Source organism: Nocardia abscessus NBRC 100374 (assembly GCF_000308455.1).
Lineage (GTDB): Bacteria > Actinomycetota > Actinomycetes > Mycobacteriales > Mycobacteriaceae > Nocardia > Nocardia abscessus.
Genome location: NZ_BAFP01000109.1, coordinates 112,960 through 168,535, shown reverse-complemented (window position 1 = coordinate 168,535; position 55,576 = coordinate 112,960). Strand labels below are relative to the sequence as shown.

Sequence of the window (55,576 nt, the reverse complement as noted above, 5' to 3'; positions counted from 1 at the left end):
CGACGCCGTATCGGTCGCGCAGGGCCGTGGCCAGCGCCGCTACGGCGGCGGCATGCTCGGTGAAGGAGATCCTGCGGTCCGCGGTGACCAGGTAGTCCCGATCGCCGTGCGCCGCCGCGGCGACTAGCACTTCGCGCAGTGAGGACTTGCGGTGGCGCACCACCGGCATCGGTGCGCCGAGCACGTCCTCGACCACCATCTCGAATCGACCGCCGGGTCCGGTGAGCCGGCCCGCGGCCTGTGCCACGAACGCCTGCGGGTCGATGGGCTTCGTCATATCGGGTACTTCCTCGTCACTGCACTGGGTTGATTCGTCACGGCTCGGGCACCAGGACCGCTCGGCCGGTGACCAGGCCGCGTTCCAGCCGGTCGAGCGCGTCGCGGCCCTCGGTCAGCGGGTAGCGCTCCACCTCGACCCGTAGCTTGCCCGACGCGGCCAGCGCCACGGCGTCGATCAAGTCGGATTTTGTGCCGCCGTAGGACTTTCGCACCGAGGCGCCCCACGGCCAGCCCGTGCCGCCCGCCGGCCCCGCCGTGATCTCCGGCGTGCCGCCGCCGAGGCCGATCATCCGGTACGCCCCGTTGGGCGCCACCGACTCCACCGCGAGCCGTGCGGTCGCGTCGACGCCGACGAAATCGAAGACCGCGTCCGCGCCGCGGCCTTCGGTGCGGTCGAGGATCTCGCGTGCGGTGTGGTCGTCGGCGAGGAGTCCCTCCGCCGCACCGCACCGCGCGGCGAGGTCGAGTTTGTCGGCGCTCACGTCCACGGCCAGCACCCGCGCCGCGGTGGTCGCGGCGAGGATCTGCACCGCGACGTGGCCGAGGCCGCCGATCCCGACGACCACCGCCACCGACCCGGGCCCGAGCTGCTCGCGAGCGCCGCGGATGGCGTGATAGCTCGACAGCGCGGCGTCGGCCAGCGGCGCGGCCTGGCCGAAATCGAGGTCGCCGATCGGCACGAACGAACTCGCGGGGATACGGATGTAGTCCGCCATGCCGCCATCCGGCCCGAGACCGGGGCACGGCGGCATGGCGGTGCGGCCCGCGGCGCGGCAGACGTTCTCGTTGCCGCTCACGCACTCCCGGCAGACGCCGCACGACCAGCACAGGTACACGATGCCGCGCTCGCCTGCCCGGCGGCCGTCCACCCCGTCACCGACGGCCTCGACGGTGCCCGCGATCTCGTGGCCGAGGGTCAACGGCTCCTCGCGCATCCGGAAGGGGATGTGCAGCACGTGCAGGTCCGAGTGGCAGATGCCCGCCGCGCCCACGCGCAGCAGCAGGTCGGTGGGCCCGATCTCCGGGATCGGTACCTCACGCAGTTCCAGCACACCGGGCTCGGTGAGCTGCAATGCCCGCATCATCCGCGGATCGCCGCGAACGTCGCGCGCAGATAGGCGTCGGCGCGGTCCGAGCCGATCAGGCCGGGAGCCATCCGGTTCATCGCGTAGGCGAACGTGGTGCGATGTTCGAGGTCGTTGACCACCATCGCGCCGCCGTATCCGGCCCACCAGCACACCTGGCCGCCGGGCACTTCCGGGGCGGTCCGGCGCTGGGGCAGGCCGTAGCCGATGCCGAACCGCAGCGGCACCAGCAGCGCGAGATCCACGCCGTCGGACTGCTGCTGGAAGATCAGCTCGATCGTCTCCTCCGACAGCAGCCGCCGTCCGGCGAGTTCGCCGCCGCAGGACACCAGTGACTGCACCCGCGCCACCGAACGCGCGTTGCCGTGGCCGTTCACCGCGCCGATCTCGGCCTGCCGCCATTGCGCGCTCGCCGTCTCGGCGATGTCGAGCAGCGGGCTGGTGAGCGTCTTGACCAGCACGCTGTCCTGGTCGAGCGCGGCCATGTCGAATTCCGGCATCGCGGGCGGGATCAAGGTGGCGATCCGACCGTGGTGCTCGGGCGCGGTGCCGATGTGGAAGTCCGCGCCCAGCGGCCCCGCGAGTTCCTCGGCGAAGAACTCGCCCAGCGAGCGTCCGGTGACGCGGCGGATCACCGCGCCGATCAGGTGGCCGTAGGCGAGGGCGTGATACCCCGACGCGGTGCCCGGCTCCCACCACGGCGGCTGGCTCGCGAGGCGGGCGGCGGACGCTTCCGCGTCGTAGATGTCGGCGAGCTCGATCGGCGGCTGCCAGCCCGAGACGCCTGAGGTGTGCGCGAGCAGATGGCGGATCTCGATGTCGCCCTTGCCGTTCGCCGCGAACTCCGGCCAGTACCTGGCCACCTTCGCGTACACGTCCAGTTCGCCGCGCTCGACCAGCAGCAGAGCGCTGAGCGCGGTCATGGTCTTGGTGATCGAGAAGACATCGACCAAGGTGTCCTCGGTCCACGGTGCGGTGCGCTCGGGATCGCGGTAACCGCCCCAGAGGTCGACGACCGGTTCGCCGTCGACCGTGACGCAGATCGACGCGCCCAGCTCCTCGCCGGAGGCGAGCCGGGTCTCCAGTTCCGTTCGGACCTGCGCGAATCGCTCGGCGCAGAACCCCGACGTCGCGGTTCCTGTCGTAGTGGTCATCCCGGCCTCACACGTGTTCGAGCGTGCGAGCCGGAACCGGCAGGGCGTTCCCCGCGGCGGCGGCACGTTTCGCGCCGCGTGCCAGCTCCCGCCGCATGTCCCGCACATACGGTTCGAATTCGATCTGGATGGTGTGCCGGGGCGAGTCGTAGTAGCGCCCCGTCCTGGCCGATTCCGCGGACCGGATGGCCGCCCGCATCTCCTCCACCGACGGCGGGTGGTAGCGGCCGGTCAGGTAGGCGGCGACCAGCTTGCTCTGCTGCTCGGCGAAGTTCACCAGTGTGGGCAGCGGCTGGGCCAGGCCGAGGAAGAACAGATTGTCGATGCCGGGCTTGATCATCTGCTTGAACAGCGGGAAGCGATTGTCGCTGTCGGGCAGCAGTTCGGGATCGGTGAAGAACGGGAAGGAGATGCGGTAGCCGGTGGCGCAGACGATCACGTCCACCTCTTCGGCGCTGCCGTCGGCGAAGCGCACCCGCGACCCCTCCAGCGCGGTGATGGCGGGCTTGAACGAGACGTCGCCGCAACCCGCGCGGTGCAGGAACTCCTCGCTGGCCGACGGATGCGCCTCGAACGGCAGGTGGTCGGGCTTGGGCAGGCCGTAGTCCTCCATGTTGCCGCGGAACTTGCGCACGAAGCGCTGCTTGAGCCGAAGGCCCAGTTTCGGCGGCATCCACCGCGGCATCGAGCGCTTGTCGCCGACCTTGCCGTTGACGTACTTGGGCAGCACCCAGACCCCGCGCCGCGCGGAAACGTAGAGCTTCGCGGCGAGAAAACGCTGCGACAGCTCGGAGGCGATGTCCAGGCCGGAATTCCCCATCCCCACCACCACAACGCGTTTGCCCCGCATGTCGACGGGGTCGAACGGGTCGTTGTAGGCGTGGCTGTGCAGCAGCGTGCCGTCGAAATCACCCGGGTAGTCCGGGATCCGGGGGTCCCAGTGATGCCCGTTGCAGACGACGAGCGCGTCGTAGTCTCTGGTGTGCCCCTCGCTCGTGGTGATCAGCCAGCGACCGTCGGCCACCCGCTCGGCCGCGGTCACCACGGTGTCGAACACGATCCGGTCTCGGATGCCGAAATGGTCGACGTAGTCCCGGAAATACTGGAACAGCTGGGAATGGTGGGGGAAGTCCGGCCACTCGTCGGGCGCCGGGAAGTCCTCGAACGCCAAGCGGAACTTGGACGTGTCGATGTGCAGGCTCTGGTAGCAGGCCGACATGCCGTTCGGGTTCTTGAAGTACCAGTTGCCGCCGACTTCGTCGGACGCCTCGTAGCAGTCGAAGGGGATGCCGTGGTCGTTCAAGCGTTTGGCTGCGGTGATCCCGGAGGGCCCCGCACCGATCACACAGACCCGGGGGAGTGCGGTTGACGTCATTCACTGTCCTCGTGCTGGAGGCCGTCGCACAGGACGGCCGAACGTCCGATGCGGGTCGCGCACCGGAGTGACGTAGGCAACAAAGTAACACTGGGTAGACATCATGTCTAGTGAGTGACGCACTGTCTATCGAGCCCGTCCGCGCGTAGACTCGGTCGGCGGCAGCCGCACGTCAGCCCTACTTTTACGGATACGAGGTACCTGTTCACCATGCGTACGAACGCGAACCTGCGGGAGGAGCAGAAGCAGCAGACCAGGGCCCGCCTGCTGGAGGCCGCCAAGGAGCTGTTCGCCACCCGCGGCTACGCGGCGGTGCGGGTGGACGACATCGCCGCGGCGGTCGGCTGTAGCCGCGCCACCTTCTACCTGCACTTCGCGGGGAAACTGGAGTTGCTGCGCGCGATCGCCGAGCAGGGCACCGCGCCCACCGCGCTGCACTTCTATCAGGACCTCGACCGGGTGCTTGAGACCGGTTCGCGCGCCGAGTTCGCCGGCTGGATGGCCCGCGCGATCGAGTGGTTCCACGAGTACAAGGACCTGCTGCCAGCGTGGGACGAGGCGACGGCGCTGGAGCCGGAGTTCCGCGAGATCGCCCGCGACGGCATTCTCGCCCTGCCCAACGCGATGACCGCCTACCTCGCCGGGTGGCCTGCCGAGCGGCGCGACGAGGCACGGTTGCGCGTGGAATTGCTTGTCGCGCAACTGGAACGGTTCTTCACCCGTTGGGCGATGCAGGGCACCATCGACGTCTCGGTGGACCAAGCCGTCGAAGTGCTCACCGACATCTGGTTCCCCGCGCTGCGCGCGCCGTCGGCGGCGAGCTGATCGCCACGGCGGCCCGGATCCGGCGCACGGTGCGCCACGCGGACCGCGTTGGGGCGGCGCCGGATCGCCGGTGCCGGCAAACCGATTCGCCGGAATCGGAGCATGCCGCGCACGGGGGGCCGAAGCGGGCTGCCGGGCTGCCGCTCGAGGCGCTGCCGCAGCTGTTGCCGGATATTCGCTGAATGTTCGGATCGGGCTCTGCGCCGACCCGATTCGACGGTGGCTCGCGAATCTGTCGGCGGCGTGGGGCATCATCTGTGCACGCAGCCAACCACGAAATCGCTCGGAGTCACCATGCCGTCCCCACGAACCAAGCCGCAACCATTGTCGGACAGCGAGATTCGACAGATCGCCACGGACATAGCCGGTGGCCGCCCGCCTATGGTGTGGTTCACCTCGGCCGCGGTGGGCGTTCCGGAGGGCCGCTCGGGCAAGGTGATCGCCCTCGGCGACCCTGCCGACGGTGACTTCCTGCAGGTCCGGCCGACCGGATCGAAGGATGTACTGTCCTTCTCTCCCACCGAGGTGACCTTGACAAAGCCGCCGCGAGGGGCGGCGGGCGCCACTGCCCAGCCGAAGTCGTCAACCAGGAAGGAAACCCCTGTGACCCAGCCGTCGACCGCGACGAGCACCGCGCAGCAGCCCGCTCAGGCGAGCGCCCCCACGGCCCCGAAGCCGGTGGAAGCCACCGGAGAAGCGAGCCGAACCGAGACGGGCAAGCAGGCCCCGGCGTCGCCCAAGCCCGCGAAGGCGCCCGCGGCCCGCAAGGCCAAGGCGGCGCCCGAGGTCACCGTGACGCTCACCGGCACCGCCGACGGCGAGTGGTCGGTCGACGTGGTCAGCGGCAAGAAGCGCACCCTGCGCGGCCTGCCGGTGGCCGGATCCGCGGTGGCGCAGGCGGCGAAGATCCTGCATCCCGAGGTGGCCGAGGTGGTCGCGGGGGTCTTGGACGCGCTGCGCGGGGTGCAGGAGGCCAAGGTGCAGCAGTTACAGGCCGAGCTCGAGGAGGCCAAGCGCCTGCTGGACGAGCTGAGCGACTGAGTCACACCGCGGGACTGGCGGATCGGGTGGCCGTGCGCCAGATCCGGCGCTCGGTGTCGGCGGGCTGACGGCGCACGTCGTCGTGGAACGCGTAGCCGAGCGAGTCGTGCTTCGCGTGATACATGGCCGCGTCCGCGTCCCGGAGCAGGCTGTGCATGTCGGGGTCCGAGCTGCGCGGACCGACGCACGCGACGCCGACGCTCGCGGTGATCGGGATCTCACCCGCGCTCAGCCCGAACGGCCGGACGAACGTGCCGAGCAGCCGTTCGGCCAGCACGGCGGCCTCCGGCCGGGCCAGCGCGGCGAGCACGACGAATTCGTCACCGCCGTAGCGGCTCACCACGTCCTCGGGGCGCACCACGCGCCGGATCCGGGCCGCCGCGGTGGCGATCAGCTCGTCGCCGACGGCGTGTCCGTAGCTGTCGTTGACCCGCTTGAAGCCGTCGAGGTCGATGAACAGCAAGCAGATCGGTTGCTCGGTCCACTGCCGGCCACGCTGGCGCAGAGCGCGCAACAGCGCGGACCGATTCAGCAGTCCGGTGAGCATGTCGTGGTCGGCCTGGTACTGCGCGCGCCGCTCGCTGCGGGCGCTGCGCACGATCGCGCGCTCGCTGCGCACCAGCATGCCGATCAGCAGCAGCGCGAACAGCGACGACACCACCACACGGTCGAGCGGGTGCAGGCTGGACCCCACCACCGGCACCAGCGAGGCCACGATCAGCGCGATCGCGATGAGACTGGCGCGCTGCCGGGAGTGGTGCGGGTGGATGCGCCGCGGCGTGCCGAGTGCGGCCATGGTCGGGTGCAGGGCCGCCACCCCCACGGTGGCGTAGGCCGCGAGCAAGGGAGCCAGCAGCACCTCGCGCCCGAACGCGGTGGCGCCCGCGGTCTCCAAGCTGTAGCCGAGATCGCCGACCAGCACCGCGATCAGTCCGGCGTGCAGCAGCCACAGCGAGGTCTCCGCACGCGTGGAGGTGGCCATCGAGTGTGCGACCAACGTGAGCAGCAGTGCGTCGAGCACGGGGTAGGTCGCGGCCACGAGCACGTCCAGCCCGGCTTCGGTGGACTGCAGGATCGGTGAGATGAGGAAAGTCCAGGAGGCGAGCAGCGCGCCGAGCCCGATGAGGGCGGAATCCAGGAGCAGGTCGTAGTTGCCGTGCACTTGGCGCGGCCACAACCAGATCAGTGCGGCGAGCCCGACGCCGAGATAACCGAGCAGGGTGAACGCGTCGTCGAGCGGGTGGACCGCGTGGTCGCCGATGTCACGCAGCGTGGTGCCGACGGCGAACAGCACTGCCGAGCCGGACAGCAGATACCACGGCAGCGGGTGCGAGGGCCGGTGCGTGTGCACGCCGACGGCGATCATGGCGAGGGTCTCGCCGACGATGACCACCATCGTCACGAACGCCACCAGCTCGGAGTCGAGCGCCAGGTGAACCGCGATCGCGGCCGCGCTTCCGCCCAGAAGCACCGCGTGCCAGCCTGATCCGAGCGTCGGCCGGCAGCTCGTCTGTGGCTGTTCACTGGGTGTCATCAGCCCCCCTTGGTCGCTCCGTCCCCGGTGAACCGGGCCGCGTAGTAGATCTGGGAATCCTCCACCGCGACTTCGACGTTCGCCTGTTCGTCGAGCACCGCCCGAATACTGTCGGCGAACGAGAACCGAGTGTTGTTGTACGAGCAGATGTCCCAACCGACCGCAGCGCGTTCGGCAACCAAAACATGGACAACTGATTTGATCATGGCATGGAACGCCGCCCCTTCGCGGGCACTTGGCGCAACAAGGGTGAAACCCGCGTAGTAGATCGCGTCGCGCGCCGCGTGTTCGGGATAGCGGACCGCGAAATAGTCCGGGCTGATCCACGGCACGGTCTCCAGATGCTTGGTCAGCGTGGTCACGCCGATCGGCTCGCCGCCCGCGTGCGCGACGTACTTCTGCACGCGGGGGTCCACCATCTCCTCCCGGAACTCCTCCGGATGCAGCACCTGTCGCGCGATGGCTTTCGCGCGCAGCGGGCCGAACGCCTCCTCGTAGAGGCGATGGAACACCGCGATCCGTTCCTCCGGAATCGTCCCCTCGACGGTCACGGAGATTTCGCTCATCGCGGGCCCCACGGAATCGTGTGGTAGGCCGCGAGGACCAACGCGCAGGCCGGGTCGCCGTCGGAGGTGGCGTCCACCGTGCACAGCTGGACCGGGCCGAAGCCGCCGCCGCGGTGGCGGGTCATGTCCGCCAGGCTGGCCCGGATCAGTGCGGCGACTTCCTCGCTGGTCTCGGCCTCGTGTTCGACGAAAAGCCCCGCGCCGGAGTCGTCGTCGCGCAGCGCCCAGCCGATGCCGGCCGCGGCGGTCGAGCCGCGCCCGTAGGCGTGCCGCACGGCGTAGACGCAGTAGAGCCGGTCGCCCCAGGGGATCGGCTTGCGCACCCGGCCGATGCGTTCGACGGTGGCGCGCGGCGGAATGACCGACGACAACCTGATCAGGTTGGCCTCGCCCACCCCGAGGTCGCGCAGCGCCGCGTCGAATGCCGACATGGCGGTCGGTCCCGCCCCGGTCGCCGCGCCGATCTCGATGGTCAGCGGCGCCGGGAGTGGACGGTCCAGCGGCGGCCGCAGCCGATCCGCGCGAGACCGCGCGCGTAAGTCGCCGCGTGGGGTGTCGTGAATCATGATGCCCTCCCGATCCGACGCGGCCACCAGATTTTGCAGGCCGGTCTTGCTTCGAAATCGACTGTGCTTCATGAACCGCGATCACGCACCCGAGAGCGTCGAAAACAATGCTCGTGCGGCGTGTCTCGTACCCTGGCACCACCCCACGAGAACAGCGAGGAACGAGCGTGCGGACATGGGTGGCGCCGGGACGGGTCAACATCATCGGTGAGCACACCGACTACAACGACGGCTACGTGCTGCCGATCGCGTTGCCGCTGGTGGTGCGCTGCACGGCGGCGGAGCGCACCGACGGGCGGGTGCGGGTGGTGTCGCGGCAACGGCCCGGTGAGCCGGTGCTCGTCGCGGTCTGCGACCTCGCGTCGCAGCGGGCGCGGGTGCCGGGATGGGCGCGCTATCCGCTCGGCGTGGTCGCCGAGTTCGCCCGGAGCGGGCACCGGATTCCCGGCGTGGATCTCGACCTAGACGGCGCGGTGCCGATCGGTGCGGGACTGTCGTCCTCGGCAGCGCTGTCATGTGCGGTGGCGGTCGCGCTGCGTGATCTGTTCGCCCCGGAACTGACCGACCGCGCGCTGATCGACGTGGCCCGCGCCGCCGAGAACGACTACGTCGGCGCTCCGACCGGCCTGCTCGACCAGTCGGCCGCCATGCTGTGCACGGCCGGGCACGCGCTGCTGCTGGACGTGCGGGCATTCGCCGGCGACGCCACCGCGCCGCGCGGCGCCGGGTACGAGCAGATCCCCTTCGATCTCGGCGCGTTCGGACTCGAACTGCTGGTGATCGATACCGGGCAGCCGCACGAGCTGGTCGACGGCCGCTACGCCGAGCGTCGCGAGCAATGTGCGTCGGCGGCCGGGGCGCTCGGCGTCGCCACCTTGCGCGAGGTGATTTCCCCCGCGGACGCCGACCGGATCACCGACGGCGTGCTGCGCCGCCGCGCCAGGCACGTGGTGACCGAGAACGCCAGGGTGCTCGCGGTTGCCAAGAAATTGCGCGCGGGTGCCGACCCCCGCGGTATCGGCCCCGTACTGACCGCGGGGCACGTCTCGCTGCGGGATGACTTCGAGGTGTCCACCCCGGCTTTGGACGCCGCGGTCGACGCCGCGCTGGCGGCAGGAGCGCACGGCGCGCGGATGGTCGGCGGCGGATTCGGCGGCAGCGTCATCGCGCTCGTCGACCACGACCGCACCGCGATCGTGGTGGAGTCCGTGCGGCGGCATTTCGCACGGACGGGTTTCACTGAGCCGCGCACGTTCGTCGTCGTTCCCGCCGCCGGAGCACACCGGATCTACTGAGCGACCGTCCAGAATTTGTGGGCGAATGTGCCACGCCGATACGGCATGATCACGCAGAGTAAACGTCAGCCGACACCATTCGGCGGGCGACGAGGAGGTCGCTCGCGCCGGGCAGCACCAGCACGACGCACGGTCTCGCTCGACGCCCCGGTTTCACCGCCAGGAGGAACGCTGTGCCGCTCGCCGCTCCATCCGTTCTAGCTGCCGTGCCGATCGGGTCCCCCCTGGCCGCATCGCCCCCGCTAGCCGCCGAGACCCTGCGGCTGGATGCGCAGCCGGTCGATTACGCGCTGGTGGCACTGTATTTCGTGTTCGTCATGGGCATCGGCCTGCTGGCCAGGCAGCGCGTGTCCTCCAGCATCGATTTCTTCCTGTCCGGACGCTCGCTGCCCGCCTGGGTGACCGGTCTGGCATTCATCTCCGCGAACCTCGGCGCGGTGGAGATCATGGGCATGTCCGCCAACGGCGCGGAGTACGGGTTCCCGACCTTCCACTACTTCTGGATCGGCGCGGTGCCCGCCATGCTGTTCCTCGGCGTGGTGATGATGCCGTTCTACTACGGCTCGAAGGTGCGCAGCGTGCCGGAGTTCATGCGCCGCCGCTTCGGCACCGGCGCCCACCTGGTGAACGCGCTGAGCTTCGCCGTCGCCCAGGTGCTCATCGCCGGGGTCAACCTGTACCTGCTCGGCTCCATCCTCAACGTGCTGCTGGGCTGGCCGCTGTGGGTGTCGGTGATCGTGGCCGCCGTGATCGTGCTGTCCTACATCACCCTCGGCGGCCTCTCGGCCGCGATCTACAACGAGGTGCTCCAGTTCTTCGTCATCGTGGCCGCGCTGCTGCCGCTCACCCTGGTCGGACTGCACAAGATCGGAGGCTGGGACGGCCTGCGGGAGAAGGTCGCCGCGTCACCCGGCGGTCCGGAACAGCTGGAATCCTGGCCGGGTAACGCGCTCAGCGGGTTCACCAACGACTTCCTGTCGATCCTCGGCATCGTGTTCGGCCTGGGGTTCGTGCTCTCGTTCGGGTACTGGACGACGAACTTCGTCGAAGTGCAGCGCGCGATGGCCACGCACTCCATCGCGGCGGCGCGGCGCACCCCGATCATCGGCGCCTACCCGAAGATGTTCATCCCGCTGATCGTGGTGATCCCCGGCATGATCAGCGCCGTGCTGGTGCCGCAGATGGCGGAGTACAAGGCGGCGGTCACCGCGAATCCGGACTTCGAAAGCGACACCACCTACAACCAGGCGTTGCTGTACCTCATGAAGGACGTGCTGCCCAACGGCCTGCTCGGCGTGGGGCTGGCCGGTCTGCTCGCGGCGTTCATGGCCGGCATGGCCGCCAACATCTCCGCGTTCAACACGGTGTTCAGCTACGACCTGTGGCAGCAGTACGTGCGGCGCGACCGCCCGGACGGCTATTACCTCGGCGTGGGCCGGCTGGCCACCGTGGGGGCGACCGTGGCCGCGATCTTCACCGCGTTCATCGCCTCCGGGTTCAGCAACATGATGGACTACCTGCAAACCCTGTTCAGCTTCTTCAACGCCCCACTGTTCGCCACGTTCATCCTCGGCATGTTCTGGAAACGAATGACGCCGACCGCGGGCTGGATGGGCTTGGTCTCCGGAACAGGTTCGGCCATCGCGGTTTTCATCCTGCACGAGATGAAAGTGTTCGAATTATCCGGCCAAGGGGCGAGTTTCGTCGCCGCGGGTGTGGCGTTCGTGGTCGACATCGTGGTCAGCGTCGCGGTCACCCAGGTGACCGAGCCGAAACCGGCGGCGGAGCTGGTCGGGCTGGTGTACTCGGAGACGCCGAAGGAAGTGCGCACCGACCCCGAGGCGGACACGCTGCCCTGGTACCAGCGTCCCGTCCTGCTGGCGGGCATCGCGTTCGTGCTCGTGCTCATACTCAATATCGTCGTCGGATAGGGAGCCGCCGCAATGCTTTTCGATATCCGCACCATCGTCGGCGCGTTGCTCGGCTGCTACGCGATCGTCCTCGTCGTCACCGGCCTGGTGCACGACACCGCGGCCCAGCAGGCCAAGACCGGCGGCGTCAACGTGAACCTCTGGGCCGGGCTCGGCATGGGCGTGGTGGCCATCGCCTTCGTGGCGTGGGCACTGCTGCGTCCGGTCCAGGTGCCGCCGCAACCGCATCCGGCGGACGGTACCGATGAGGAGCCCGACTCCGCCTGACACGGGCAGCGCCCCCTGGGAATCCCAGGGGGCGCTGGTTGTTGTCGCGCGGTTCAGGCGTCAGGGGCGGGTAGTACCGCCGGGCCAGTTGCCGGCCCCGCCTTCGCCTGGGATGCCGGTTCCGCCGGCACCCGGGCGTGGAGTCTCGCCGGGCATGGTGCCGGTTCCGCCGACGCCACCGGGGCGAGGAGTTCCGCCGGGCATGCCGCCGGTCTCGCCGGGGCGGGGAGCCCCGCCGCGCTCCGCGGCGGTGTTTCCGGCGTCCGGGCGCGGAATGTCGCCGCGCCAAGCACCCGTTTCGCGACCCCGTTCTTCGACGAAGTGCTTGAAGCGCTCCAGGTCACCGCTCACCCGGTGCTTCAGCACGCCGAGCTTGTCGGCGACGTTCTCCACGAACCCTTCGGGGTCGACATCCATCTGCGCGGTGACCCTGGTGTGGGTGTCGTCGAGCCGATGGAAGGTGACTACCCCCGCGTGCTTGGGTCCGCTGTCGGACTTCCAGGCGACCCGTTCGTCGGGATGCTGTTCGGTGATCGTCGCGTCGAACTCCCGCGTCGACGGGCCGACATGGACACGCCAGTGCATATGCCGGTCATCGAGCTGGTCTACCGCTTCGACACCCTCCATGAACTGCGGAAACGACTCGAACTGCGTCCACTGGTTGTAGGCGGTGCGAACCGGAACGTCGACGTCCACCGTGGCGGCCATTGTGCTCACTTGCTACCCCTTTCCTCGCCCACCCGCACCGATCGCGCGGACGGGCGTCTTTCGGTTGACAAGCGCTCCCTTGGGGGCGACTCGGGACATCCATCGCATACCCGGGTCACCCGGGGACAAACAGGCGCAGGACTGCTACGCCAACACGGTCGTCGCGTAGACGTCCAGATCCCGGACCGGTCGCGCCGTGGCCCACGGCTCGAACTTCTCCCTGGTCTGCGCGTACGCCTGCCGCAGCCGCGGCGAGGTGTTCCGCGCGGCCAGGTCCAGCGCACGCTCGGCGGCCGCACACGCACGGTCGATATCCCGCGTGATCGTCAGCTGTGCGAGGCTGAGATTCCACAGAGCCCGGTCGCGGGTCGCATGGGCCGGGATGAGCCCCAGCACCGCGTCGATCGTGTCGGCCGCCACGTCCAGCTCGCCCCCCGTTTCCAGGCAGCGGGCAGTCATGGCGCCGGTCGTCCACGCACTCTGGTAGTAGCAGTACGACTCATCCGGCGTCGTCTGCTCGGTGAACTCGTCGCTCACCTGGAGCAGTTGGCGCCACGCATCAGACCTGCGTCCATCGGACGCGAACGCCTGCGCCGCGCACAACTTTCTGAAGTCGTCGACCCGACCGTCCTGGACGGGCAGTCGCAGCATCCGGTCCGCGATCGTGGCGGCTTTCGGAAACGCACGCATCTGCACCGCCAATTGTGCTCGGTGGCAGAGGATGCCGGTCGCGATGTCGATGTCGCCGGACTCCTCCGCGTGCTGGTAGGCGGTGCGGAACAGTTGTTCCGCACGCACCAGGTCGCCCTGATCCCACGCGGACCATGCGCTGCTGGCCGTGGCCTCTCCGGTCAACGATTGCAGTGCGGGCCGCAAACCGGTCGGGCAGTCGCGCAGCAGCGCCGCGCACGTGTGTGCTTGCGCTTCGATGATCGGCCGGGCGGCGTCGGAACCGAGCTGATCGTCCAGCAGTTGTGCGGAGTGCACGGTTTTTCGCAGATGACCGATCGCGTCCGGCGTGACGGTCGGAGAACCGCCCCTGCTCATTGTCGCCGCGCCGATGACCGCGCCGGTGGCGGCGATGAAGTCTCGCCGGTTCACGTCTGGGTCTCCAATCAACGCCCGGAAACGTCTGTGCGCCCCATGGTCCGCATCTTTCAGAACCCTGTCCAGCCGCGCTTGATGGCCGATACTCACCCGGCGGTACGGTCGGCTTTCCCAAAAGCTCACCGTCCGTTGCGCACAACGCAGCAATTCCGCGAGCTCGCTCTGGGTCAACCTGCACGCGTCCCGGAGCGTCTTCACATCCGCGCCGGTCCACATCGTCACTTCTGCCACGGTGCCCCCTTACCCTGCCGGACGGTCATTGCTGCCGATTGCTCGAGTCTGCGTGTCCGTTACCTTCCACCAGGCATTTTGCACCGGCACTCTGTAATCCGTACCCGGAACCGGGAAACCCTGTCGCACAACCGAACCCCCGTGTGACGGGACATCCGAATCGTGCACGACGCATCGTGACGGGTGGCGACCCCGCCCCGGTTCCCGGTCGACCGACGACCGCGAGGGGCCTGACAGTGCAGAACATCCAGGTGTCGCCGCCTCGTGACTTGTCACGGCCTGCCGGGCGGACCGCCGCGGCCATCCTGGGCTGCGTTCGCGCGCGGGGGCGCCGTCGGTCGGCGACCGCATGACCTCCGACGACCGCGCCGAAGCCGAGATAGCCGTTCTCGCCGACGTGATCGCCGCTGTCGACGCGGCCCTGAGCGGTGCCGCCTGCGGGCACCCCAGCGAGCAGCGCGCCTACGTGCTCGCAACAGTGCTCTACGAATTGATCGCCAGCGCCCGAACCGCGGCGGGGCCCGACAGCGGCCGCCTCTACGCCGCTCCGATTCTCGATTCGATCATCGAGAACGTGGCCGCCGCCGACGAGCTGTCCCTCCTCGACCTCCTGGTGTCTTTCCTCGTCACCCGGCACAAAACCACAGACCCCTGATCGAGACCGGTATTTTCGTCTCGCACCCCCGGAGCAATTCCTCGCACACGTCGCACCGTCCCCGAGGACCACCCGAAATGTGCGAGGCCGACTGACCCGACCGTGGTCAGGGTTGATGGCGAACACAAAATCCGACCATCGAGTAACGGAGGGTTACCGGAATGAAGCGAGTCGAGATCTTCGAAAGGCCCAGCCGGAGCGAGATGCGCAACCCCGAGGCGCTGAAGAAGCGCATACCGGCCACGAACGGCGGCCGGGACGACGCGTACGACGCCTACCGCCTCGCCTGCATGATGGCTGCCACCGAGGCCGAGGAGAACGGGGGTGACGACCAGACCTGCCTCAGCCACTTCGAGGGCGCGCTACCCGGCTGGTTGAGCCGCCTCGGTTTGGATCTGGACGTGCACGTCTACGGCATTTGCCATGTGGAGGATGACAACAGCGCCGATCGCGGCGACGCGTCCTCGATCTATTGGACGATGTCGGGGTTCAGCGACCGGCCCCGTGTCTACGAGGCGATCGCGTTCCCCTCCGGAACACCGGCGCCTTCCGGCTCGCTGAGGGAGCAATACGACGAGTGGGCGCAGAGTGCCGCCGCGCTGGCCGACCGTGAGTCCAGCGACTCGGCGCGGTTTTCCGCGTTCGTAGCAGCGATGTCCAGCTGGCTGAACTCGTCAGGCAAGAATTTTCCCGGGACCTCGTTCGGCTACTACAACAGCGACGGCGACGAAATGTACACCCCCAGCATCGACGAAACCCGAATGCTGTGGAGTGTGGCCCCCATGTACTACCTCGACGGCCACATGTACGAATGCATCACCGCCCTCCCGAAGTAGGCGTCCTGTTCGAAATCGGTTTACTCCTCGCACATGCCGCAACATGTGCGAGGAGTGGCGCAATTTCCGGCCACGGTGATACCCCCAGGGTCTCTGGTGCGGTCGAGACCCCGTTGGTCAGCGGCAGCAGTTGGGGTCGAGCACTACGCACAACGCGGCCAGGGCATCGCGGCGAGCGCGGTGAAAGGTATTCATGCCGCGACGTTCGGACTCCACGAGCCCGGCCTTGCGGAGCTGGCCGAGGTGATGACTGACCGTCGATTCCGACAGTCCCACCGCTGCGGCGAGGTCGCCGCCGTTCTCTTCGCCGGGAGCGCTGGTCAACAGCAGTGACAGCAGCTTCACCCGCACCGGGTCGGCGATCGCCTTCAACCGCAGCGCCACTTCCAGCGCGGCGTCGTCGCCGACCGGCCCGGCCGCGACCGGCGGGCAGCACACGGGAGCGGACATGTCGATCACGGGCAGCGTCTTGGGCATGCGATCGACACTACCCGGGGGATTGACATATGTCGAAAAGGTGGCAGACTCGGCATCGAACCAGTTCTTCGATATATGTCACACAAGTGGAGGTAGTCATGTCCCGCATCCAGCTCGCCCTCAACGTCGACGACATCGACCAGGCCGTGCAGTTCTACTCGACCCTGTTCAACGCCGAGCCCGCCAAGCGCAAGCCCGGCTACGCCAACTTCGCCATCGCCGAGCCGCCCGTGAAACTCGTGCTGATCGAGAACCCCGGCCACGGCGGCAGCGTCAACCACCTCGGCGTCGAGGTCGAAACCTCCGACAAGGTGCACGCCGAGATCGCCCGCCTGTCCGAGGCGGGGCTGTTCACCGAGGAGCAGATCGCCACGACCTGTTGCTTCGCGACGCAGGACAAGGTCTGGGTCACGGCCCCGGACTCCGAACGCTGGGAGGTCTACACCGTCCTGGCCGACAGTGACACTTTCGGCACCGCACCCGAACTCGTCGGCGCAGCTGAGGTCTCCGACGCCGAGGCGGTCCAGGCCTGCTGCGGCACCGCCGAGGAGGCCGCCGCCGAAGGCGCTTGCTGCGGCACCACCGCGAAGAAAGAAGCAGTCGCCTCCGGGGCGACTTGCTGCAACTGACCCACCACCCCGGCAGCGAGCCCACCAGTTGCACTTTCCCCCGCACCAACCCCGCGAGTGGCACACCACTGCGGCGAACCGCGAGTAGATCTCTCGGTGATGTGCCACTCGCGCAATACGAGTTAGTTGAGGGGTTTGGTGGGCATGGGCGAGTTGATCGTGCTGAAGTACATGATCGCCGCGCCGATGGCGACGGGGGCCGTTACGAGGATTTGGCCGGCGACCGTGCCGAGGGCGCCGACGGCGACGATGCCGCCGAGACAGCCGACGGCGGCGGCCGGGATGAACGGGCCGAACATGCCGACGATGGTGGCGGCGGCGACGGTCGCTCCGGCGATGCCGCCGAGGATGCAGCCGACCGAGGCGCCGCCGATGCCGCCGACCAGGGTGCCGATGGTGGCACCCATGGAGACGGTGCTGGTCAAACGGGACCAGGCGGCCTGTTCACGGTCGTACTCGGTCTTCCACGGCGCCTTGTCCTCGAACGGCAGGGCAACCGGCTTGTAGGCCGCGCGCGCGAGGTCGAACTGCGGGGTCAGCGTCGCGGTGCGCTCGGAAATCTCCGCGGCGATGGGGAATTCGAACTCGTCGACCCGGAAGGTCAAGGGCGCGCCCGCGACGACGGTGCCGTCGGCGGCCTTCACCTTCAGCACCTGGTCCTCGACTACCAGTGAGCCGGAGTCGATGCTGATGATGCTCGCGGTCTCCGTGGCGTGCGCCGTGAAGCCGACAGCCTCGGCGGTAGCGGTCTCGGTAGAGGTGGCCTCGACGGACGTGCCGTCCACCGAAGCGGCCTCGGGAGCGGCGGAACCGGTGCCCGCGGCGATGCTCACCGCTGCGGTCGTGAACGCGGCGGCCAGGGCTAGTTTCGTGATCTGCATGGGAAATCCTTGGTTTCGAAGGCATGGCGAAGCGACGGCCATACCGATGACGTTCGATAGGTCGTGTGAGTAACGGGCTTTCGCCCGCGAATCCGGGGTCAGGCGATGGCGCGCATCCGTCCGGCGAGGCCGATCAGCACATCGATCACGAGGAACGCGAGCAGGCTCACCCCGACCAGCGGGACGAACCAGCCGACCACCAGCGCGGCGGCCACCAGCGGTACGACCGGCCACAGCGAGCTCTTGCGCAACGCGCCGCGCCGCGGAGCCCGGCCGAGGGCGAACCGGCCCGCATCCCGGGTCGGCCGCCTGCGCCACCACATCAGGTAGCCGCGCACGACCACGGTGATCAGTCCGATCATCGCCGCGAGCAGCAGCAACTGATTGAGCAGCCCGAACATCAGACCCATATGGAACTGGATGCCCCAGTTGGTGAGCTTCGCCATCAGCGGCCAGTCCGCGTAGGCCAGACGATCGGTGACGGCGCCGCTCGCACCGTCGACGGCGACCGCGTCGACGGTGTAAGTGCCCGGCATCCGGCGTTCCTTCACCGCGAACGCGTTACCCGGCGCGGCCGGGACGGCGATCTCCGTGGCCTGGGTGAGGCCTTCGGCGCGTGCGGTGGCGTACACCCGATCGAGCTGGGTGATCCGGTCGGTCGAGTCGGCAGGGGCGTGCTCCGCGTGGCCGCCGCCGTGGTGGTCGGAGCCCGAATCATGCTCGGGCGCAGTGGCTCCCGGCAGTGCGGTGCTGACCGCCGGAGTGGTCCAGCTCAACTTTTCACGCAGTTCGGTGATGTTCTCGCCCGCGTAGGTCGACCAGGTCATGCCGGTCGCCGACAGCAGCAGCACCAAGGGCAGCACCCACATCCCGACCGCACCGTGCCAGTTCAGGGTGCGGCCTCGTGCGCGCTGCGAACGATCGGCCGCGAACAGCCAGCCCCAGCCGTTGCGGGCCCGGCGGCTGCGTACCCGGCGTACCCAGATGACCAGACCGGCCAGCGCGACGATCCACAGCCAGGACGCGGCCAGCTCGCTGTAGAGCCGGCCTGGTTCGCCCAGGTGCAGATCCCGGTGCAACCGATCGATCCAGGTGCGCATCGGCAACGCGCCCGAGCTGCCGTAGACGACGGAATCGCCCACCGGCTGCGCGGTATATGGGTTCACGAACACTGCCCGCCGCTCGGATTCGCCCAGCGACGGGTCGCTGAACAGCACACGGGTGGTGTCCTCGGCGCCCCCGGCCGGGGCAACGGCGACCAGGTGGAGATCCGGCCGGGTGGCGACGGCCGCGCCGACCTGCTCGGTCAGTGGTTTCGGCGTTCCGGTCTGCGTGACCGTCAGCAGGTCGCGCGACACGATCGACTCCAGTGTCGGTGAGATCGCGTAGAGCGCGCCGGTGACGGCGGCGATGAGGACGAACGGCCCGACGAGCACTCCTGCGTAGAAGTGCAGTCGCATGGCCAGCGCGTACAGGCTGTTGCGTGCGGTGGTCCGGCGTGCGCCGGGGGAGTCCGACGGCTCCGGTAAGTCGGCGTCGGAAGTGATTGTTTCTGTTGTACTCACGGTCATTTCGTTTCTGACGGCGGAACCCGGCTGGGGCGCAAACCGTTGTCCCGGTGTCCGTGGGCGCGAGCCCGTGACGGCGCAGGCGCATACCGCGCGGACAGGACGCCACGGCGACAGCGCGCAGGCCGTGGCGAACACACGCGAGGAAGCGTGGTCTCGCCGCGGTGCGCGGAAGGATGGTTTGCGACCCGGACTACGGCGTCGCGTCGGCACGCTCAGGCGTGGGCACGAAGGTGCGGGGCGACGCTGTGCCGCACGGTGAGACGCCGTGGCCGTGAGCAGAACTCACGCCACGTGCTCCGTGCGCCGGGTATGGGAAGAGTTCAGAGAACGACCGCGAGCGGCGGAGCCCGTGTGCGCAGCGCCTCAGTGGCGAACACGCGCAGGACAACCCGGTCGCGATGGACCGTACGCAAAGGAGCGCGGTCCGCGACGACAGGCGGAGTATGCCGCAGCGGAAATACGCGGTGCAGCACCGCTGTCCCGATCCGGTAGGCAGCTTCCGCGCCCCGGATCACGATGGCCGCCGCGACCGCCGCGCACACGTGCGCGGTGAGCATGGCCGGAGTCAGCTGGGCGTCACCGTGATGCAGGTGGCCCGAGTTGATCCCCATGGTGAAGTGACCGAGCAGCTGTCCGGCGACCAGCGACGCGACCAGCCCGGCCGACGTGTCGCGCAGCGGGGCCAGACCCGCCACCAGCGCGCCGATCACGGCGGACGCGGCGGCCAGCAGCGCCACAGCGGTGGAGTCCGGCAGCATCCCGCCGGAAGCCCAGCCGTGCGCCGCGACGGAAACGGCCCCCGAGATCGCACCGGCCGAACCACCGCGCACCCGCGCGACGGCGCCGCGACGTTCCGCGGCAGACCGGTCGAACTCGTAACTCACCCGCTGATGATAGCCGACCGATTGCACGTGATCGACCGCATCGGCCGGCGCCGACAAGCCCGGCGACGTGCGGTTTCCAGGTGGAAGTAGGTCGGTCTCCCGGGCAGGCGGCGAGCGCGCCGCCCGGCAGACCCCGGACGCGCGCCGATCAGCCCGCGTCGACCTCCATCTCGATCAGCGGCTTGCGCAGCAGCTTGCCGGTCGCGTTGCGGGGCAGCTCGTCGAGGAAGACGACCTCGCGCGGGACCTTGTAGCGGGCCAGGTTCGCCTTGACGTAGTCCTTGATCTCCTGCGGGTCGCGCTTGGAATCAGGGCCCGGAACGACGAACGCGCGCAGCCGCTTGCCGAACTCGCGGTCGTCCACGCCGACCACCGCGGCTTCGAAGATGTCGTCGCGGCCCGCGATGAGATTCTCCACCTCGAGCGGGAAGACGTTCTCGCCGCCGGAGACGATCATGTCGTCGTCGCGACCGTCGATGTAGAGCAGGCCGTCTTCGTCGAAATGCCCCACGTCGCCGCTGGACATCATGCCGTCGACCACTTCCTTGGTGCGGCCGTCGGTGTAGCCGGTGAAGGCGAAGCCGTTGTCCACGAAGATGGTTCCGGTGACGTTCGGTTCGGTGATCGGCTTGCGGTTCTCGTCCAGCAGCACGATCCGGATGCCGACCGGAGCCTTGCCCGCCGTGGTCGGCGCCTTGCGCAGGTCCTCGGGGGTCGCGACCGTCATGACGGCGCACTCGGTGGAGCCGTAGAGGTTGTAGAGGCTGTCGTTGAAGTGGTCCAGCGTGCGGGTCACCACGTCCGGCGCGATGGCCGAGCCCGCCGCGAAGATCACCTTGATGCTGCTGACGTCGTACTTCGCCAGCACGTCGTCGCCGAGGTCGAGGATGCGTTGCAGCATGGTGGGCACCACGACCAGCGAATCAGCCCGGTACTTCGCGATATTGGCCAGCGTCACCTCGGGGTTGAAGCGGCGCTGCTGGAAGATCACCCGGTTGCCCAGCGCGAGACCGAGGGTGAACTGGGACAGGCCGGTGCCGTGGAAGATCGGCGCCGCCATGATCATGGTGCCGCCGTTGGGCAGCGGCACCCGGTCGATGAACTGCGCGGACGCGAACGGGCTCACCCGGTCGCGCGGCGCGCCCTTCGGGGTGCCGGTGGTGCCGCTGGTCAGGATGATCATGCCGCCCGGCTTGGCGGGGGTGGGCAGCGCAGCGCCGGACTGCCCGGCGATCAGCGAGTCGATGGTCGCGATCGCGGGGTCGGCGTTGTCCTTCTCGTCCACCCAGGTCAGGATGCGCGGGATCGCGGCGGGGATGGCGCTCATCAGGTCGATGAACTCGCTGTCGTGCAGCACCGCCTTGACCTGCTCGCGCTCGGCCACGTCGGCGAACTGCGGCTTGGCGAATCCGGTGTTCATCAGCACCCCGCGCACGCCCAGCTTGCCGGTGGCCAGCAGGCTCAGCACCATGCCGCGGTGATCGCGCGCCAGGATCGCCACCACGTCACCGGGATTGATGCCCTTGCTCTGCAAGCCGCGGGCCAGAGCGTTGGACTGTTCGTTGAGCTGGCCGAAGGTCAGCTCTCCGCGTTCGTCGACGATCGCCGCGGCATCGGGCCTGGTCTGCGCGGCGTGCATGACGACACCGGCGAACGGTCCGAACTTCAAGACGTTGAACGCCGAGCGCGCCGCATGGTCGGGGCGCAGCGGATTGAACAGCCGCCGCTTGACCATCACGTTCACGCCGAGGGCCAGATCGCCCGCCTTGCGGGCGGTGCCACCCAGCGCGGGGAGGGAAAGAGACATCGACGACAACCTTCCGGCGGTGCCACCCGGTGATCCTCCGAGTGGTGCGAACCGCAATTTCGAGTGCCAGTGCTGGTGCTTACACTAGCAAGCTCCTGTAACCGGATGTGTCACGTATCTCAGCGCAAGCTACCTGCTGGTAGCGGGGTGAGCGCGCCACTCACCCCGCCCGTCGATCAGGCCTGGACCTCGTAGTCCACCAGCACGCGGCGCAGCAGCTTGCCGGTCGCGTTGCGCGGCAGGTCGTCGAGGAAGACCACCTCGCGCGGCACCTTGTAGCGCGCCAGGGTGTTCTTGACGTACGCCTTGATCTCCTCGCCGTCCGGCGAGTGGCCCGGCTCCGGGACGACGAAGGCGCGCAACCGCTTTCCGAACTCCACGTCGTCCACGCCGACCACGGCGACGTCGAAGATGTCGGGCCGTTCCAGCAGCAGGTTCTCCACCTCCTGCGGGAAGACGTTCTCGCCGCCGGAGACGATCATGTCGTCGTCCCGGCCGTCGACCATCAGCAGGCCGTTCTCATCGAAATGGCCGACGTCGCCGCTGGACATGTAGCCGTCGATGATCTGCTTGTGCCTGCCGTCGGTGTACCCCTCGAACGGCGCGCCGCTGCGGATGAAGATCCGGCCCGTGGTGTTGACGGCGGTGACGCGCTGGTCGTTGTCGTCGTAGAGCCGCACTTCGCAGGTGATCGGCGCGCGACCGACGGTGCCGGGTGCGAGGGCGAGGTCCTCGGGGGTGCCCACGGTCGCGACGGCGCACTCGGTCGAGCCGTACAGGTTGTAGAGCACCGGACCGAACGCCTCGGTGGCCTTGATGGTGAGTTCGGGGGACAGCGCCGAACCGGCCAGCACGATCGCCTTCAGCGAGGACGTGTCGTATTTCGCCCGGATCACCGGATCCAGCTCGACCATCCGGTGCAGCATCGTGGGCACCGCCACCAGCATGTCGGCCTTGTGCTCCGCGATCATGGCGAGCGTCGCCTCGGCGTCGAACCGGCGGCGCACCACCACCTTGTTGGACAGGGCCGCCCCGACCAACCAGGTGGCCAGGCCGGTGCTGTGGAAGATCGGCGAGACGATCACCTGGGTGCCGCGCTGCGGGAACGGGATCCGGTCGACCAGCTGCGCCGTGGACAGCGGAGTGACCTTGGTGCGCGGCGCGCCCTTCGGCAGGCCGGTGGTGCCGCTGGTCAGGATGATGAAGCCGCCGGGCTTGCTCGGCGCGGGCAGCGGCTCGGTGGAGTTGGCGGCGACCAGGTCGTCGAGCGTCTGCGCGCCGCCGGGCAGTGCGGTGCCCTCATCGACCCAGGTGAGGTAGCGCGGCAGGTCGGCGGGCAGCGCGTCGAGCAGGCCGAGGAACTCGCTGTCGTGCAGCACCGCCTTCACCTTCTCGCGCTCGCACACCTCGGCGAACTGCGGCTTGGCGAACCCGGTGTTCATCAGCGCCACCCGCACGCCGAGCTTGCCCGCGGCGGCCATGGACAGGATCAGGCCGCGGTGATCGCGCGCGAGCACGCCGATCACCATCCCCTCGGTGATGCCCGCCGCCTGCAATCCGCGTGCGATCGCCGTGGACCGGTCGTCCAGCTCGCGATAGGTCAGCGGACCTGCCTCGTCCACGATGCCCGGCGCGTCCGGGGCCACCCGCGCGGAGTGCCGGATCAGCGTCGCCTGAGGGCCGTAGATGCGCGACTCCTTCATCGTCCGCAGCGTCTCCAGCGGCTTCCTGGGATCGGAAACACCCCGGCTGCGCAGCACCCCTAGCGCCTTCACGGCCTCCAGCGTGTGGGCCAAGTTCATGTCGCATAACCTCCACAAAACCCTCGCGTCGGTCCTCGACCTAGCGAACCGGTACGGCGTGTTGACTTGCCACCGTAGCAGTGCGGAGTGTGACAGGTCACAACTAAAACGGACAAATCCGTCTCGGTTGGGTTGCGTCCGCCGCAGGTAGGGGGCGGTTCTCGGTCCGATTCAGCTTTTTTGCCCGCAGTTACCGGCCGGTAGGGATAACCTCGCAACGTCTCGAAGACCGCTCGAAGGGAGACGCGGCCAATGTCCGATCCGACGGATCGTGAACCGTTCATCGACGTTCCCGGTGATCTGCCCGGCATCCGGGGGCTGTTCGCTTTCAAACCCGAAACCGGCACGGCGCTGAGCGAATTCGCCCAGACTCTGCTGCGCGGGACTTCTCCGCTCACGCCGGGGGAGCGGGAAACCATCGCCGCTTACGTGTCGTCGCGCAACAAGACCTACTTCTGCACGCAGTCGCACGCCGCGACCGCGGCGGCGCTGGTGGAAGGCGGTCGTGACCTGATCGATGCGGTCATCGAGGACGTGGAGTCCGCCGCCATCGATCCGAAACTCCGCGCACTGCTGCGGATCGCGGACAAGGTGCGTCGGTCGGGGCTCGACGTCACGCCGGAAGACGTCGAGAACGCGCGTGCCGCCGGCGCCAAGGACGAGGACATCCACGACGCGGTGCTGGTCGCGGCCGCCTTCTGCATGTTCAACCGCTACGTCGACGGTCTGGCGACGGTCGCGCCCCGGGAGCGGGCGACCTACGAGCAGATCGGTGGATTGCTCGCGACCGGCGGTTACGTCGCCGCGGCGGCGGCGCCCGGCTCAGCGTCGGGCGCTGGCCAGGGCGACCAGTAGCGGAACCACCCGGGCGGCGGGGACCTCGAACCGCCCCTGGCCCGCGGTGTGCAGCCAGCCGACCGCGGCCAGCTGACGCAGGTGGTGATAGATCTGGCCGGAGGTGCCGACACCGTCCACTCCGGCCAGTTCGGCCGCGGTTCTCCGCCCGCCCATGATCTCGCGCAGCAGGCGCAGCCGGACCGGGCTGCCCAGCGCGGCAAGACATTCCGCGGTCTCGGCCCAGTCGTCCTCGATGAGGTCGCCGGTGGTGAACCGGGCCTGCCATTCGCGTTGCTGATCGTTGGGCAGCCGGACCGATCCGGCGAAGACGACTCCGCCGTTGGGCTCGTCGGCCGCCGCGAACTCGTCCTGCAGGCGGGTCACCGCCCACTGCTCGGTATCCGCCCGGGAGGTTCTCCGGCCGTAGGTTCTCTTCCAGCGCGCTGAGCCGCCGCTCCAGCTCGGCGACTCGGTCTTCCAGGCTCACGAATGCAAAAGCTACGGATCTACGTGATGTCCGACAAACCGAAGGCTCCAGCCCCCGTGGCGGCGGGGAGCCGGAGCCTTCGCGCTCGGTCAGTTGTAGACGGCGCCGAACGACGGCACCGAGATCGTGCCCAGCCGGTAGGCGTACCCGTCCGGGTTCACGTCGCTCACGGGTACCGACCAGCGATGCCACAGCGATCCGTACACCGCGGCGACCACCGGTCCCGCGCCGGTGTCGAGTGCGCGTGTGCGAATGGTGGTGTCCACCGGAACGTCGTTGTGCTCGTAGAGCGATTCGGTGCCGCTGCGCCCGTTGGCGAGGTTGATCCACAGCACTTCGAGCTTGGCGCCGCCCTGATTCGGTGAGATGGTGCCCGGCCCGCCGAAGAACCCGATCCGGAATCCGTCCACGCCCAGCGCGATACCGGACCCGTACACGCCAGGCCCCTCACCGCGTCCGATATCCGACTGCGCCGGAATCTGGAACGGCTGCGCGGGCAAGGCCACCAACCCGGCCTCGGTGAGCTGACCGGAGGCGATCAGCCGGTCGATCGCCTGCTCGGCCGCCGGATTCCCGGCCGCGGCGGCGCGCAATTTCTGGTACTGCTCGAGTGAAATACGTCCGCTGACTAGTCGATCCAGCGACTCAGGGCGATAGGCTGCCTGTTCGGTGCGCGCCCTGTCCAGGGGTGAGCGCCGAATGGCGTGATCGTGTCGTTGACTCATCGATGCAGCGGCGTGCTTCTCGACGGGAGCAGGCGTACGGAGTCCAAGGGCAGCGGCGGCGCGAGCGTTTCGGCTGCCGACCGTGAGCGTGCGCGCACATTCTCGATAAAACCGTTCCGTATGTTCTGGCCAGGGTAGTGTGGTTTTACGAGGCGACCGCCGAATCCGCGGCGTTGGTGACCGCGTATGGCGGTATGCCACCCATTTGGGCGTCATCGATCGCGAGTGAGCGGAGAATCCAGAAATGCATCGAAGTAACCGGGCACCCTTGTTCAGCCATCCGAGTGAGCCCGCCGAGGTCAGCGCGCCGGTAGTCGGAGCGGTTCGGCTGCCCGTATTCAGCGACGTCGTCGCAGCAGCGCCTTCCGTGGCGACCGACGAAGCGGGGTCGGCCGAGTCCGGCGGCGAGTAGTGGATCCGGCCGGCCGGGTATGGGACCTGGGTTACGCCGCCGGTTGGCGGCTGGTACGCGCCCTGCCCGAACCGCTGGCCGTGCGCCTGTTCGATGCCGGGGCCGAACGCGCCGCCCGGGACGGTGGGCCGAACCAATTGCGCCGCAACCTGTCTCGGGTACTGGGCACCACGCCCGAGGCGGTGCCACAGACACTCATCCGTGCGAGCCTGCGCTCTTATGCCCGCTACTGGCGCGAAGCCTTTCGGCTGCCATCGATGGACCCGGTGCGACTGGCCGACACCATCGAATCCTCGGCCACCGGGCTCGAACACATCCACCACGCGGTCGAACGCGGAACCGGTGCCGTGCTCGCCTTGCCGCACAGCGGGAATTGGGACTTGGCGGGGGTCTGGCTGGTGCAACGCGTGGGCTCGCCAACTGTCGTCGCGGAGCGGCTCGCCCCGGAATCGTTGTTCCAGCGCTTCGTCCGCTTCCGCGAACGCTTGGGATTCGAGATCATCCCGCTCACCGGTACCGCGACGCCGCCGTTCGCACAGCTGATCACCCGGATTCGACAGGGGCGGGTAGTCGGTCTGCTCGGTGAACGCGACCTGTCCGGCACGGGCGTACCGGTCACATTCTTCGGGGAACCGGCACGGCTGCCAGCCGGGCCCGCGCGGCTGGCGATCGACACCGGAGCGCCACTGCTTCCCGTGCACTGCTGGTACACGCCCGACGGGTGGGGATTCCACGTCGATTCCCCCATCGACACCAGCGGTGGCGTGCCCGATACCACCCAGGCGCTGGCCGACCGATTCGCCGCCGGTATCGCCGCGCACCCCGCCGACTGGCACATGCTCCAGCCCCTCTGGACGGCCGACCTCACCGCTGCCCAGCTCGCTCGCCGCAACCGGAACGCAGTGCACTGAACCACGTGGAATGCGAGCGATGGCCCATCCTCAGTCGCGGGGCAGCCCCCACGCGAATCCAGCGGCGATCACAATACAACTGACAATCGAAATAAGCACGATGCTCCACATGGGTGCGAAGGCTACGGACCATCCGGTTCGAGGTCTATAGCAGCGGGGACACCGAAAATGTTGGGCGGCTGGAGTTGTCCGCTGGCCTACCGCCGAGTTGTGGAGTTGTCAATCGCCGATCCGGGTGCCGGAGCTGAGCGACTGGGTGGGATCCCGTACCGATCCACTCGCGTAGCCGGACCGGTTGGAAGGCGTCGAGCTGAATCAGCACAGGCCGCGCTGAGCTGGAAGCATTCCCCGATGACGGCCGACAGGCGGCCTGAGCGAGCTGTTACTGATGATCCGAACCCTGGGCACGAAAAAACCGGTGCGAGTTGATGAGTGGACTCGCACCGGTTTTCGTTGTCTACCAGGTCACTTCAGCTCAGCGCTGGTCTTGCCGAGGATGCGGCGCGCCACGATGAGCTGCTGGATCTGCTGGGTGCCTTCGAAGATGTCGAGGATCTTCGAGTCGCGGCCCCACTTCTCCAGCAGGGTGCGCTGCGAGTAGCCGATGGCGCCGGCCAGTTCGACGGACTTCAGGGTGACGTCGGTGCCGGTGCGTCCCGCCTTCGCCTTGGACATGGATGCCTCGAGCGAGTTGGGCTTCTTGTTGTCGGCCATCCACGCGGCGCGCAGGGCGAGCAGGTAGGCGGCCTCGTAATCGGCTTCCATCCGCAGGAATTCGGCGGCGGCGGCGTGCTGGTTGTTGGCCGGGCTGTCGTAGGAGATCTCCACGCCCGCGGCGGTCAGAATCGAGCGCAGCTCTTCCAGCGCGGCGCGGGCGACGCCGACCGCCATCGCGGCGACGAGCGGACGGGTGTTGTCGAAGGTCTGCATGACCCCGGCGAAACCCTTCTCCACGTTGACTTCCGGGCTGCCGAGGATGTTGTCCTTCGGAATCCGGCAGTCCTGCAACAGCAGTACGGCGGTGTCGGAGGCCTTGATGCCGAGCTTGTGCTCGAGTCGCGCCACCGAGAGGCCGGGAGCGTCGCGCGGCACGACGAACGATTTGATCGCCGCGCGGCCGAGGCTCTTGTCCACCGTCGCCCACACCACGATGTGGGTCGAGCGCTGGCCGGCGGTGACGAAGATCTTCTCGCCGTTGAGCACCCACTCGTCGCCGTCGAGCACGGCGGTGGTGGACACGGCGGCGGAGTCGGAGCCGAAGGAAGGCTCGGTGATCGCCATCGAGGCCCACACCTTGCCGAAGCGCTGGAGCTGCTCGTCGGTGGCGACGGCGGCGATGGCCGCGTTGCCCAGGCCCTGGTAGGGGATCGACAGCATGAGGCCGACGTCGCCCCACGACGTCTCCAGCGCGTTCAGCAAGGCGGACATGTTGCCGCCGTTGGTGTTTCCGAGCAGCTCGGTGGCGTGGCTGTCGCTGTCGTCGGAACGGCCACCGGCGGCACCGCCGATCTTCTGGGTGCCGGAGTCGGCCAAACCCTCGACCATGGCGGCCATGGTGTCCAGCTCGACCGGGTAGTCGTGCTCGCCGAGGTCGTACTTGCGCGAGATCGGGCGGAAGATCTCCTGCGCGACCTGATGCGCCTGATTCGCGCTGGCCCGCAGCTTCTTGGGGAGTTCGAGGTTGATCATGGGGGAGTTCTCCTGGAAAACGGAACGGGCCGGTTAGATGAGCACGACACCTTCGGCGATGCCGATGGCCCGCAAATCGCGGTACCAGCGCTCGACCGGGTGTTCCTTGGTGAAGCCGTGACCGCCGAGCAGCTGCACGCCGTCGAGGCCGATCTGCATGCCTTTGTCGGTGGCGAGCTTGCGGGCCAGCGCCGCCTCCCGGCCGAACGACAGGCCCTGCTCCGCGCGGGAAGCGCCGCGCAGGGTGACCAGCCGCAAGCCGTCGAGCTCGATCGCGATGTTGGCGACCATGAACGCCACCGCCTGGCGGTGCGAGATCGGCTCGCCGAACGCTTCCCGCTCGTTCACGTACGGGATCACGTAGTCCAGCACGGCCTGGCCGGTGCCCGCGGCGAGCGAAGCCCAGCCGAGACGGGCCAGGCGCACGGCGTCGGCGTACTCATCTGCACGGGTCGTGGCGTCGCCGTCGCCCAGGATGGCGTCGGCGCCGACCGCGACGTTGTCCAGGATCAGCCTGCCCAGGCCGGCGGCGCGCAGACCCATGCTCGGGTCGGCCTCCACGACCAGGCCGGGCGCGTCCGACTCGACGATGAACAGCGCCGGACGCCCGTCGAGTTCGGCGGCGACCAGGAACAGCTCGGCGTCGGCCGCGGCGGGCACCAGGCTCTTCACCCCCGAGAGGCGGTAGCCGCTCGGCGAGCGCACCGCCTTGGTCTCCAGCGCGAACGGGTCGAACAGCGCACGCGGCTCGCTGATCACGACCGAGGCCTGCGGCACGTTCTCCCCGGTGAAGGAGGGCAGGTAGGTCTTCTGCTGTGCGTCGCTGCCCCACTGCGCGAGGGCGATCGCGACACCGCTGGGCGCCAGGATGGGCAGGGCAAGACCCATGTCGCCGTGCGCCAGCGCCTCGGCGACCAGTGCGTTGGTCACCGCGCCGCGCTCGGAGGCCGCACCCTCGAGTTCCTCGGGGACGTTGATCAGGGTGATGCCGAGTTCGGCGGCGCGCTCGAGCAGGTCGCGCGGCGCCTTGGCGGCGTTGTCGGCCTCGTAGGCGGCCGGACGCAGGATCTCGGCGGCGAACTCCTTCACCGTCTCGACGATCATCTGCTGTTCGTCGGTCGGCGTCAGGTCGAAGTAGTCCTTGTTCTTCGCCTCGTTGGTGGCCAGGCGCTTCGGCGCACCGCTGCCCGCGACCTTGGCGAAGGCGCGCGTCGCGGCGCCGAGCGTGCGGAAGCCGGTCTTGGTGCCTTCGTAGGTGACGCGCTCGATCGGCTTGCGCAGGTTGTACTTCTCGGCGAGTTCCGACCCGGTGAGGGTCGTCATGACCCGCATCGCCGCGCCCATCCAATCCCGCTTGGGTTGGTTCATGCCGACCGCGGACGTGTCTGGACGTCGCGTCGTTGCGCTGTCTCGAGTGCTCATCATCACCTGTTTTTCTCGGATGGGTTGGTGCGGTCTATCCCCAGCTATCTTACTCCAGAGTAAGGCTATCTTACTCCCGAGTAAGAAGCGCGTCGAGAGGCAGCATCACCCGTTCTCGCGGCCTCCCGCGCCACGGAGATGCGGTCCGATGCGAATCACCAACCCGGGCAACCAGAAGGCTGTCCACCGGCTACTGGCGATGCTCGAGGCGGCCGCACGGGAGTACATGGCCGAAGATCCGTCGGCTCGCCTGGACGCCGATCACGATTTCGATGTAGTGCTCTGGGAAGTGCCCCGAGCGACAATCCGACGTCCCGACATCGCGGTGTTCGAGCGCGTACCGGCAGATGTCCGGTCGATGCCCGCACGGCATCTCGAGATCGCCGTCGAGGTGATCTCGCCCAGTGATGTCAAGACGGACCGGCTCGAGAAAATGGGTGAATACGCCGCTGCCGGAATTCCCTGGCACCGGTCGGACCGCCTTCGCCGTCGACCTGCCGATCCGGATCCAGCTCGACTGGGATCAGCTGACCGACCTCGTGCTGTGAAGTTCCGGGCGGTCGGCGCCCGTGCGGGCTCATCCACTCCTGGCGCGGCGGAGCCGGTGGCTCGGTAGCCACCGGCTCCGACGATCACTCGCGCACGTAGTAGCGCAGCGTCGCGTAGGCCGTGATCGCCGCGAAGACGATGCCGACCGGGGCGATGACCAGCGCGGTCATCGCGATGTCGTCGCCGGTGATCCGCGGGAACACCTTGCTGGCGAACAGGTCGCCGAGGGCGCGGTCGATCACCAGCGGGCGGGCGATGAGCAGGCCGATCATCGCGAGCAACGAACCGGCCAGCGCGGCGGCCACGGCCTCGAGCAGGAACGGCAACTGGGTATACCAGCGGGTCGCGCCGACCAGCCGCATGATGCCGACCTCGGTGCGGCGGGTGAACGCGGCGATCTGCACCATGTTCGCGATCAGCATCACCGCGGCCAGCGCTTGCAGCACGGCCAGGCCGAACGCGGCGTTGCGCAACCCGTCGAACAGGCTGACCAGCCGGTCCACGATGTCCTTGTCGTTGCGCACCATGCCGACGCCGGGGCGGTCGTAGAACTTCTCGTAGATGGTGGGGTAGAGCTCCGCGTTCTCCATCTTCACGCGCAGCGAGGCGGGCAACGGCGTCTCGCTGACGTACTTGGCCAGTTCGGGCTGGTCCTTGAAGGTCTTCTCCTTGGCCTCCCGGACCGCCTCTTCCCGGTTGAGGAACTGGACCGCCTCCACGCCGCTGGTGGCTTTCAGATCGGCCATGAGCGCGCGGCACGGGTCCAGCGAGCAGTCCGGGTCGTTGGCCGAGACGTCCTCGGTGAGGTACAGCCGCACCTCTAGCCGGTCGAGGAAGTACTGCTCGGTCTTGTCCGCGATGCGCACAGCCAGCAGGCCGCCGCCGAGCATGGTCAGCGAGACCGCGGTGGTCAGGATCATCGCGATGGTCATCGTGACGTTGCGGCGCAGGCCCGCGAAGACCTCGCCGAACAGGAAGCTCGCGCGCATTACCGGCCCACCCCGTACACGCCCGTCGCCTCGTCACGCACCAGGCGTCCGTGATCGAGCTCCACCACCCGCCTGCGCATCGCGTCGACGATGTGGTTGTCGTGGGTGGCCATCACCACCGTGGTGCCGATGCGGTTGATCCGCTCCAGCAGCATCATGATGTCGCCGCTGGTGTCGGGATCGAGGTTGCCGGTCGGTTCGTCGGCCAGCAGCACCAGCGGCCGGTTCACGAACGCCCGCGCGATCGCGACTCGCTGCTGCTCACCACCGGAAAGCTCGGTGGGCAGCCGGTCGGCCTTGCCGCCGAGGCCGACCATGTCGAGCACCTCGGGGACGGTGCGGTCGATGAACTGGCGCCGCTTGCCGATCACTTCGAGCGCGAACGCGACGTTCTGGTACACGGTCTTCTGCTGCAGCAGCCGGAAGTCCTGGAAGACGCACCCGATGCGCTGGCGCAACTTGGGCACCTTGCGACCGGGCAACCGGTCGACCCGGTAATCGGCGACTCTGATCTCGCCCGCCGTGGGCGTCTCCTCCTTGAGCAGCAACCGCATGAAGGTCGACTTACCCGAGCCGGACGGTCCGATGATGAAGACGAACTCGCCCTTGCCCACATCGACGGTGATGTTGTCCAGCGCGGGTCGCGTCGAGGTCTTGTACGACTTGGTCACGTTCCGCATGGTGATCACGGGGAGCCAGTGTAACCAGCAACCGGACGCGGCCTGCGTCGTCAACCGTGGGTGACAGCGCGGCGGCGGCTCGGCCCGCCGGGCTCAGCGGCCCGGCGCTTCGGTGAACACCGCTGCGGGAACGGCATTGACCAGGGTGGCCGGCGCGATGCTCGTTTCCTCGGGTTTGACGAATACGTACAGCACGAACGTGGCGACCCAGGTTGCCATCAGGATCGCCGTGGATCTACGTGGTCTCACTGATTCCCTCCCGGCGCAGCGCCGCGGCGACTCGCACGCGCAGCTCGCGTCCGACTTCGAACTGTTTACCCGGCAACGTCCGGGCAACCATTCGGATGTTCATCTGGTCGACGGTGAGGTCTTCCACACCCATGACGGTGGGCTCATCGAGCAGCAACGGCTTCAGACGAGCGTCTTCGTACGCCTTTGTACCCACCTCGTGCAGGATCTCGTTGACCCTGGTGATGTCAGCGCTCGCGGCCACCGGTACGTCGATCGCGGCGCGTGCCCAGTCCTTGGACAGGTTCGTGACCTTCACGATCTGGCCGTTGGGCACCGTGATCACTTCACCGTCCGCGTTGCGCAGCGTGGTGATCCGCAGCGTGACGTCCTCGACCGTACCTTCCGCCTGCTCCGCGGCTCCAGTCACCGCGATGCGGACCACATCGCCGAACCCGTACTGCCGCTCGGCGATCAGGAAGAACCCGGCGAGGATATCCTGCACGATGCGCTGCGCGCCGAAACCGAGCGCGGCGCCGAGCACCGCGGCGGGCGCGACCAACCCGGTGACGGCGAAGCCGAGCCGCCGCAGCACCTCCATGGTGATCAGCACGTAGACGATGGTCAGCACCACCCAGGTGATCACCTGCGCCAACGCGTGGCGGTGCTTGGCCGCCTCGGTGCGCACCAGTGCGTCACTGCTGCGGAATCCGGCGTCGATCTTGCGAGTGATCCGGTCCCTGACGTAGGTGGCGAACCGACTGAACAGGATGGCCCCGAGAATGAGCAGCACGATCTCCAGGCCGGAACCGCGTAGCCAGGTGGTGAAACCGGTGGACGCGATAGCCTGGATTCCCGCGACATTCATTTAGTTCGCCTGCTCTCGCATTCTCCAGCGGATACCCGACTCGATGAATCCGTCGATGTCCCCGTCGAGCACCGCCGAGGGATTGTTGACCTCGTAGTTCGTCCGCAGATCCTTGACCATCTGGTACGGGTGCAGCACGTAGGAGCGCATCTGATTGCCCCAGGACGCGCCCTCGTTGGTCTTCAGCGCGTCCATCTCGGCGCGCTCTTCCTGCCGCTTGCGCTCCAGGAGCTTGGCCTGCAGCACCCGCATGGCCGAGATCTTGTTCTGGAGCTGGGACTTCTCGTTCTGGCAGGTGACCACGATGCCGGTGGGCAGGTGGGTGATGCGGACCGCGGAGTCGGTCGTGTTGACGCTCTGGCCGCCCGGGCCGGAGGAGCGGTACACGTCGACGCGGATCTCCGTCTCCGGGATCTCGATATGGTCGGTGGTCTCGACCACGGGTAGCACCTCGACTTCGGCGAAGGAGGTCTGGCGGCGGCCCTGGTTGTCGAACGGGCTGATCCGCACCAGCCGGTGCGTGCCCATCTCGACCGACAGCGTGCCGTAGGCGTAGGGCGTCTTCACCGCGAAGGTGGCGCTCTTGATGCCCGCTTCTTCGGCGTAGGAGGTGTCGTAGACCTCGACCCCGTACTTGTGCCGGTCGGCCCAGCGGATGTACATGCGCATCAGCATCTCGGCCCAGTCGGCGGCGTCCACGCCACCGGCGCCGGAGCGGATGTTCACCAGCGCGTCGCGCTTGTCGTACTCGCCCGACAGCAGCGTGCGGACCTCCATCGCCTCCACGTCGCTGTGCAGCGCGGCGCGCTCGGCGTCGGCCTCGGCGAGTGCTGCGGTCATGGCCTCGCCCTCTTCGCCCTCCGCCAGCTCGTAGAGCACCGGCAGGTCGTCGAGCCGCTGGCGCAGCTCCTCCACCCGGCGCAATTCCCCTTGCGCGTGGGACAGCTCACTGGTGACCCGCTGTGCGTGGTCCTGGTCGTTCCACAGGTCGGGGTCGGCGGCCTGATGCTCGAGCTCGTCGATACGACGGCGCAGCTCGTCGATGTCGAGCACCGATTCGACCGTCTTCAGGGTGGCGTCGAGTTCGGCGAGATCAGCGGAAACGTCAGGATGCACGATTGTCAAGCCTAGCTGCCCCTCTGCGGCGGCAGCACACGAGTGCACGCCGGGTGGCCGGGGGCGGCCTCACCACGGGTGGGCGCCGTCGTTCGAGGGCCGAACGGGGTGATCGCCGGGACGTCACGCACTCGCTCCCTACCCGGCCCATGGCCGGTGCGCTGTGACGGTCGCCTCATGGGTTCCTACCCTAAACGGCGACCGCGCTTGGCGCAGTTGCTGTTTGGAATTCGCAGCGGAAGAGACCGGCTCTTCGCCAGGTCGGCGCCTTCCGCGCCCGTTCCGTTGTCCCGCCCGACCGACGGGTTCGGTGTGGCGCGCGCGGTGTGTCGAACTCCACTTCGTTCGCGCAGCCGAAGGAGTTCGTGCGACTCGTCGGCTCTGTGTTCGAGGTGCGGTTCGTCCGCGAGGTCCGTCGCCGAGGACGGTTCGCCCGGTCAGCCCGAGACCGCGTGCAGTCCGCCCGGGCGGCGTCCGTTGAGTGCGTCGAGGGCGGCGGCGGTGGCGTCGTCGGCAGGCAGGTAGACGATCACCCGCTGGTCGTCGTCGGCGGAGAGTTCGAGTAACTCGTAGGCCAGGCGCAGGGAACCGGCCTCGGGGTGGACGAGGCGGTTGATACCGGTGGCGGCGGCCAAGCTGGGCACCGTATCGACCCGGTCGGCGAACGCCGGGCCCACGGTGACGGTGAGCTCGTCGGCGAGGGCGGCGATGTGCGGGTCGGCGCGGAACGGGCCCTGCTTCAACGTGGCGACCGTCTCGTCGGCGACGTGCTCCCAGTCCGCGTAGAGGTTCCGGGCGCCGGGCAGGCAGAAGACGAAACGCGCCAGGTTCGCCGGGGTATGGGGTCCGTCGAAGAGACCGGTCGGCGCCATCAGCCGGTGGTAGCCGTCGGTGTAGGCGAGAACTTCGGTGAGGCGGTTGACCACCACGGCGGGCGCGGGTTCGAGCCGATCCAGGATCGCGCGCACCGTCGGCCGCACCTCGCGCAGCGGCTGCGCGTCGCCCATACAGGTGAACCCGCTGTCCACCGACTTGCTCAACCGGTGCAGATGGACGCGCTCGGCGGGGCTCAGCCGCAGCGCGTCGGCGAGCGCGGACAGCACCGGGGGCGAAGGATGCCGGTCGCGACCTTGCTCGAGGCGAGTGACGTACTCCACGCTCACCCCGGCCAGGGTGGCCAGTTCGGCGCGGCGCAACCCGGGGGTGCGCCGCCGTGGACCGGCGGGCAGGCCGACCTGGGCGGGCGTCACCGCTTCGCGGCGGGTGCGCAGGAAGAGCCCGAGTTCGTTGTCGCTCACCCGTCGAACCTAACAAGACGGAACGTCGCGAGGGTGTCCCTGTCACTACCACTCTTACGGCGGTCTCCCTGCCCTGCGTGCCGCACAGCAGTGTGGGTTCCGCGGCCCGCCCGGGTCGTTCTGTCATCCGAGGAGATGCGACATGTCCCACACCCCACTGAAGCTCGCGGTGATCATCGGCAGCGTCCGGGAGGGACGCTTCGGACCGGTCGTCGCGTCGTGGTTCACCGAACAGGCGCGGCGGCACGGTTCGTTCGAGGTGGACGTCATCGATCTGGCCGAGGCGCACCTTCCGCTCGACCTGCCCGCGGTGCCCCCGGCGCTCGATCCGAATCCGCCGCGCCCGGACGGCATGGCGGAACTCACCCGTCGGCTCGACGAGGCGGATGCGTTCGTCATCGTCACGCCGGATTACAACCGCAGCGTCCCCGCCTCGCTCAAGGCCGCCATCGACTGGCATTTCACCCAGTGGAACGCGAAGGCGATCGGCTTCGTCGGCTACAGCGGGGCCTCCGGCGGCCTGCTCGCCATCGAGCACCTGCGGCAGATCTTCAACGAACTCAACGCGCATACGGTGCGCAACTATGTGTCTTTCCCGCGCTACTACCTGCTCTTCGACGACCAGGGAACGCTGCTGGAGCCCGAAGAGCCCGCGGCTGCCGCGACGACGCTGCTCGACCAGCTGCACTGGTGGGCGAGCGCGTTGGCGGCGGCCCGGTCGTTGGAGACCGTGGCGTAGGCGCTGGGACGGAAAGGGGGAGTGACCGGGCGGGCCGATAGGGTGCGGGGCGTGGCTGTGTACTCCTCCGATCTCGAACTGGCCCTGCGGCTGGCCGATGCCGCCGACGCGATCACCCGGGCGCGCTTCGGTGCGCTGGACCTGAAGGTCGACGCGAAGCCGGATCTGACGCCGGTGTCGGACGCCGACTTGGCCGTGGAGCGGGCGATCCGGCAGGTGCTGTCCGAGGCACGGCCGGACGACGCGGTACTGGGCGAGGAATTCGGCGGCGCCGCCGAATTCAGCGGAAGGCAATGGGTGGTCGACCCGATCGACGGCACGAAGAACTTCGTGCGGGGAGTGCCCATCTGGGCGACGCTGATCGCGCTGCTGGAAGACGGCGAACCGGTCGTCGGCGTGGTGAGCGCGCCCGCCCTGGTCCGGCGCTGGTGGGCGGCGGCGGGGTCGGGCGCCTGGTCGAGCTTCGAAAAGGGAGCCGCCGAACAGATTTCGGTCTCCGCCGTCGGCGAACTCGGCTCGGCCAGCCTGGCGTTCTCCAGCCTGTCCGGCTGGCGCGACCGCGGGCTGCGGGAGCATTTCCTCGCCCTGACCGACGACGTGTGGCGCGTGCGTGGCTACGGCGATTTCTTCAGTTACTGCCTGCTCGCCGAAGGCGCGGTCGACATCGCCACCGAACCGGAGGTCTCCCTGTGGGATCTGGCCGCCCTGGACATCCTCGTCCGGGAAGCGGGCGGGCGTTTCTCCTCGCTGGACGGCAAACCCGGTCCGCACGGGGGCGACGCGATCGCCACCAACAGCCTGCTGCACGACGAGGTTCTCGACCGCCTGCGCGGTTGACCGCTCCGTTTTCGCGCCGCCGTGCGCGGACCCGAGGCGACATGGTCGCGGGCCCCGTCGGCTAAGGCACCTCTGGCGTATCCAGGAGCTTCTCCATCAGGACGACGTGAGTGGTGCCGTGGAACTGGGGCGGCAGTCTCGTCTCCCGGAGTTCGATGAAACCCTGTGTGGCGTAATACTTCCGGAGTACCTGGTTGTCCGAAGCGGTATCGAGGCGTTGGCGGGTGACGCCGTGAGCCAGTGTGTGCGCGGCGCAGAACCCGAGGATTCGCGGGCCGAGCCCGCGGCCCCGGTATTCCGGCGCGACCATCAGACCGTGGACGTAACCGGCCTCGGTGTCGTCGTCCGCGCCCCAGAACTCCGGGTCCCGCCAGATCAGGCGAACCGCGGCCACGAGCGCCGCGGACTCGTCGCGCCACACGAACCACTCATCCCTCGCGATCTCCTCCGCGACGACCGCCACCGCGTACTCGCCCGGCACCCATTGCCCGATGCCGTTGTCGACCATCCACTGCGCGAGCCGATCGCGCAGTCGTGCGATGTCCGTGGCGTCCATCGCGGTGGCCGCCACCATCGGCGCTGTTTCGACCACGGCTTTTCCTTCCTCCGATGGATACACCAGGGCGGTGACCTCGGGATTCCCGAAGTACAGCCAGAACTATCCGGCCCGCGTGGGATTCGCGGGAGTGAGGTCGATGCCCGCCGGTGGGCGCAAACGCCGCAGCGTGCCGTCCATGCTGGTGACGAACAATGCCCAGGAGTCACCGTCGCGGTCGATGCGGACCGAGGTGGCGCCGTCCGGCGGGTTGCGGAACGGGCCCGGCTTGATCAAGCCGGTGATGATCGCGCAGGTGGCGCCGGTGGTCGTATCCACGCGATAGACGGCGCCGAGAATATGGTCGGCGACGAAGAGCGCACCGGCTCGGGTGGCCTCCATGTCGTCGGGCAGTGCGACCAGGTCCGGGATGCCGGAGACGACCGTGGGGTGCGCCGGATCGTCCAGTCGGACGCGCAGGATCTGCATCGTCATCGTGTCGACGTAGACCGACTCGCCGTCGGCGGCCAGCGCGAGGCCGTTGGCGGGCGGCAGACTCGACCAGTCCCGCTCGTACTCGTTCGTCTCGGGCCAGTAGCGGGAGATCCCGTTCGTACCGTTCAGGCCGATGGTGGTGAACAGCAGGCTGCCGTCGGGCAGCAACAGCAGGCCGTTCGGCCCGTTCAGCCCGGTGAGCAGGACACTGACCGCGCCGGTCTCGACGTCGTAGCGCTGGAGCGTGCCCGGGGGTTCGCTGAGCCCGTCGCCGGTGAGGAAGTAGACGTAGCGCCCGGCGACGCGCACACCTGCGGGGCGGTGCACATCCGTGACCAGCTTCTTCATCCGCCCGGCGCGGTCGACATGCGCCAGATAACCGTCCATCAGGCCGGTGACGTAGAAACCTCCCTGCCCGTCGGAATCGAGATTCTCCAGGTTGCCGACTCCCTCGACGACGGTGCCGGCCTCCCAGCCGTCCGAGCACATCGCGGGGAATGTCTCCGCCCGCGCCGCAGGCAGTGCCGCGGTGACCGCGGCGGCCACGGCGACGGCGGTGAGCATCGCCGCGCGTGCCCTGGTCCCAATCCCTGTTGCCATGAGCCACAACTTAACAGCGTCGAAGGAGACGCCCGGGCCGGGAATTTCCGCCGGGGTGGGGAAACGACGAGGTCAGCGGCCATGACGGGAAACTTCGGCGTTGGTTGTGCACATGTGCACAACTCGGCCGCCCAGCAGGGCGAACGCCGAACCGTACCGGTACCGTGCCGTCGAGGCGCTCGTAGGATGGGCCGGGTGACTCCCCCCGATGATTTCGCGGCTGTAGCGGTCGAAGACGCGTCCGGATCGGACGCCGGATCCGTTGCGGCGCAACAGGTTCTACGTCGAGTCTTCGGTTACGACAGCTTCCGCGGCGACCAGGACGCGATCGTGCGGCACGTGATCGACGGCGGCGACGCGCTGGTGCTCATGCCGACCGGCGGCGGCAAGTCGCTCTGCTACCAGGTGCCCGCTTTGGTGCGCCCCGGCGTCGGTGTCGTGGTCTCGCCATTGATCGCCCTCATGCAAAACCAGGTGGACGCGCTCAGCGCCCTCGGCGTGCGCGCGGGGTTCCTCAACTCCACCCAGTACCCCGACGAGCGCCGGACCGTCGAGGCGCAATTCGTCGCGGGTGAACTCGATCTGCTGTATATGGCGCCGGAGCGGTTGCGCCTGGACTCGACCGCGCAGCTGTTCGACCGCGGCAAGATCGCGCTGTTCGCCATCGACGAAGCACACTGCGTTTCCCAGTGGGGTCACGACTTCCGTCCCGATTACCTGGGTCTTTCCGTGCTGCACGAGCGGTGGCCGGACATCCCGCGGATCGCGTTGACCGCGACCGCCACCGAGAAGACGCGCGACGAGATCATCCAGCGTCTCGACCTCGGCGGCGCCCGCCGCTTCGTGTCCAGCTTCGACAGGCCCAATATCCAGTACCGCATCGAGCCGAAGAACCGTCCCGAGCGCCAGCTGCTGGAATTCATCCGCACCGAGCATGCGGGCGACGCGGGCATCGTCTACTGCCTCTCGCGCAACTCGGTGGAGAAGACCGCGGCGTTTCTCACCGAGAACGGCGTCTCCGCGGTGCCGTACCACGCGGGCTTGGACAACCGGACCCGCGCGGCGAACCAGTCGCGCTTCCTGCGCGAAGACGGGCTGGTCGTGGTCGCGACCATCGCCTTCGGCATGGGCATCGATAAACCCGATGTGCGCTTCGTCGCCCATCTCGACCTGCCGAAGTCGGTCGAGGGGTATTACCAGGAGACCGGCCGCGCCGGCCGCGACGGATTGCCCTCCACGGCGTGGATGGTCTATGGGCTCAGCGACGTGGTGCAGCAGCGCAAGCTGATCGACTCCTCCGAGGGTGACGCCGCCCACCGCCGCCAGCTGCAGCTGCACTTGGACGCAATGCTCGCGCTGTGCGAGACCGTCGCCTGCCGCCGCACCCAGTTGCTCGCCTACTTCGGCGAGCCCGGGTTGCCCTGCGGCAACTGCGATACCTGTCTGGCCCCGCCGCAATCCTGGGACGGCACGGTGGCCGCGCAGAAGCTACTGTCCACGGTGCTGCGCCTGAAGCGGGAACGCGGCCAGAGCTTCGGCGCGGGCCACATCGTGGACATCCTGCTCGGCAAGAAGAACCCCAAGGTCGTGCAGCACGACCACCACGAACTGAAGGTCTTCGGCGTCGGCACCGATCTGCGCGACACGGAATGGCGCGGCGTGGTGCGGCAGTTGCTGGCCCACGGGCTGCTGGCCGTCCACGGCGACTACGGCGTGCTGACGCTCACGGAGGCCAGCAGCGAAGTGCTGTTCGACGGACGACAAGTACTGCTGCGCCGCGAACCCGAACGCGCGCCCAGGCCCGCGCGGGCCGCGAAGGCCGCCAAGGAGGCAGTGGCCGACCTGACACCCACCGATCTGCCGCTGTTCGAGAAGCTGCGCGAATGGCGCGCGGCCACCGCGAAGGAACAGGGCGTTCCCGCCTATGTCGTCTTCCACGACGCCACCCTGCGCGAGATAGCGGCCCGCAAGCCCGCGAGCCTGGCCCAGCTCGGCGGCGTCAGCGGTGTCGGCGAGAACAAACTCGCGAAATACGGAGAGCAGGTGCTCGAAGTGCTCGCCGCCGCGTGAGCCGTCGTAAGCGCGCGGTGCACCGATGGGCGAGGATGGTCGGTGGCCGAACCGCCGAAGACTGTGGAGGACAGCGTGAGCGAGACGATCGGGCGCCGGGAGTTCCTGGCCGGCGCGGCCACCCTCGCGGCCGGGGCGACGCTGGTCGGCCGGACACCGGCGCAGGCGGTACCCGTCGCCGAGGGCGTCACCAAATTCCCCTTTCCGGACGACCACCGGGTGCGGGTGCTGGTGACCGGCGACGCGGGCACCGGCACCCGCACCCAATGGGCGGTTGCCGACGCCATGCGCGCGTACCACGGCCGTGAACCCGTCTCGCTCGCACTGGGTCTCGGCGACAACATCTACGAGCACGGGCCCGACAGCGCGGCCGACGTCCAGTTCGCCGACAAGTTCGAGAACCCCAACGCCGGACTGGACTTCCCGTGGCTGATGGTGCTGGGCAACCACGACAACAGCTCGGTTCTCGGTGGCGACGGCGGGTGGCTGCTGCGCGGCAATGCCGAGGTGGAGTACCACGCCAACTCACGGCGCTGGTGGATGCCGAGCCGCTACTACTCGGTGCGGATTCCGGAGCGCAACCCCGTCGTCGAGTTCTTCGTCCTCGACGTCAATCCGTTGGCCGCCTACGTGCCACCGATCTTCTCGCCCTATTGGGCGGTCGACGGCCAGTTCATGAACGAGCAGCGCGACTGGCTCGACCGCGCCATCGCCGAGTCGCCCGCCCCGTGGAAGATCGCCTGCACGCACCAGCCGTATCTGAGCAACGGCCCGCACGGAGACGCGGGCCGCTACGAGGGCCTGTCCGTCGAGCCGATCAACGGCGTGCACGTGAAACGCTTCATCGAAGACCATGTGATCGGCCGGTGCCAGTTCATCCTGTCCGGGCACGATCACTCGCTGCAAGTGCTCGAACCCACGGCGGCGTCGAAGGGAACCAGGCAGATCGTGTCGGGCGCAGCCGCGAAGACGGTGGGCGCCGAACCGCGGCTCGGCGCGAGCGCGGGCCACAGTGCGCTGTACGAGAACCACCACGAGCTGGGCTTCATGGTGCTCGAACTCACGCAGGGCGGGGTCGAGCTGGGCGTGCACACGGTCGACCTGGCGACCGGCGCATCCGCCGAGGCGTTCCGGCGGCGCCTGGCCTGAGTTCCAACTGTGTTGCGCGGAGCGGGAATTGCGGCGCGTCGCCGTCGTGGCGGCTACCGTGCTGGCTATGGCACCGGGTGAGGGTTCCAGCGATGAGCGCGAAGATGTTTCCTCCGGCTCCGCGGGGGGTGAGGCTGCGGACGCGCCGCCGCACGTCCGGGGCAGGAGCGATCCGTCGGTCGAGAACGTGTGGCTGCGGCGCCGCCCGCCGCCGGAGCGTCCCGGCGCACCTCGGATGTCGACAGTGGCCCTGCTTGTAGTGTTCCTCGCTGTCCTCGCGCTCTACATCGTGCTGCATCAGGGTGGCTAGCGCGTCCGCGACCTGCGGGAATAAATTGGTTGCCGGGTCACTTAGAGTGGACCGTTATGAAGGAGAAGGGGCGCAAGGTCATCGCGACCAACCGCCGGGCGCGGCACAACTACACGATCCTGGACGTCTACGAGGCCGGGATCGCGCTGGTCGGCACCGAGGTGAAGAGCCTGCGGGAGGGCAAGGCCTCGCTGGTGGACGCCTTCGCGACGGTGGACAACGGCGAGGTGTGGCTGCGCGGGCTGCACATCCCCGAGTTCAGCCACGGCACCTGGACCAATCACTCGCCGCGCCGGGTGCGCAAGCTGCTGCTGCACAAGCGCGAGATCGAGCGGTTGGTCGGCAAGTCGCGGGAGGGCAACCAGACGCTGGTGCCGCTGTCGATGTATTTCTCCGACGGCAAGGTGAAGGTCGAACTGGCGCTGGCCAGGGGTAAGCAGGACTACGACAAGCGTCAGGACCTGGCCCGGCGCACCGCCGAGCGAGAGGTCACCCGCGAGCTAGGACGGCGGATCAAAGGCATCAGGTGACCGCCGTCCTGCTCGCGTTGGCAGCCGCGGTGGGCTACGGCGTGAGCGATTTCTACGGCGGTGTGGAATGGGCTGCTGCTCACTCCGGCGACCACTGCTGATCGCGATGACCCATTCCTGCGGGCGGCCGCGCTGGCCCGTATCAGCGCGAGCAAGCAGGCCATAGTCGTGCTCGGCAGGACCATCAACGAGACCCAGCACTCGCATCGCGTGACGATCCCGCCGCGTGCGCGGTGTATTCCGCATTGCACATGAAGGCGGGGCACGATCGCGGCGGTCGTCAACAACCGGGACGCGGAGAACTCGCACCTGGCCGAGGGCTGCGGACTTCGCGGGGAGCAAAGACCGCATCGTTCATGAGACCGTCGTCGGGCCGACCAATGTGAAGCTGCACCAGCTTTCCGCCGCGATCGATCTGGGGGACCTCGGTCAGGCCGGCCGCATCGTGGACAGTATCCAACTGCCGAAGGGCTACGCCAAAGAGCGGACCGCCTACTACTGGGTGGACAAGGCGCGAATGTACCTCGGCTTGGGAGAGGTGGACGCGGCGATCGAGTCGCTGTATGAAGCGCGGGAGGTTGCGCCGGAGCACTTACGGTCGGCGACGATCCGGTCCACAATCGACGCGGTCTCGGCGCAGGAGCGTCGCGCCAGCCGGGGTGTGCGGTCGCTGGCGGCTTCGGCGGGCATGATACTGATGCTTCCGATCGAGCCGGGCGTGTACGTCGAGGCCGCTGACAACGACCCGTGGGAGCTGGCTGAGGACGGCCTGTGGCGCGGTAGGCAGGATGCTGCTATTCGGCGGTATCGACCTCCAACCGGGCGGGCCGCCGTTGTCGGCTGAGCAGATGGCCCAGAACGGCGTGTACCCCACCGAGCGGGTGACAGTGCCAGACCACCCGCCGAAGTAGACCACGCACAACAAAGCCGCCCCGAACTCCGGGGCGGCTTTCGTCATGTCTGGGGTGCTGTCCGTCGTCTCTCCAGCCGGGTGAACGTGCCGTGGGCGAGTGGGTGGCCGTTGGGGCAGCGCACCGGGCGGGTCTCCGCGGCGCGCCCGTCGGGTTGGCGGATGAGCGTCCCCGGCTCGGCGGGGCGACCGTCGGGGCCGATGTAGTGCTGCCGCATCCGCTCATCGTGGCACGCTCCACCGACAGAAAGCCGCCCCAACCGTCGTGGCCGGGGCGGCTTCTTGCGTTCAAGGTCTAGCCTGTGCAGTTGACGACCGCATACTTCCCGGTGGAGGTCTTCTCGTCCTTCACCTTCCCGTCGACCACAACACGGCAGGTGACGCTGGTGCCGTTGGTTTGCGCGCCCACACCGGTGATCGCGTAGGTGGAAGTGTTGGTGACCGTCATCGTCCACGGAGCATCCGCGCCGGGCAGCTGCTGAAGCTCGGAGTTCTCATCCCAGTAGGTGACCGACCGCAGATCCGAATCCGAGATGATCTCGTACACGACGGTCTTGCCCTTCCCTCCCGGCTTCGGCGTCAACGGCGGGATCGGCGCGTCCGGCGGCGCTTCAGCAGCGGACTGGATGGAGGTCGCTGCCGCGTCGATGGCCTTGGCGGCTTCGTTGCCCGCGGCGCCGATGATCGCCACACACCCGCCGAACACGAGCACTACGACGGCGAGCAGGATCCACGGCCACACCTTCCGCTTCCGCGGCGGCTGCGGATAGGGCGGCGGGTACGGCTGCTGCCCGTATGGCTGCTGCGGGTACTGCGGACCGGTCATGGATTCCCCTCGGGGTTCGGCAGGGATCCCCCCTGCGATTGGATAGCCCTGTGTACAGGCTGTCGGCTGCACATCGCGCACGGCCAAGGCGTGTTACTGGGGTCACAGCGTGTTGGAGTAGGACACGCCGCCACCGCGCTCGGCCAGCCACTTCGCCAGCGGCTCCATGAAGTCGGCCAGCAACTCCATCTCGTGGGGCATGTTCTTCGCGCACTCGTCCGGCACATCGAACCGGATCACCACGGGACCTCGTGTCGGGGACCGCGGACCCCGCGTCGCTGGCGTGGGGAGCGGCGGTGGGCGTCGCGAGCGGTGTCGCGGTGTGGTGGTTCTACGCCGCGCTGGCCGATGGTCCGATGGCGGTGGTGTCGCCGCTGACGGCGGTGCTCGTCGCGGGCATTCCAGTGCTCGTCGGGCTGTTGACCGGCGAGCGCCCCGGTCCGCTCGCCTTCGCGGGGGTCGTGTTCGCACTGGTCGCGGTGCTCCTGGTGAGCCGGGAGTCGCCCGACGACGTGACCGAGGAGATCACCCGGCGCCCGCGAACTGCGGTTCACTCGCAAGGTCGCCGCCTTGACCATCGGATCCGGCGTCGCGTACGGCTTCGCTTTCGTCTTCCTGCACAAGACTTCGCCGGACTCGGGACTGTGGCCGCTGCTGATGCAGCGTGTCGCGGCCACCGCGGTCGTGTGGCTCACCGCACTGGCCGCCAGGGAGTTCGGTCGGCTACGCGGCGAACCGCTACGCCTGGCCTGCTATATCAGCGTGCTCGACGTGATCAGCAACGCGGCGCTGCTGTACGCCTTCCACGGATCGCTGCTGTCGCTGGTGAGCGTGATCGGCTCGCTGTATCCAGCGGTGACCGTGCTGCTGGCGATGGCGCTGCTCGGCGAGCGGGTCCACCGGCAGCAGCAGGTCGGCCTGGCCCTCGCGCTGGCAGCGGTCGCACTCATCGCCGCAGCCTGACGGCACACCTGCTCGGCCGCCTGAGCGAATACGGTTGCGGCACAGGCCAGATCACTCGGGCGGCGGGTGCCACAAGGACTGCCCGCCGCCTGAGTGAGCGCGAATCACCGCGTGCAGGGCTCGCGCATCGCGATCCGCTTCAACGTGGGGCTGCGGTAATCGGCGACCACCGTGCGCGAACCCAGTGACGTGGACGGGTCGGGCACGTTGACCACCGCGCGCTGCGCTGCCACGTCGGGTTCGTCGCGGCCGTAGATCTGCGGCGCCGCCATGCCTTCGGAATCCACGGTGAGCCCGGCCAGGGCCTTGCGCAGGGTCGGCCGGTCCAGACGACCCGACTCGGCTGCCTTGGTGAGCAGCGCCTTCATCGGATAGGAGATCGCCCAGCCCAGGTTGTAGCCGAAGTTCGTCGGTTCGCTGGTCGCGGCGTTCCTGGCGCGTTGGGCTCCGGTGCTCGTGCCGTCCCAGCCGTCGAACGGCGAGGTGTAGTTGTACAGCGCCGTGAGCGCGGGCGCGGCCGGAGTCTTGAGCAGCGCGCTGTTCCAGGTCGGAGTGGACCCCAGGAACCGGCCCTCGTAGCCGGATCTCGCCAGTTTGCCGACGATCTCGGCGGCTTCGCCCGGCCCGGTGGCCAACAGGACCACGTCGGGCGGGTCGGCCATGATCTCGGCGACCGGGTAGTCCTGATTACCGACCTCGGTGTTGGGTCCGGTGTCGATGCGCGAGGTGATCGTCGCGCCGTTGTCCAACGCCCACTTGAGCGCTCCGCTGGCGTAGTCGCCGCCGTAGTTGCCGCGGTAGGCGACCACGCCGAGGCTGCGCGGCTGATAATGGTTCTGCGCGAACCAGTCCAGGCCGAGCACGGCTTCGGTGCAGTACGAGAATCCGTCGTCCAACACCAGGTCGCGGTCGGTGGAGCGATATTGCCAGCCCGACCAGAGCGTGCCCGCCCCGGTCACCAGGTCCGCCTCGTCCATCTCGTGCAGGACGGCCAGCGTCTGCGCGGTCCCGAAACTCATCGCGAGCGCCAGCACGTGCGGCGCAACGTTCGCGAATTCCGTGACGTGCCTGCGCGGGTCGTAGGCGGTGTCGCGAGTGTAGGCGGCGATGTCGATCTCGTAGCCGCCGATACCGCCCTGCTTGTTCACCTCGTTCCAGAACGCGAGCTGCCCTTCCTGCAAGGACTTTCCGAGCGGGGCGAAGGGGCCGTTGTTCAGGTCCGACAACACGCCCAGATAGATACAGCCCTTGTCGCGGTGGATCGCGTGTGGACATGGTTCGCGGGTGACACCCGGTGTGGCGGCGGGCGTCGAAGTCGAACACCCGGCGGTCAGTACGAGCCCGAGTGCGAGCGGAACGACTACGAGTCGAAGTAGTCGACGGAAAACACGATGAAAAGGCATATCTGGCTCGCTTACGGCTGCACGCAGGGCTCGGTGAGGGTGATGCGGTCCTGAGTCGGGCCGTGATACGCGACCGCCAGGGTTTTCGCGCCCAGCGGCGCGGTCTGCTCCGGCGCTTCGATGACCGCCCGCTGACGGGTGAGATCGGGTTTGGCCGCGCCATAGACGTATTCGGGAATCGCGCCCTCGTAGTCGACTCGCAGGCCGTGCACCGCCTCCCGGACGCCCTTGCGGGTCAGCCTGCCTTCGTTGACCGCTCGGGCGAGCAGCGCCTTCATCGGGTAGGAGAACATCCATCCCGCGCTGTAGCCCCAGGTCGAGGGCTCCCTGGTCGCCGAGGCCCGCGCCTTCTTGGCCCCAGCGCTGACACCGTCCCAGCCGTCCAGCGGCGAGGTCATGTTGTAGCGGGTCGTGATCGCCGTCGCCGCAGGGCTTTTCAGCAAGCCGCCGTTCCAGGTCGGGCCCGAGCCCAGGAATCGGCCCGGGAAGCCGGCCAGCGCCGCTTTGCCCATGATCTCGCCCGCCTCCGCGGGTCCCGTGGCCAGGAGCACGAGATCCGCTCCGGCGCTCAGGATCCTGGCGACCGCCGCGTCCTGATTGCCGATCTGAGTGTTGGGCTCGGTGTCGATGTGGGCCACCATGTCGACGCGATTGGCGGAGGCCCATTTCTTCGCGCCGGTGGAGTAGTCGCCGCCGTAGTCGCCCTGGTAGCTCACCGTGGCGATCGAATTCGGCTTCGCCAGGTGCTCGGCGATCCAGTCCAGGGCGATGATCGCCTCCGAGCAGTAGGAGTAGCCGGACTCCAGCAACAGGCCCTTGTCGCTGTTCTCGAATTGCCAACCCGACCACAGGGTTCCGGCAATGGCGATCATGTTCGCCGCGTCCATCTCGGGAAGTACCTTCTGCGTCTGCACGGTGCCGAAACTCATCGAGAGCGCCAGTACATGCGGCTCGATCCGCCGGTAGGCCTCGGCGTGCTTCTGCAGATCGTAGTTCGTGTCCTCGGTGTAGGTGGCGATGTCCACCTCGTACTTGCCGCCGATCCCGCCCGCCTCGTTCACCGCCTTCCAGAACGCCAGCTGGCCGTTGTGAATGTCCTTGCCCAGCGCGGCGAACGGCCCACTCGTCAGATCGGACAGCACGCCGAGATAGATACATCCCTTTCGGGTGTCGACGGCGTTCGGGCACGGGTCCGCGGTGACACCCGGCTCGATCCCTTCGGCCGACTTGTCGCGTAGTGCGGAGCACCCGGTTAGGACGAGTCCGGCGATGACGGTGAGGGCGGACAGGCGCAGCAACCTGTCCCGAATGGTGCGAACTGCCAAAGTGTTTCCTTAGTCTGAAATCGAGATCCGCTGCTCAGAGCCGATCGTACGGCTCGTGCAGTGTAAGTCGGGTTGGTCGCCGAGCCAGGGGAATCGACTACCAGCATCCGGGAAAACTCGGGTGCTCGAACGCGCGGTGTTCGCCAACGGGCAGTGGTGGCGAGATTCGGTCTCGATCGTGCGAGGTGGTTGGCGAATGCGATTCCGAGTGCCCAGTGATCGCCACCTGGTCTATGCGGCGTGGCCGACGTCTTTGGTTGTCGTGACCGCCACCGGTTCACACTCCCGTCGATGGGTGGGCGAGCATCGTCGGCCGGTGCCTTCGGGGCCAGCGCGACCGGGCCCCTGGCCCGCAGCGGCCCGTCGTCGATCCGTCTACCGCCGTCGCCGCGTGACGCCGAGTCGAAGCTCTCGCGCCCTGTGGTCACGTACGCCCAGCTCCGCAGTGACTACGCACGGTGGGTAGGTGGCTGCGGCCGGAGCTGCGACGGGCTGAAAAGCATCGCATACGTCGCGGCGAGGTTCTGGGACGCCATGCGTTCCCGACATCGCGTGCCCCGGCAGGTTCGGCGGGGAAAGCTGGAGAGTCGGGGTGACACCCCGCGACCCGCTGGCAGGAGCCGGGTATTGGTGGTCCTGACCTGGGCTGATGCTCTACGTAGGCCCACCGGTCGACGCAGCCGGGCATGGCAGCCGCCCCCACCGGATATCGGGATGATCCTGGCTCTCGCCGGTGTTAACATGGACAGCCCGGCAAGGTGCCGGGGCGTACGGGGCTGAACGGTTTCGACTGCGTACGTAGATTCAGGGGAAGCGTGTCGGTGCAGGCAAGAGACCACCGTAAGCGTCGTTGCAACCAATTAAGCGCCGATTCCAATCAGCGCGAGTACGCTCTCGCTGCCTAACCAGCAGAGCGTCTCTGTCGGCCCGGGGCATGCCCTCGGCTCCGGTGCCGGCATCAGCTAGAGGGCTAACCGTCCTACTCGGTCGCGGAGTAGGACGGGACATCGAACAGCGACTGGGATCGTCATCCGGGCTTGTTCGCGGGACCCGGAGATCCGAGTAGAGGCACAGCGGACTGCACACGGAGAAGCCCTGAAGACGCGGCGGAGGACCCGGGTTCGATTCCCGGCAGCTCCACTTCGAGGCCCCCGACCTGATACCAGCAGGTCGGGGGCCTTTTTTATGCTCCGACCACCCGGAGGTCGGGCCGTATGGGCAGATTTTGGGCACATCTCGCAGCGGGGCTCGCGGAATCCGGCACCCATCCGATCGACCACGCCGTCGATTCTCCTTGGCCCGGGTCCGGCGCGGCCCGGTGCGACAACCGTTCTCGGTGTGCCCTTGCTGGTATCCCCGTACGTGACCGATGGTGACGTGTGGGCGATCCCGCAGGCGTTCGCATTCACCACGATGCGCACGGACACGCGGCTGACCACCTCCGAGGACGCGTATTTCTCGTCCGACCGGGTGGATGTGAAGGCGACGACGATGCGGCTGGCGTTCGGGTTCCCGCATCCGCAGGCGATCGTTCGTATCGGCGAACCGGACGGGTCCTGACCTGCGCACAGCGGCGGCCCCAGGGGGCGGACAACCCCGCCCTGGGCCGCACGCTGCCACGGGTAGGCCCCCGCAAATTCGCTGTCTACGGTTCCCCCGCACAAGTCCGAGCACGACAAGAGGGGTACGCGCCGAACGCATACCCCTTTACCGTCGCGTGATGGCAACCCGTTTGAGTGGTTACCTGTCCCGGTTGCTGTCCGTGCCCTGGCCTGCCGCACGCTCGCGGAGATAGCGCTCTGCGGACAGTTTCCGCGGGCACGGTGGCGTGCAGGTGGCGTGGAGCTTCATCAGTCCTTGCGCGTGCTGCTCGTCGGCGGGCGCGTTGCTATCGGTGCAGTAGTCGTCAATCCAGGAACGGCGGACCGTCATCGGCGGTCCTCGCGATCGATGCGTTCCATGACTTCCCGGAACGGGACCTGCTCGTCGGGCTCGCCCCCAAGCTCTAGGAGCCACGGCAGCACCCAGAACAAGAGGATGAGCAGACCGCCGACAGCGGCCATGACGATCAGGACGGTTGCGAGCTCTGCGGGCATTCGGTGACCCCTCGGCATTGTGGTGTGGTTGGTGAGCACCCGGCACCGAGGATTCGGGGGTCAACCCGGCGCCGGGGCCTGGAGTCAGCGTCTCGTTGATCGTTGGGACGACGGAACCTCCTACGTTTCCCACTTTGGGACGTCCCGACCGGTGTACAACGTCCCTATGGCGAATGAGAGGTTGCGTGCCGCGATAGCGGCGCGAGGATGGACTCACGCGAGCTTGGCTGAGGCAACAGGCGTGGACCCGAAATCGGTTGAACGCTGGGTGAACCTCGGCCGAGTACCCCGGCGGCGTACCGCAATCCATGCTGCCGAGTGTTTGGGGGAGGACGTCAATGCCCTGTGGCCCGCCCTACGGCAGGCGCGTACAGCCCGCGCCGTCAGCCCCGAACTCGTTGCCCTTTACGACCAGCGGGCCGAGGTCCCGGCGTCGATGTTCGTCAACCTGTTCGAGGCTGCGCGCCACCACATCGACGTCCTGGTCTACGCGGCTGTCTTTCTCCACGAGGCGTACCCCCGGCTCAACGATCTGTTGATCGAACGGGCCGAGGCGGGCTGTTCGATACGGATAGCCGTGGGTGACGCCGACAGCGCCAACGTCCAACAACGAGGCACGGAAGAGAAATTCGGGCACGGCATCGAATCTCGCTGCCGTCTCGCCTTGATGCATTACCAGGCACTGCAAGCAACGCCAGGCGTCGAGCTGCGGACCCATGCCACGACGCTCTACAACAGCATTTTCCGCGCCGACGAGGAAATGTTGGTCAATGCCCACGTGTGGGGAGTGAATGCTTACGGTGCGCCTGTCTGGCATCTGCGTCGTACTCTCGGCGGTGGTCTGTTCGACACGTATACAGACAGTTTCGACGCGGTCTGGCGATCAGGCCGACCGGTGGAAAGGTAAGCCGATGGCGCGCACCGAGTTCTACGACGACCCAGCCGCACCAGAGCCGAACAGTCTTGTCGTCGCGGCTTCCGCCGTGGTGTGCGACGACAAGGGCCGTATCCTGTTGCAGCGGCGCGCCGACAGCGGCCTATGGGCGTTGCCCGGTGGTGGCATGGAGATGACCGACAGCCTTCCCGGCTGCGCTGTGCGAGAGGTCAAGGAAGAAACCGGGCTGGACATCGAAATCACTGGACTCGTCGGCACCTACACCGATCCTCGCCACGTCATCGCCTACAGCGACGGCGAGGTCCGACGCCAGTTCAATGTGTGCTTCCTGGCCCATGTCATCGGTGGCGACCTCGCCGTATCCGATGAGTCCACCGAAGTACGGTTCGTAGCCCCTGCCGAACTGGACAGCCTAGACATGCACCACACGCAGCGACTCAGACTGACTCACTACCTGGAAGGGCGGTCCGCGCCATACCTCGGCTGAAGATTTGCGCAGGCGGGTGGTGGGCGGCATTTCTTCCGCCTGAACGTGATTTCGCACGGTGCGCGTGGGCACATTTTGGGCACAATCCGCCGAGATAACCCGTGATGAGGGTGACTCACAGTGATGTGTTTCTCAGGTATAGCCCATATCGGCGGCTCTGCCAGGACCCTGATCCGGGTTCGATTCCCAGTGGAATCGTTGGTATCGAGATGCGATCCCCCTCGCCGAACAGCGCTATGACGACTACCGAGCCACAAAGGAGGAGTCATGAAGGGTGTGTCCTGGGAAGAGAGCAAACGTCGAGCTCGCGAAATCGACCCGGCATGGGATTCGCCTGACCGCGTCGCAGCGCGAGACGAGAGCCGCGAGCAGATGCGCGCGGAGCAGCGGGCATCAACTCGCCGAACTACGCAAGCAGTGTGGGGCGACCCAGGCTCAGGTCGCTGAACTGATGGGAGTTTCGCAGGCCAGGGTGTCGCAGATCGAGCACGGCAAGATCACGTCCATGGACTTGGTTCGTGACTACATCGTCGCGCTCGGAGGAACCCTGGATGTTGTTGCTCACGTTGGTGATTGGAGCGTCAAAGTCGCCTAGATACCTGCGTCCTCACACCGCGCAGCGGCAGTTCGGGTGGAAAGGTTCTTCGAGTCGCTACGAAATGGGAGCGTTCAGGCGGCGTCGGTGTGGCTGGTGAAGTGTACTCGCGTGTCATCTGCGTCGAGGGTGGGGTCGAGGGCGTCGGCGAGCTTGGCGAGCAGGGGGAGGGTTGGCACGGTGTCGGAGCCTTCGTCAGGTTCGGTGGGGCCCGAGGCGAGTTTGCGATCCCGGAGGCTCTTCCAGCGTGCGTGGCTCATCGGTCCAGCTCGGCCTTCTCGACTATGCGGACGAATTCTTGATGGGCGGATTGGTGCACCCCCGCGACTGCGAGATTAGTCGTCCACGACATATGCCAGCTTGTCGGCCGGATAGGTGCTCGACCTGCAGGACCGTGATTGCGGTGGGGAGTGTTGCTCAGAGGTTGCTCTGGGGCAGTTCGGCTCTGTTGGGCATAGAACCAGAGTCTCTGGGGACGGCCACCTCGAGTGGCCGCGCCTGACGGTGAATCGCTTCGACCCCCGTGAACATCACCGCCTTGGTGATCACAGACCGCCTGCACAAGGACCACTTTGTGGACGTCTCCAGCGGGGCCTTTCTTGCGCAAGCAGGCTGCCGTCCAGGGTTGGCGAATGCGATTACCTGCGGCTGAAAAGCGGCAATTGAGGCGAAACGGGCGGATTCTGTTTGGTTGCTGACTGCGGTGGAATTGCCGGGGTAATGTCCACTGAGCAGGGAAAATGGGGTGTTAGCCCCCCGGTATCTGGATGGCTGCCATGAAGCTCGAAGCCGAGATGCGTTACTGCTCCTCAGAGGGGAGCGCGGGGCTTGGGAGGCTGACATGACCGCAGGGATCGCGGGTAACGGGATGCGGTCGATTCTGCGTGCCGCGTGTGTGAGCGTCGGGATCGATGCGAACGGTGCCGAGGCGGCGGGGACGCAGGGCGTCTACCGGCTGCGCGACGGGATCGTCGTGCGGATCGGTGAGCGTGGGCAAAAGCTGGTCACGGGGCGGGAAGTCGCCGTGGCTCGATGGCTCGAGACCTGCGGGGTGTCGGCGGTGCGGGTGGTCCCGGACATCCCGCAGCCGGTGGTGGTCGATGGATGCCCGGTGACCTTCTGGCAGGACCTGCCGCCGCACCATCCCGGTACGCCCGCCGAAGTGGCCAGGGCGCTGGGGCAGCTGCACCGGCTGCCGCTGCCCGGGTTCGAGCTACGCCGGATGACGCCTTTGGCTCGGGTGGAGGAGGAGATCGCCGCCGCGCGGACCGTGTCCGAGGACGACCGGCGATGGCTGCACAAACACCTGGAGGAATTGCGCGGCCGCTGGAAGACGCTCCCGTCTGGCCTGCCATGGTCGGTAGTCAAAGGCGCCGACTGGGACCAGAGCGTGGTGGTGGGCGACGACGGGGACGTGATCCTGGTCGGCATGGGGCACGCGGTCATCGGCCCGCCGGAATGGGACCTGGTGCACGCGGCGATCGAGTGCTGGACCGCCGCCGAGATCACCGCCGCCCAGTACGCCGAATTCTGCGCCGGGTACGGGCGTGACGTGATGCGCTGGGACGGCTTCTACCTGCTGCGCGACATCCAGGAGTTCCGGATGGCCCTGCAGTCGATGCGTGCCGCCGCCCTCGACCCCGCCTACCAGCCCCAAGCGCTGCGCCGCCTCGCATACATCCGTGGTGACGAGGGCATGCGGCCTTGGCCCGGGTGGGCGGACCTCGACTAGCTCAGACGGGCTTGGTGTACCGGTGGGCGGGAACCGAAACCGGTCCGTTGGGGCCGGGGGCCGCGTGGGTGAAGGCGCCTTGGTCGGTCCAGCCCTGGTTTCCGTAGAAGCGGCGGGCACGGGTGTTGCCGGGGACGACCGCGAGCCAGGCGTGGTCGTGCCCGTTGGCGCGGACGCGCTGTTCGGCGGCGGCGAGCAGGAGAGCGGCCAAACCGGTGCCGCGGTGTGCGGCGGCTACGTAGACCTGGTCGACCTCGTCCTCGTCGACCATGACGAAGCCCGCCACTACGCCGTCCACGGTGGCGACGACGGTGTCGCCGACGCGCTCGGCCGCGCGGGTGTCGAACGAGTCGCGTGGACGGACGGCCAGCAGAGTGTCGGGGACATTGCCCAGGTGCGCGTCGCGCCAGCCCGGATACCAGATCTCGGCGATCGCCGAGGCGTCCGCGGGCCGGGCGCGGCGCAGTACCGGGGCAATGTCAGTCATTCGCCGGACTGTAGCGGCGGATGAGCCGGTGATCAGCCCTGCTGGGTCGGGACCACGACGAGTTCGGCGATATTGACGTGCTGGGGCACACCGACCGCGTAGGCGATCGCGGCGCCGATGTCGCCGGGTTCCAGGATCTCGAACGCCGTGCGCCACTGCTCCAGCCCGGCGCGCTGTTGCTCGTCCTGCATTCCCGCGCCGAGCTCGGTGCCGACGAAGCCGGGTTCGATGTTCTTGACCCGCACGCCGCGCGGCCCGAACTCGGCCCGCAGGTTGCGGGTCAGATGCGCGACCGCGGCCTTGGTGGCGGTGTACACGGCGTAGTTGGGGAAGACCGTGTGCCCGCCGATCGAGCCGACCAGCACCAGATCCGCTCGACCGCCCTCGGTCGCGGTCGCGAGCAGGTCATCGATGAACGCTCTCGCGGTGTAGAGCAGGCCGGTGATATTGGTGCCGACCATCTGGTCCCACTCGTCGGTGAGCGCGGACTCGAACGGTGCGGCGAGCATGACGCCCGCGTTCGCGACGACCAGGTCGACGGGCCCGAATGCCGCCCGCACCGTGGCGGCGGCGTCTCGCACGGATTGCTGGTCGCCGACGTCGGCGACCACCGCGAGCGCGTCTCCGCCGATCTCGGCGGCGAGTTCTTCGATGAGATCCTTGCGCCTGCCCAGCAGCGCGACTTTGGCACCGCCCTGTGCGAGCTGCCGTGCGGTGGCGGCACCGATTCCACTCGATGCTCCGGTGACGACCGCGACGCGGCCGGTGAGGTTGTTGTTCGTCATGCCGACAACGTTGCGCCCCCGCGCGCCCGCCTGACAGGCTGCGGACTTCCTGGTAGTCGCGGGGCCACCCAGGCGCGCCGCGCCTCACCT

General features: G+C 68.1%; 59 protein-coding genes, 1 other RNA gene and 2 pseudogenes (1 of these 62 cut by a window edge). 26 read left to right on the top strand and 36 right to left on the bottom strand.

Going from position 1 to position 55,576, the window contains the following annotated elements:
* The 4 genes in view from casG to ON19_RS22625 are tightly spaced (at most 37 nt apart) and all read right to left on the bottom strand, a layout consistent with a single transcriptional unit that may run on beyond the window.
* On the bottom strand, window positions 1-277 hold the start of the coding sequence (casG, locus tag ON19_RS22640) for a steroid-24-oyl-CoA synthetase (RefSeq protein ID WP_043696305.1). It extends 1,373 nt beyond the left edge of the window; 277 of the gene's 1,650 nt are visible here — the first part of the coding sequence; it begins with the start codon at window positions 275-277; its stop codon lies off the left edge, out of view.
* Between the two features lie 37 nt (window positions 278-314).
* The gene (locus ON19_RS22635; protein WP_043696303.1) at window positions 315-1,361 is read right to left on the bottom strand and encodes an NAD(P)-dependent alcohol dehydrogenase; all 1,047 of its coding nucleotides are present in this window, start codon (window positions 1,359-1,361) and stop codon (window positions 315-317) included.
* Complete coding sequence (locus ON19_RS22630; protein WP_043696301.1) at window positions 1,361-2,518, bottom strand: EstA family serine hydrolase; 1,158 nt, start codon at window positions 2,516-2,518, stop codon at window positions 1,361-1,363. The genes ON19_RS22635 and ON19_RS22630 overlap by 1 nt, the downstream gene beginning before the upstream one ends.
* 7 nt (window positions 2,519-2,525) lie before the next feature.
* Complete coding sequence (locus ON19_RS22625) at window positions 2,526-3,893, bottom strand: flavin-containing monooxygenase (RefSeq protein WP_043696299.1); 1,368 nt, start codon at window positions 3,891-3,893, stop codon at window positions 2,526-2,528.
* A 210-nt stretch (window positions 3,894-4,103) separates the two neighbouring features.
* Between ON19_RS22625 and ON19_RS22620 the strand changes: the two genes are divergently transcribed.
* On the top strand, window positions 4,104-4,718 hold the full coding sequence (locus tag ON19_RS22620; protein WP_043696297.1) for a TetR/AcrR family transcriptional regulator: 615 nt from the start codon (window positions 4,104-4,106) through the stop codon (window positions 4,716-4,718).
* A gap of 294 nt (window positions 4,719-5,012) precedes the next feature.
* Entirely contained in the window at window positions 5,013-5,759 is a 747-nt protein-coding gene (locus ON19_RS22615; RefSeq protein WP_043696473.1) for a DUF6319 family protein, read from the top strand.
* 1 nt (window position 5,760) lies between these two features.
* Here ON19_RS22615 and ON19_RS22610 read toward each other — a convergent pair whose 3' ends face one another.
* From ON19_RS22610 to ON19_RS22600, 3 genes are read right to left on the bottom strand one after another with little or no spacing between them, the layout of a single operon-like run.
* Window positions 5,761-7,293, bottom strand: a complete 1,533-nt coding sequence (locus tag ON19_RS22610) for a GGDEF domain-containing protein (RefSeq protein ID WP_083899554.1) — start codon at window positions 7,291-7,293, stop codon at window positions 5,761-5,763.
* Window positions 7,293-7,859: a hypothetical protein gene (locus ON19_RS22605; RefSeq protein WP_043696294.1), complete on the bottom strand. Its 567-nt coding sequence runs from the start codon at window positions 7,857-7,859 to the stop codon at window positions 7,293-7,295. Before ON19_RS22605 ends, ON19_RS22610 begins: the two co-directional genes overlap by 1 nt.
* On the bottom strand, window positions 7,856-8,425 hold the full coding sequence (locus ON19_RS22600; protein ID WP_227954643.1) for a pyruvoyl-dependent arginine decarboxylase: 570 nt from the start codon (window positions 8,423-8,425) through the stop codon (window positions 7,856-7,858). The genes ON19_RS22605 and ON19_RS22600 overlap by 4 nt, the downstream gene beginning before the upstream one ends.
* A 167-nt stretch (window positions 8,426-8,592) precedes the next feature.
* Between ON19_RS22600 and galK the strand changes: the two genes are divergently transcribed.
* From galK to ON19_RS22585, 3 genes are all read left to right on the top strand, one after another.
* Window positions 8,593-9,720 carry a galactokinase gene (gene galK, locus ON19_RS22595; protein ID WP_227954644.1) on the top strand — a complete coding sequence of 376 codons (1,128 nt, stop codon included), beginning with the start codon at window positions 8,593-8,595 and terminating at the stop codon, window positions 9,718-9,720.
* A 224-nt stretch (window positions 9,721-9,944) separates the two neighbouring features.
* Complete coding sequence (locus ON19_RS22590) at window positions 9,945-11,651, top strand: sodium:solute symporter family protein (protein WP_043696461.1); 1,707 nt, start codon at window positions 9,945-9,947, stop codon at window positions 11,649-11,651.
* Between the two features lie 12 nt (window positions 11,652-11,663).
* On the top strand, window positions 11,664-11,918 hold the full coding sequence (locus ON19_RS22585) for a hypothetical protein (RefSeq protein WP_043696289.1): 255 nt from the start codon (window positions 11,664-11,666) through the stop codon (window positions 11,916-11,918).
* Window positions 11,919-12,179: 261 nt separating this feature from the next.
* On the opposite strand, the pseudogene ON19_RS22580 reads toward ON19_RS22585, so the two are convergent.
* A pseudogene (locus tag ON19_RS22580) lies at window positions 12,180-12,635 on the bottom strand (SRPBCC family protein); the annotation flags it as partial.
* 135 nt (window positions 12,636-12,770) lie between these two features.
* Window positions 12,771-13,949, bottom strand: a complete 1,179-nt coding sequence (locus ON19_RS22575; RefSeq protein ID WP_483243692.1) for a helix-turn-helix domain-containing protein — start codon at window positions 13,947-13,949, stop codon at window positions 12,771-12,773.
* 364 nt (window positions 13,950-14,313) lie between these two features.
* On the opposite strand from ON19_RS22575, the gene ON19_RS22570 reads away from it, so the two are divergent.
* Entirely contained in the window at window positions 14,314-14,619 is a 306-nt protein-coding gene (locus ON19_RS22570; protein WP_043696283.1) for a hypothetical protein, read from the top strand.
* A gap of 161 nt (window positions 14,620-14,780) precedes the next feature.
* The gene (locus ON19_RS22565; RefSeq protein WP_043696280.1) at window positions 14,781-15,455 is read left to right on the top strand and encodes a hypothetical protein; all 675 of its coding nucleotides are present in this window, start codon (window positions 14,781-14,783) and stop codon (window positions 15,453-15,455) included.
* A 117-nt stretch (window positions 15,456-15,572) separates the two neighbouring features.
* Here the strand turns inward: ON19_RS22565 and ON19_RS22560 are convergent, their stop codons facing one another.
* Window positions 15,573-15,932, bottom strand: coding sequence for an Rv2640c family ArsR-like transcriptional regulator (locus tag ON19_RS22560; protein WP_043696278.1), 360 nt, complete (start codon window positions 15,930-15,932; stop codon window positions 15,573-15,575).
* A 98-nt stretch (window positions 15,933-16,030) separates the two neighbouring features.
* Here ON19_RS22560 and ON19_RS22555 point away from each other — a divergent pair, with 98 nt between their 5' ends.
* The gene (locus ON19_RS22555; RefSeq protein ID WP_043696275.1) at window positions 16,031-16,561 is read left to right on the top strand and encodes an ArsI/CadI family heavy metal resistance metalloenzyme; all 531 of its coding nucleotides are present in this window, start codon (window positions 16,031-16,033) and stop codon (window positions 16,559-16,561) included.
* A gap of 122 nt (window positions 16,562-16,683) precedes the next feature.
* Here the strand turns inward: ON19_RS22555 and ON19_RS22550 are convergent, their stop codons facing one another.
* The 5 genes from ON19_RS22550 to ON19_RS22530 all read right to left on the bottom strand — a co-directional run bounded on the left by ON19_RS22550 (window position 16,684) and on the right by ON19_RS22530 (window position 23,506).
* The gene (locus ON19_RS22550) at window positions 16,684-17,442 is read right to left on the bottom strand and encodes a DUF8020 domain-containing protein (protein ID WP_043696271.1); all 759 of its coding nucleotides are present in this window, start codon (window positions 17,440-17,442) and stop codon (window positions 16,684-16,686) included.
* A gap of 98 nt (window positions 17,443-17,540) precedes the next feature.
* Window positions 17,541-19,013 (bottom strand): PepSY-associated TM helix domain-containing protein, encoded by a 1,473-nt coding sequence (locus tag ON19_RS22545; protein WP_043696266.1) that lies wholly within the window; start codon window positions 19,011-19,013, stop codon window positions 17,541-17,543.
* 320 nt (window positions 19,014-19,333) lie between these two features.
* Complete coding sequence (locus ON19_RS22540; RefSeq protein ID WP_169334205.1) at window positions 19,334-19,897, bottom strand: hypothetical protein; 564 nt, start codon at window positions 19,895-19,897, stop codon at window positions 19,334-19,336.
* Between the two features lie 148 nt (window positions 19,898-20,045).
* On the bottom strand, window positions 20,046-21,704 hold the full coding sequence (locus ON19_RS22535; RefSeq protein WP_043696257.1) for an acyl-CoA synthetase: 1,659 nt from the start codon (window positions 21,702-21,704) through the stop codon (window positions 20,046-20,048).
* A gap of 176 nt (window positions 21,705-21,880) precedes the next feature.
* Window positions 21,881-23,506: an acyl-CoA synthetase gene (locus tag ON19_RS22530; RefSeq protein WP_043696254.1), complete on the bottom strand. Its 1,626-nt coding sequence runs from the start codon at window positions 23,504-23,506 to the stop codon at window positions 21,881-21,883.
* A 252-nt stretch (window positions 23,507-23,758) separates the two neighbouring features.
* Between ON19_RS22530 and ON19_RS22525 the strand changes: the two genes are divergently transcribed.
* Window positions 23,759-24,361, top strand: a complete 603-nt coding sequence (locus tag ON19_RS22525) for a carboxymuconolactone decarboxylase family protein (RefSeq protein ID WP_051169182.1) — start codon at window positions 23,759-23,761, stop codon at window positions 24,359-24,361.
* On the opposite strand, the gene ON19_RS22520 is transcribed toward ON19_RS22525, so the two are convergent.
* Window positions 24,329-24,727, bottom strand: a complete 399-nt coding sequence (locus tag ON19_RS22520; RefSeq protein WP_218006467.1) for an ArsR/SmtB family transcription factor — start codon at window positions 24,725-24,727, stop codon at window positions 24,329-24,331. The genes ON19_RS22525 and ON19_RS22520 overlap by 33 nt on opposite strands.
* A 192-nt stretch (window positions 24,728-24,919) precedes the next feature.
* Complete coding sequence (locus ON19_RS22515; protein WP_227954645.1) at window positions 24,920-25,555, bottom strand: hypothetical protein; 636 nt, start codon at window positions 25,553-25,555, stop codon at window positions 24,920-24,922.
* Window positions 25,556-25,966: 411 nt separating this feature from the next.
* On the opposite strand from ON19_RS22515, the gene ON19_RS22510 reads away from it, so the two are divergent.
* Complete coding sequence (locus ON19_RS22510) at window positions 25,967-26,878, top strand: phosphatidylinositol mannoside acyltransferase (protein WP_043696251.1); 912 nt, start codon at window positions 25,967-25,969, stop codon at window positions 26,876-26,878.
* A 465-nt stretch (window positions 26,879-27,343) separates the two neighbouring features.
* On the opposite strand, the gene ON19_RS22505 is transcribed toward ON19_RS22510, so the two are convergent.
* Window positions 27,344-28,567, bottom strand: a complete 1,224-nt coding sequence (locus tag ON19_RS22505) for an acyl-CoA dehydrogenase family protein (RefSeq protein WP_043696248.1) — start codon at window positions 28,565-28,567, stop codon at window positions 27,344-27,346.
* A 33-nt stretch (window positions 28,568-28,600) separates the two neighbouring features.
* Window positions 28,601-29,992 carry an acyl-CoA dehydrogenase family protein gene (locus ON19_RS22500; RefSeq protein WP_043696244.1) on the bottom strand — a complete coding sequence of 464 codons (1,392 nt, stop codon included), beginning with the start codon at window positions 29,990-29,992 and terminating at the stop codon, window positions 28,601-28,603.
* Between ON19_RS22500 and ON19_RS44730 the strand changes: the two are divergent.
* A pseudogene (locus tag ON19_RS44730) lies at window positions 29,889-30,392 on the top strand (hypothetical protein); the annotation flags it as partial. The gene ON19_RS22500 and the pseudogene ON19_RS44730 overlap by 104 nt on opposite strands.
* A 229-nt stretch (window positions 30,393-30,621) precedes the next feature.
* On the opposite strand, the gene ftsX reads toward ON19_RS44730, so the two are convergent.
* From ftsX to ON19_RS22470, 6 genes are all read right to left on the bottom strand, one after another.
* Entirely contained in the window at window positions 30,622-31,527 is a 906-nt protein-coding gene (gene ftsX, locus ON19_RS22490; RefSeq protein ID WP_043696238.1) for a permease-like cell division protein FtsX, read from the bottom strand.
* Window positions 31,527-32,216 carry a cell division ATP-binding protein FtsE gene (gene ftsE / locus ON19_RS22485; protein WP_043696231.1) on the bottom strand — a complete coding sequence of 230 codons (690 nt, stop codon included), beginning with the start codon at window positions 32,214-32,216 and terminating at the stop codon, window positions 31,527-31,529. Before ftsE ends, ftsX begins: the two co-directional genes overlap by 1 nt.
* A gap of 84 nt (window positions 32,217-32,300) precedes the next feature.
* Window positions 32,301-32,426, bottom strand: coding sequence for a hypothetical protein (locus ON19_RS43920; protein ID WP_255218405.1), 126 nt, complete (start codon window positions 32,424-32,426; stop codon window positions 32,301-32,303).
* Between the two features lie 16 nt (window positions 32,427-32,442).
* Complete coding sequence (locus ON19_RS22480) at window positions 32,443-33,303, bottom strand: mechanosensitive ion channel family protein (protein WP_043696228.1); 861 nt, start codon at window positions 33,301-33,303, stop codon at window positions 32,443-32,445.
* Window positions 33,304-34,419, bottom strand: coding sequence for a peptide chain release factor 2 (gene prfB / locus ON19_RS22475; protein ID WP_043696447.1), 1,116 nt, complete (start codon window positions 34,417-34,419; stop codon window positions 33,304-33,306).
* 437 nt (window positions 34,420-34,856) lie between these two features.
* The gene (locus ON19_RS22470) at window positions 34,857-35,717 is read right to left on the bottom strand and encodes a helix-turn-helix transcriptional regulator (RefSeq protein ID WP_043696223.1); all 861 of its coding nucleotides are present in this window, start codon (window positions 35,715-35,717) and stop codon (window positions 34,857-34,859) included.
* Window positions 35,718-35,859: 142 nt separating this feature from the next.
* On the opposite strand from ON19_RS22470, the gene ON19_RS22465 reads away from it, so the two are divergent.
* Window positions 35,860-36,456, top strand: coding sequence for an NADPH-dependent FMN reductase (locus ON19_RS22465; RefSeq protein WP_043696220.1), 597 nt, complete (start codon window positions 35,860-35,862; stop codon window positions 36,454-36,456).
* 51 nt (window positions 36,457-36,507) lie between these two features.
* The gene (gene hisN, locus ON19_RS22460; protein WP_043696217.1) at window positions 36,508-37,293 is read left to right on the top strand and encodes a histidinol-phosphatase; all 786 of its coding nucleotides are present in this window, start codon (window positions 36,508-36,510) and stop codon (window positions 37,291-37,293) included.
* A 61-nt stretch (window positions 37,294-37,354) separates the two neighbouring features.
* Here the strand turns inward: hisN and ON19_RS22455 are convergent, their stop codons facing one another.
* Window positions 37,355-37,885, bottom strand: a complete 531-nt coding sequence (locus ON19_RS22455) for a GNAT family N-acetyltransferase (RefSeq protein WP_227954646.1) — start codon at window positions 37,883-37,885, stop codon at window positions 37,355-37,357.
* Window positions 37,886-37,951: 66 nt separating this feature from the next.
* Complete coding sequence (locus tag ON19_RS22450) at window positions 37,952-38,923, bottom strand: NHL repeat-containing protein (protein ID WP_043696212.1); 972 nt, start codon at window positions 38,921-38,923, stop codon at window positions 37,952-37,954.
* Between the two features lie 195 nt (window positions 38,924-39,118).
* Here ON19_RS22450 and recQ point away from each other — a divergent pair, with 195 nt between their 5' ends.
* From recQ to ON19_RS22430, 6 genes are all read left to right on the top strand, one after another.
* A complete protein-coding gene (gene recQ / locus ON19_RS22445) occupies window positions 39,119-40,993 on the top strand; it encodes a DNA helicase RecQ (RefSeq protein WP_043696444.1) in 1,875 nt (624 codons plus the stop codon).
* 42 nt (window positions 40,994-41,035) lie between these two features.
* Complete coding sequence (locus ON19_RS22440; RefSeq protein ID WP_227954647.1) at window positions 41,036-42,142, top strand: metallophosphoesterase; 1,107 nt, start codon at window positions 41,036-41,038, stop codon at window positions 42,140-42,142.
* Between the two features lie 67 nt (window positions 42,143-42,209).
* A complete protein-coding gene (locus ON19_RS42130; RefSeq protein ID WP_157229796.1) occupies window positions 42,210-42,452 on the top strand; it encodes a WLR motif membrane protein in 243 nt (80 codons plus the stop codon).
* Between the two features lie 56 nt (window positions 42,453-42,508).
* Complete coding sequence (smpB, locus tag ON19_RS22435) at window positions 42,509-42,982, top strand: SsrA-binding protein SmpB (protein WP_043696209.1); 474 nt, start codon at window positions 42,509-42,511, stop codon at window positions 42,980-42,982.
* A gap of 60 nt (window positions 42,983-43,042) precedes the next feature.
* Window positions 43,043-43,237, top strand: a complete 195-nt coding sequence (locus ON19_RS42125) for a hypothetical protein (protein WP_157229795.1) — start codon at window positions 43,043-43,045, stop codon at window positions 43,235-43,237.
* Window positions 43,238-43,364: 127 nt separating this feature from the next.
* Entirely contained in the window at window positions 43,365-43,826 is a 462-nt protein-coding gene (locus ON19_RS22430; RefSeq protein WP_043696207.1) for a hypothetical protein, read from the top strand.
* 110 nt (window positions 43,827-43,936) lie between these two features.
* Here ON19_RS22430 and ON19_RS42120 read toward each other — a convergent pair whose 3' ends face one another.
* From ON19_RS42120 to ON19_RS42115, 3 genes are all read right to left on the bottom strand, one after another.
* Entirely contained in the window at window positions 43,937-44,110 is a 174-nt protein-coding gene (locus ON19_RS42120; RefSeq protein WP_157229794.1) for a hypothetical protein, read from the bottom strand.
* 77 nt (window positions 44,111-44,187) lie between these two features.
* The gene (locus tag ON19_RS39095; RefSeq protein WP_051169180.1) at window positions 44,188-44,718 is read right to left on the bottom strand and encodes an MmpS family transport accessory protein; all 531 of its coding nucleotides are present in this window, start codon (window positions 44,716-44,718) and stop codon (window positions 44,188-44,190) included.
* A 102-nt stretch (window positions 44,719-44,820) separates the two neighbouring features.
* Complete coding sequence (locus ON19_RS42115) at window positions 44,821-44,958, bottom strand: hypothetical protein (protein ID WP_157229793.1); 138 nt, start codon at window positions 44,956-44,958, stop codon at window positions 44,821-44,823.
* A gap of 330 nt (window positions 44,959-45,288) precedes the next feature.
* Here ON19_RS42115 and ON19_RS45175 point away from each other — a divergent pair, with 330 nt between their 5' ends.
* A complete protein-coding gene (locus ON19_RS45175; RefSeq protein ID WP_498043920.1) occupies window positions 45,289-45,681 on the top strand; it encodes an EamA family transporter in 393 nt (130 codons plus the stop codon).
* A gap of 104 nt (window positions 45,682-45,785) precedes the next feature.
* Here the strand turns inward: ON19_RS45175 and ON19_RS22415 are convergent, their stop codons facing one another.
* Window positions 45,786-46,910 carry an ABC transporter substrate-binding protein gene (locus ON19_RS22415; RefSeq protein ID WP_255218404.1) on the bottom strand — a complete coding sequence of 375 codons (1,125 nt, stop codon included), beginning with the start codon at window positions 46,908-46,910 and terminating at the stop codon, window positions 45,786-45,788.
* A gap of 185 nt (window positions 46,911-47,095) precedes the next feature.
* Window positions 47,096-48,409 carry an ABC transporter substrate-binding protein gene (locus tag ON19_RS22410; protein ID WP_051169178.1) on the bottom strand — a complete coding sequence of 438 codons (1,314 nt, stop codon included), beginning with the start codon at window positions 48,407-48,409 and terminating at the stop codon, window positions 47,096-47,098.
* A 772-nt stretch (window positions 48,410-49,181) separates the two neighbouring features.
* Here ON19_RS22410 and ssrA point away from each other — a divergent pair.
* Both ssrA and ON19_RS22405 read left to right on the top strand, forming a co-directional pair.
* Window positions 49,182-49,552: a transfer-messenger RNA gene (gene ssrA / locus ON19_RS39800) on the top strand.
* Window positions 49,553-49,747: 195 nt separating this feature from the next.
* Entirely contained in the window at window positions 49,748-49,969 is a 222-nt protein-coding gene (locus ON19_RS22405; RefSeq protein ID WP_157229792.1) for a hypothetical protein, read from the top strand.
* Window positions 49,970-50,337: 368 nt separating this feature from the next.
* Here ON19_RS22405 and ON19_RS42110 read toward each other — a convergent pair whose 3' ends face one another.
* Window positions 50,338-50,505, bottom strand: coding sequence for a hypothetical protein (locus ON19_RS42110; RefSeq protein ID WP_157229791.1), 168 nt, complete (start codon window positions 50,503-50,505; stop codon window positions 50,338-50,340).
* A gap of 241 nt (window positions 50,506-50,746) precedes the next feature.
* On the opposite strand from ON19_RS42110, the gene ON19_RS22395 reads away from it, so the two are divergent.
* The 3 genes from ON19_RS22395 (at window position 50,747) to ON19_RS44725 (ending at window position 52,482) form a co-directional block, all read left to right on the top strand.
* Window positions 50,747-51,412, top strand: coding sequence for an XRE family transcriptional regulator (locus ON19_RS22395; RefSeq protein WP_227954648.1), 666 nt, complete (start codon window positions 50,747-50,749; stop codon window positions 51,410-51,412).
* A 4-nt stretch (window positions 51,413-51,416) separates the two neighbouring features.
* Window positions 51,417-51,887, top strand: coding sequence for an NUDIX hydrolase (locus tag ON19_RS22390; RefSeq protein WP_043696196.1), 471 nt, complete (start codon window positions 51,417-51,419; stop codon window positions 51,885-51,887).
* A 274-nt stretch (window positions 51,888-52,161) separates the two neighbouring features.
* Window positions 52,162-52,482, top strand: coding sequence for a helix-turn-helix domain-containing protein (locus ON19_RS44725; protein ID WP_218006466.1), 321 nt, complete (start codon window positions 52,162-52,164; stop codon window positions 52,480-52,482).
* A gap of 74 nt (window positions 52,483-52,556) precedes the next feature.
* Here ON19_RS44725 and ON19_RS22380 read toward each other — a convergent pair whose 3' ends face one another.
* Complete coding sequence (locus ON19_RS22380) at window positions 52,557-52,742, bottom strand: hypothetical protein (protein ID WP_043696193.1); 186 nt, start codon at window positions 52,740-52,742, stop codon at window positions 52,557-52,559.
* Window positions 52,743-53,323: 581 nt separating this feature from the next.
* Between ON19_RS22380 and ON19_RS22375 the strand changes: the two genes are divergently transcribed.
* Window positions 53,324-54,214, top strand: a complete 891-nt coding sequence (locus tag ON19_RS22375) for a phosphotransferase (protein ID WP_043696190.1) — start codon at window positions 53,324-53,326, stop codon at window positions 54,212-54,214.
* A 1-nt stretch (window position 54,215) separates the two neighbouring features.
* Here ON19_RS22375 and ON19_RS22370 read toward each other — a convergent pair whose 3' ends face one another.
* Together ON19_RS22370 and ON19_RS22365 are read right to left on the bottom strand one after the other, a co-directional pair.
* On the bottom strand, window positions 54,216-54,701 hold the full coding sequence (locus ON19_RS22370) for a GNAT family N-acetyltransferase (RefSeq protein ID WP_043696188.1): 486 nt from the start codon (window positions 54,699-54,701) through the stop codon (window positions 54,216-54,218).
* A 32-nt stretch (window positions 54,702-54,733) separates the two neighbouring features.
* The gene (locus tag ON19_RS22365; protein WP_043696186.1) at window positions 54,734-55,486 is read right to left on the bottom strand and encodes an SDR family oxidoreductase; all 753 of its coding nucleotides are present in this window, start codon (window positions 55,484-55,486) and stop codon (window positions 54,734-54,736) included.
* Between the last annotated feature and the right edge of the window lie 90 nt (window positions 55,487-55,576).

Coding starts and splice junctions, on each gene's coding strand:
- ON19_RS22375 (WP_043696190.1), top strand. CDS start 53,324: ATGACCGCAGGGATCGCGGGTAACGGGATGCGGTCGATTCTGCGTGCC.
- ON19_RS43920 (WP_255218405.1), bottom strand. CDS start 32,426: ATGGCAACCTGGGTCGCCACGTTCGTGCTGTACGTATTCGTCAAACCC.
- ON19_RS22565 (WP_043696280.1), top strand. CDS start 14,781: ATGAAGCGAGTCGAGATCTTCGAAAGGCCCAGCCGGAGCGAGATGCGC.
- ON19_RS42110 (WP_157229791.1), bottom strand. CDS start 50,505: ATGCCCGCAGAGCTCGCAACCGTCCTGATCGTCATGGCCGCTGTCGGC.
- ON19_RS22630 (WP_043696301.1), bottom strand. CDS start 2,518: ATGACCACTACGACAGGAACCGCGACGTCGGGGTTCTGCGCCGAGCGA.
- ON19_RS22620 (WP_043696297.1), top strand. CDS start 4,104: ATGCGTACGAACGCGAACCTGCGGGAGGAGCAGAAGCAGCAGACCAGG.
- ON19_RS42120 (WP_157229794.1), bottom strand. CDS start 44,110: ATGCGGCAGCACTACATCGGCCCCGACGGTCGCCCCGCCGAGCCGGGG.
- ON19_RS22605 (WP_043696294.1), bottom strand. CDS start 7,859: ATGAGCGAAATCTCCGTGACCGTCGAGGGGACGATTCCGGAGGAACGG.
- ON19_RS22525 (WP_051169182.1), top strand. CDS start 23,759: ATGTCCGATCCGACGGATCGTGAACCGTTCATCGACGTTCCCGGTGAT.
- ON19_RS22450 (WP_043696212.1), bottom strand. CDS start 38,923: ATGGCAACAGGGATTGGGACCAGGGCACGCGCGGCGATGCTCACCGCC.
- ON19_RS22370 (WP_043696188.1), bottom strand. CDS start 54,701: ATGACTGACATTGCCCCGGTACTGCGCCGCGCCCGGCCCGCGGACGCC.
- ON19_RS42130 (WP_157229796.1), top strand. CDS start 42,210: ATGGCACCGGGTGAGGGTTCCAGCGATGAGCGCGAAGATGTTTCCTCC.
- ON19_RS22505 (WP_043696248.1), bottom strand. CDS start 28,567: ATGATCAACCTCGAACTCCCCAAGAAGCTGCGGGCCAGCGCGAATCAG.
- ON19_RS22570 (WP_043696283.1), top strand. CDS start 14,314: ATGACCTCCGACGACCGCGCCGAAGCCGAGATAGCCGTTCTCGCCGAC.
- ON19_RS22390 (WP_043696196.1), top strand. CDS start 51,417: ATGGCGCGCACCGAGTTCTACGACGACCCAGCCGCACCAGAGCCGAAC.
- ON19_RS22560 (WP_043696278.1), bottom strand. CDS start 15,932: ATGCCCAAGACGCTGCCCGTGATCGACATGTCCGCTCCCGTGTGCTGC.
- ON19_RS22550 (WP_043696271.1), bottom strand. CDS start 17,442: ATGCAGATCACGAAACTAGCCCTGGCCGCCGCGTTCACGACCGCAGCG.
- ON19_RS22625 (WP_043696299.1), bottom strand. CDS start 3,893: ATGACGTCAACCGCACTCCCCCGGGTCTGTGTGATCGGTGCGGGGCCC.
- ftsX (WP_043696238.1), bottom strand. CDS start 31,527: ATGCGCGCGAGCTTCCTGTTCGGCGAGGTCTTCGCGGGCCTGCGCCGC.
- ON19_RS22545 (WP_043696266.1), bottom strand. CDS start 19,013: ATGACCGTGAGTACAACAGAAACAATCACTTCCGACGCCGACTTACCG.
- ON19_RS39095 (WP_051169180.1), bottom strand. CDS start 44,718: ATGACCGGTCCGCAGTACCCGCAGCAGCCATACGGGCAGCAGCCGTAC.
- ON19_RS22530 (WP_043696254.1), bottom strand. CDS start 23,506: ATGAACTTGGCCCACACGCTGGAGGCCGTGAAGGCGCTAGGGGTGCTG.
- ON19_RS22465 (WP_043696220.1), top strand. CDS start 35,860: ATGTCCCACACCCCACTGAAGCTCGCGGTGATCATCGGCAGCGTCCGG.
- ON19_RS22535 (WP_043696257.1), bottom strand. CDS start 21,704: ATGTCTCTTTCCCTCCCCGCGCTGGGTGGCACCGCCCGCAAGGCGGGC.
- ON19_RS22585 (WP_043696289.1), top strand. CDS start 11,664: ATGCTTTTCGATATCCGCACCATCGTCGGCGCGTTGCTCGGCTGCTAC.
- ON19_RS22555 (WP_043696275.1), top strand. CDS start 16,031: ATGTCCCGCATCCAGCTCGCCCTCAACGTCGACGACATCGACCAGGCC.
- ON19_RS22365 (WP_043696186.1), bottom strand. CDS start 55,486: ATGACGAACAACAACCTCACCGGCCGCGTCGCGGTCGTCACCGGAGCA.
- ON19_RS22610 (WP_083899554.1), bottom strand. CDS start 7,293: ATGACACCCAGTGAACAGCCACAGACGAGCTGCCGGCCGACGCTCGGA.
- ON19_RS22480 (WP_043696228.1), bottom strand. CDS start 33,303: ATGAATGTCGCGGGAATCCAGGCTATCGCGTCCACCGGTTTCACCACC.
- smpB (WP_043696209.1), top strand. CDS start 42,509: ATGAAGGAGAAGGGGCGCAAGGTCATCGCGACCAACCGCCGGGCGCGG.
- ON19_RS22500 (WP_043696244.1), bottom strand. CDS start 29,992: ATGATGAGCACTCGAGACAGCGCAACGACGCGACGTCCAGACACGTCC.
- ON19_RS22515 (WP_227954645.1), bottom strand. CDS start 25,555: ATGAGTCAACGACACGATCACGCCATTCGGCGCTCACCCCTGGACAGG.
- ON19_RS22615 (WP_043696473.1), top strand. CDS start 5,013: ATGCCGTCCCCACGAACCAAGCCGCAACCATTGTCGGACAGCGAGATT.
- ON19_RS22380 (WP_043696193.1), bottom strand. CDS start 52,742: ATGAGCCACGCACGCTGGAAGAGCCTCCGGGATCGCAAACTCGCCTCG.
- ON19_RS22600 (WP_227954643.1), bottom strand. CDS start 8,425: ATGATTCACGACACCCCACGCGGCGACTTACGCGCGCGGTCTCGCGCG.
- ON19_RS22575 (WP_483243692.1), bottom strand. CDS start 13,949: ATGTGGACCGGCGCGGATGTGAAGACGCTCCGGGACGCGTGCAGGTTG.
- ON19_RS22635 (WP_043696303.1), bottom strand. CDS start 1,361: ATGCGGGCATTGCAGCTCACCGAGCCCGGTGTGCTGGAACTGCGTGAG.